This is a genomic window from Pseudomonas sp. MIL19 (assembly GCF_028680365.1).
Taxonomy (GTDB): domain Bacteria; phylum Pseudomonadota; class Gammaproteobacteria; order Pseudomonadales; family Pseudomonadaceae; genus Aquipseudomonas; species Aquipseudomonas spirodelae.
The window spans coordinates 56,917-114,587 of the sequence record NZ_JAPPVG010000004.1 but is presented as its reverse complement, the minus strand read 5'-3'; the positions used below and the strand labels follow the sequence as shown (position 1 = coordinate 114,587).

Annotated in this window: 45 protein-coding genes and 2 pseudogenes (1 of these 47 running past the window's edge); 26 read left to right on the top strand and 21 right to left on the bottom strand. The window is 61.6% G+C overall.

Annotation, left to right across the window (positions count from 1 at the left end; all coding sequences use genetic code 11):
- Positions 1 to 552: the 5' portion of a flavin-containing monooxygenase gene (locus N1078_RS04960; RefSeq protein ID WP_274087092.1), read on the bottom strand. The gene continues 939 nt to the left of window position 1, outside the view; 552 of the gene's 1,491 nt are visible here — the first part of the coding sequence; it begins with the start codon at positions 550 to 552; its stop codon lies beyond the left edge, outside the window.
- Between the two features lie 160 nt (positions 553 to 712).
- Positions 713 to 1,315 carry a nitroreductase family protein gene (locus tag N1078_RS04955; RefSeq protein ID WP_274087091.1) on the bottom strand — a complete coding sequence of 201 codons (603 nt, stop codon included), beginning with the start codon at positions 1,313 to 1,315 and terminating at the stop codon, positions 713 to 715.
- Positions 1,316 to 1,479: 164 nt separating this feature from the next.
- Here N1078_RS04955 and N1078_RS04950 point away from each other — a divergent pair, with 164 nt between their 5' ends.
- The 6 genes from N1078_RS04950 (at position 1,480) to N1078_RS04925 (ending at position 6,774) form a co-directional block, all read left to right on the top strand.
- Positions 1,480 to 2,418: a class I SAM-dependent methyltransferase gene (locus N1078_RS04950; RefSeq protein WP_274087090.1), complete on the top strand. Its 939-nt coding sequence runs from the start codon at positions 1,480 to 1,482 to the stop codon at positions 2,416 to 2,418.
- Between the two features lie 67 nt (positions 2,419 to 2,485).
- Positions 2,486 to 3,139 (top strand): DUF3313 domain-containing protein, encoded by a 654-nt coding sequence (locus tag N1078_RS04945; RefSeq protein WP_274087089.1) that lies wholly within the window; start codon positions 2,486 to 2,488, stop codon positions 3,137 to 3,139.
- 178 nt (positions 3,140 to 3,317) lie between these two features.
- Positions 3,318 to 4,463 carry an MlaE family ABC transporter permease gene (locus tag N1078_RS04940; RefSeq protein WP_274087088.1) on the top strand — a complete coding sequence of 382 codons (1,146 nt, stop codon included), beginning with the start codon at positions 3,318 to 3,320 and terminating at the stop codon, positions 4,461 to 4,463.
- On the top strand, positions 4,460 to 5,248 hold the full coding sequence (locus N1078_RS04935; protein ID WP_274087087.1) for an ABC transporter ATP-binding protein: 789 nt from the start codon (positions 4,460 to 4,462) through the stop codon (positions 5,246 to 5,248). The genes N1078_RS04940 and N1078_RS04935 overlap by 4 nt, the downstream gene beginning before the upstream one ends.
- Positions 5,249 to 6,166, top strand: a complete 918-nt coding sequence (locus tag N1078_RS04930; RefSeq protein WP_274087086.1) for an MlaD family protein — start codon at positions 5,249 to 5,251, stop codon at positions 6,164 to 6,166.
- On the top strand, positions 6,163 to 6,774 hold the full coding sequence (locus tag N1078_RS04925; RefSeq protein ID WP_274087085.1) for an ABC-type transport auxiliary lipoprotein family protein: 612 nt from the start codon (positions 6,163 to 6,165) through the stop codon (positions 6,772 to 6,774). Before N1078_RS04930 ends, N1078_RS04925 begins: the two co-directional genes overlap by 4 nt.
- Positions 6,775 to 6,829: 55 nt before the next feature.
- Here the strand turns inward: N1078_RS04925 and N1078_RS04920 are convergent, their stop codons facing one another.
- The 3 genes from N1078_RS04920 to hslO form a co-directional block, all read right to left on the bottom strand.
- Positions 6,830 to 8,758, bottom strand: a complete 1,929-nt coding sequence (locus tag N1078_RS04920; RefSeq protein ID WP_274087084.1) for a RecQ family ATP-dependent DNA helicase — start codon at positions 8,756 to 8,758, stop codon at positions 6,830 to 6,832.
- Positions 8,759 to 9,504: 746 nt separating this feature from the next.
- Positions 9,505 to 11,046, bottom strand: coding sequence for a phosphoenolpyruvate carboxykinase (locus N1078_RS04915; RefSeq protein WP_274087083.1), 1,542 nt, complete (start codon positions 11,044 to 11,046; stop codon positions 9,505 to 9,507).
- A gap of 159 nt (positions 11,047 to 11,205) precedes the next feature.
- A complete protein-coding gene (hslO, locus tag N1078_RS04910) occupies positions 11,206 to 12,093 on the bottom strand; it encodes an Hsp33 family molecular chaperone HslO (protein WP_274087082.1) in 888 nt (295 codons plus the stop codon).
- 216 nt (positions 12,094 to 12,309) lie between these two features.
- Between hslO and N1078_RS04905 the strand changes: the two genes are divergently transcribed.
- Complete coding sequence (locus N1078_RS04905; RefSeq protein WP_274087081.1) at positions 12,310 to 13,104, top strand: phosphatase PAP2 family protein; 795 nt, start codon at positions 12,310 to 12,312, stop codon at positions 13,102 to 13,104.
- Between the two features lie 41 nt (positions 13,105 to 13,145).
- Here N1078_RS04905 and N1078_RS04900 read toward each other — a convergent pair whose 3' ends face one another.
- Positions 13,146 to 13,541, bottom strand: coding sequence for an RNA-binding S4 domain-containing protein (locus N1078_RS04900; protein ID WP_274087080.1), 396 nt, complete (start codon positions 13,539 to 13,541; stop codon positions 13,146 to 13,148).
- A 98-nt stretch (positions 13,542 to 13,639) separates the two neighbouring features.
- On the opposite strand from N1078_RS04900, the gene rimB reads away from it, so the two are divergent.
- Together rimB and rimK are read left to right on the top strand one after the other, a co-directional pair.
- Positions 13,640 to 14,107, top strand: a complete 468-nt coding sequence (gene rimB / locus N1078_RS04895) for a retropepsin-like aspartic endopeptidase RimB (protein WP_322948300.1) — start codon at positions 13,640 to 13,642, stop codon at positions 14,105 to 14,107.
- The gene (gene rimK, locus N1078_RS04890) at positions 14,104 to 15,009 is read left to right on the top strand and encodes a 30S ribosomal protein S6--L-glutamate ligase (RefSeq protein WP_274087079.1); all 906 of its coding nucleotides are present in this window, start codon (positions 14,104 to 14,106) and stop codon (positions 15,007 to 15,009) included. Before rimB ends, rimK begins: the two co-directional genes overlap by 4 nt.
- Positions 15,010 to 15,096: 87 nt before the next feature.
- Here rimK and N1078_RS04885 read toward each other — a convergent pair whose 3' ends face one another.
- From N1078_RS04885 to ompR, 3 genes are all read right to left on the bottom strand, one after another.
- Positions 15,097 to 18,873, bottom strand: a complete 3,777-nt coding sequence (locus tag N1078_RS04885) for a bifunctional diguanylate cyclase/phosphodiesterase (protein ID WP_274087078.1) — start codon at positions 18,871 to 18,873, stop codon at positions 15,097 to 15,099.
- A gap of 152 nt (positions 18,874 to 19,025) precedes the next feature.
- Complete coding sequence (locus tag N1078_RS04880; RefSeq protein WP_274087077.1) at positions 19,026 to 20,339, bottom strand: ATP-binding protein; 1,314 nt, start codon at positions 20,337 to 20,339, stop codon at positions 19,026 to 19,028.
- A gap of 121 nt (positions 20,340 to 20,460) precedes the next feature.
- On the bottom strand, positions 20,461 to 21,195 hold the full coding sequence (gene ompR / locus N1078_RS04875; RefSeq protein ID WP_274087076.1) for an osmolarity response regulator transcription factor OmpR: 735 nt from the start codon (positions 21,193 to 21,195) through the stop codon (positions 20,461 to 20,463).
- A gap of 225 nt (positions 21,196 to 21,420) precedes the next feature.
- Between ompR and N1078_RS04870 the strand changes: the two genes are divergently transcribed.
- The 7 genes from N1078_RS04870 (at position 21,421) to mgtE (ending at position 30,412) form a co-directional block, all read left to right on the top strand.
- On the top strand, positions 21,421 to 23,745 hold the full coding sequence (locus N1078_RS04870; RefSeq protein ID WP_274087075.1) for a Tex family protein: 2,325 nt from the start codon (positions 21,421 to 21,423) through the stop codon (positions 23,743 to 23,745).
- Positions 23,742 to 24,128 (top strand): PaaI family thioesterase, encoded by a 387-nt coding sequence (locus N1078_RS04865; RefSeq protein WP_274087074.1) that lies wholly within the window; start codon positions 23,742 to 23,744, stop codon positions 24,126 to 24,128. The genes N1078_RS04870 and N1078_RS04865 overlap by 4 nt, the downstream gene beginning before the upstream one ends.
- A gap of 202 nt (positions 24,129 to 24,330) precedes the next feature.
- The gene (gene gshA / locus N1078_RS04860; RefSeq protein WP_274087073.1) at positions 24,331 to 25,911 is read left to right on the top strand and encodes a glutamate--cysteine ligase; all 1,581 of its coding nucleotides are present in this window, start codon (positions 24,331 to 24,333) and stop codon (positions 25,909 to 25,911) included.
- 157 nt (positions 25,912 to 26,068) lie between these two features.
- Positions 26,069 to 26,278, top strand: a complete 210-nt coding sequence (rmf, locus tag N1078_RS04855) for a ribosome modulation factor (RefSeq protein WP_274087072.1) — start codon at positions 26,069 to 26,071, stop codon at positions 26,276 to 26,278.
- A 292-nt stretch (positions 26,279 to 26,570) separates the two neighbouring features.
- Entirely contained in the window at positions 26,571 to 27,452 is an 882-nt protein-coding gene (gene aguB, locus N1078_RS04850) for an N-carbamoylputrescine amidase (RefSeq protein ID WP_274087071.1), read from the top strand.
- A 111-nt stretch (positions 27,453 to 27,563) separates the two neighbouring features.
- The gene (gene aguA, locus N1078_RS04845; RefSeq protein WP_274087070.1) at positions 27,564 to 28,670 is read left to right on the top strand and encodes an agmatine deiminase; all 1,107 of its coding nucleotides are present in this window, start codon (positions 27,564 to 27,566) and stop codon (positions 28,668 to 28,670) included.
- Positions 28,671 to 28,771: 101 nt separating this feature from the next.
- Entirely contained in the window at positions 28,772 to 30,412 is a 1,641-nt protein-coding gene (mgtE, locus tag N1078_RS04840) for a magnesium transporter (protein ID WP_274087069.1), read from the top strand.
- Between the two features lie 65 nt (positions 30,413 to 30,477).
- Here mgtE and N1078_RS19610 read toward each other — a convergent pair.
- The 10 genes and pseudogenes from N1078_RS19610 to desA all read right to left on the bottom strand — a co-directional run.
- Positions 30,478 to 30,873: pseudogene (locus N1078_RS19610) on the bottom strand (methyl-accepting chemotaxis protein); the annotation flags it as partial.
- Between the two features lie 51 nt (positions 30,874 to 30,924).
- Positions 30,925 to 31,605: pseudogene (locus N1078_RS19605) on the bottom strand (PAS domain-containing protein); the annotation flags it as partial.
- Between the two features lie 204 nt (positions 31,606 to 31,809).
- Positions 31,810 to 33,528 (bottom strand): SulP family inorganic anion transporter, encoded by a 1,719-nt coding sequence (locus N1078_RS04830; RefSeq protein WP_274087067.1) that lies wholly within the window; start codon positions 33,526 to 33,528, stop codon positions 31,810 to 31,812.
- Positions 33,518 to 34,381: an MBL fold metallo-hydrolase gene (locus N1078_RS04825; protein WP_274087066.1), complete on the bottom strand. Its 864-nt coding sequence runs from the start codon at positions 34,379 to 34,381 to the stop codon at positions 33,518 to 33,520. The genes N1078_RS04830 and N1078_RS04825 overlap by 11 nt, the downstream gene beginning before the upstream one ends.
- Before the next feature lie 45 nt (positions 34,382 to 34,426).
- Positions 34,427 to 34,618 (bottom strand): YgaP family membrane protein, encoded by a 192-nt coding sequence (locus N1078_RS04820; RefSeq protein WP_274087065.1) that lies wholly within the window; start codon positions 34,616 to 34,618, stop codon positions 34,427 to 34,429.
- A 20-nt stretch (positions 34,619 to 34,638) separates the two neighbouring features.
- The gene (locus tag N1078_RS04815) at positions 34,639 to 35,055 is read right to left on the bottom strand and encodes a DUF6691 family protein (RefSeq protein WP_274087064.1); all 417 of its coding nucleotides are present in this window, start codon (positions 35,053 to 35,055) and stop codon (positions 34,639 to 34,641) included.
- Between the two features lie 2 nt (positions 35,056 to 35,057).
- Positions 35,058 to 35,489: a YeeE/YedE family protein gene (locus N1078_RS04810; protein WP_274087063.1), complete on the bottom strand. Its 432-nt coding sequence runs from the start codon at positions 35,487 to 35,489 to the stop codon at positions 35,058 to 35,060.
- A complete protein-coding gene (locus N1078_RS04805) occupies positions 35,489 to 35,812 on the bottom strand; it encodes an ArsR/SmtB family transcription factor (protein ID WP_274087062.1) in 324 nt (107 codons plus the stop codon). Before N1078_RS04805 ends, N1078_RS04810 begins: the two co-directional genes overlap by 1 nt.
- Positions 35,813 to 36,029: 217 nt before the next feature.
- Complete coding sequence (locus N1078_RS04800; protein ID WP_274087061.1) at positions 36,030 to 37,331, bottom strand: OprD family porin; 1,302 nt, start codon at positions 37,329 to 37,331, stop codon at positions 36,030 to 36,032.
- 475 nt (positions 37,332 to 37,806) lie between these two features.
- Positions 37,807 to 38,994 (bottom strand): delta-9 fatty acid desaturase DesA, encoded by a 1,188-nt coding sequence (gene desA, locus N1078_RS04795; protein WP_274087060.1) that lies wholly within the window; start codon positions 38,992 to 38,994, stop codon positions 37,807 to 37,809.
- 168 nt (positions 38,995 to 39,162) lie between these two features.
- Between desA and dibA the strand changes: the two genes are divergently transcribed.
- From dibA to N1078_RS04750, 9 genes are all read left to right on the top strand, one after another.
- Positions 39,163 to 41,454: a phosphodiesterase DibA gene (gene dibA / locus N1078_RS04790; protein ID WP_274087059.1), complete on the top strand. Its 2,292-nt coding sequence runs from the start codon at positions 39,163 to 39,165 to the stop codon at positions 41,452 to 41,454.
- 9 nt (positions 41,455 to 41,463) lie between these two features.
- Complete coding sequence (locus N1078_RS04785) at positions 41,464 to 42,597, top strand: HDOD domain-containing protein (RefSeq protein ID WP_274087058.1); 1,134 nt, start codon at positions 41,464 to 41,466, stop codon at positions 42,595 to 42,597.
- 40 nt (positions 42,598 to 42,637) lie between these two features.
- A complete protein-coding gene (locus tag N1078_RS04780) occupies positions 42,638 to 47,116 on the top strand; it encodes a PAS domain S-box protein (protein WP_274087057.1) in 4,479 nt (1,492 codons plus the stop codon).
- On the top strand, positions 47,109 to 47,495 hold the full coding sequence (locus N1078_RS04775) for a response regulator (RefSeq protein WP_274087056.1): 387 nt from the start codon (positions 47,109 to 47,111) through the stop codon (positions 47,493 to 47,495). Before N1078_RS04780 ends, N1078_RS04775 begins: the two co-directional genes overlap by 8 nt.
- Positions 47,488 to 49,140 (top strand): diguanylate cyclase, encoded by a 1,653-nt coding sequence (locus tag N1078_RS04770; protein WP_274087055.1) that lies wholly within the window; start codon positions 47,488 to 47,490, stop codon positions 49,138 to 49,140. Before N1078_RS04775 ends, N1078_RS04770 begins: the two co-directional genes overlap by 8 nt.
- 179 nt (positions 49,141 to 49,319) lie before the next feature.
- A complete protein-coding gene (locus N1078_RS04765) occupies positions 49,320 to 49,832 on the top strand; it encodes a fasciclin domain-containing protein (protein ID WP_274087054.1) in 513 nt (170 codons plus the stop codon).
- A 159-nt stretch (positions 49,833 to 49,991) separates the two neighbouring features.
- Complete coding sequence (locus N1078_RS04760) at positions 49,992 to 51,281, top strand: NAD(P)/FAD-dependent oxidoreductase (protein WP_274087053.1); 1,290 nt, start codon at positions 49,992 to 49,994, stop codon at positions 51,279 to 51,281.
- A gap of 11 nt (positions 51,282 to 51,292) precedes the next feature.
- The gene (locus N1078_RS04755; RefSeq protein WP_274087052.1) at positions 51,293 to 51,850 is read left to right on the top strand and encodes a helix-turn-helix domain-containing protein; all 558 of its coding nucleotides are present in this window, start codon (positions 51,293 to 51,295) and stop codon (positions 51,848 to 51,850) included.
- Between the two features lie 23 nt (positions 51,851 to 51,873).
- Positions 51,874 to 53,220, top strand: a complete 1,347-nt coding sequence (locus N1078_RS04750; protein WP_274087171.1) for a glutamine synthetase family protein — start codon at positions 51,874 to 51,876, stop codon at positions 53,218 to 53,220.
- 205 nt (positions 53,221 to 53,425) lie between these two features.
- Here N1078_RS04750 and chrA read toward each other — a convergent pair whose 3' ends face one another.
- Positions 53,426 to 54,769 (bottom strand): chromate efflux transporter, encoded by a 1,344-nt coding sequence (chrA, locus tag N1078_RS04745; RefSeq protein WP_274087051.1) that lies wholly within the window; start codon positions 54,767 to 54,769, stop codon positions 53,426 to 53,428.
- A 140-nt stretch (positions 54,770 to 54,909) separates the two neighbouring features.
- Between chrA and pbpG the strand changes: the two genes are divergently transcribed.
- Complete coding sequence (pbpG, locus tag N1078_RS04740; protein WP_274087170.1) at positions 54,910 to 55,815, top strand: D-alanyl-D-alanine endopeptidase; 906 nt, start codon at positions 54,910 to 54,912, stop codon at positions 55,813 to 55,815.
- Between the two features lie 57 nt (positions 55,816 to 55,872).
- Here the strand turns inward: pbpG and N1078_RS04735 are convergent, their stop codons facing one another.
- Positions 55,873 to 57,546, bottom strand: coding sequence for a putative bifunctional diguanylate cyclase/phosphodiesterase (locus N1078_RS04735; protein WP_274087050.1), 1,674 nt, complete (start codon positions 57,544 to 57,546; stop codon positions 55,873 to 55,875).
- Positions 57,547 to 57,671: the final 125 nt, after the last annotated feature.

Genomic DNA, 57,671 nt, shown 5'->3' with positions numbered 1-57,671 from the left:
GATTACCACGACATTTTTGCCGCTATAGTCGAAATCCTCCGGCCATAACTGCGGATGAACAAACACTCCCTGAAACTGTTCACGGCCTTTGAATTCAGGGGTGTAGCCCGCCTCGTAACGGTAATAACCGGTGCACATCAGCAGGTGTTGGCAGCTGAATTTGAGCGGTTCGGCGTCCTCGCCACGCTGCACCTGCAGAGTCCAGATGGCGCGCTCGCTGCACCAGTCGGCCTTGAGCACCCGGTGTTGAAATCGAATCTTTTCCTGAATGCCGTTTTCCCAGGCGGTTTCCTCGATATAACGGCGGATCGACGGGCCGTCGGCGATGGCCTGCGGGCTGGTCCAGGGTTTGAAGTTGTAGCCGAGGGTGAACATGTCCGAGTCGGAACGGATACCCGGATAACGAAACAAGTCCCAGGTGCCGCCCAGTGCTGACCGGCCTTCGAGGATGGCGAAGCGTTTACCGAGGCAATGCGTCATCAGGTGGTAGGCCGCACCGACGCCAGACAGGCCGGCGCCAATGATCAAAACGTCCAGATGTTCAACAGACATGGGGGCTCCTTGGGCTTCTTCTTATGCACGACGGGCCACGTGCGGTCAGCCCGTCGTGCTGCCAGAGTCACCTCAAGCAGCGCTTTTGTCACCCCATCTTTCGGCTGTGCATAACCGAGGCGGCGCCCGCTAATGAGTGAAGCGTGAGCGCCAATAGCGATTAGAAGGTGTTACGCAGCACCACCTCGTTAAACGGCAGCTTGCCGATACGTGGTTTCGGCTCGATGGTTTTCTTGCCAACCGCGACCATCAAGGCAATCACATGATTGGCCGGCAGGTTGATCAGCTTGGCCACGGCATCGAAATCGAAACCATCCATCGGGCAGGAGTCCAGGCCCTTGCCACGCGCGGCCAGCATCAGTGTTTGTGCCAGCAAGCCACAACTGCGCATGGTTTCGTCACGCTGCACCTGCGGTTTGTCGCGGTAATAGGTGTCGATAGCACCGCTCATATAAGCCTGCACCTCCTCGGGCGCACCTTCCCAAACGCGGCCGACATTTTGCTCCCAGCTATCAACTTGGGCACAGACCACCACCAACATCGAGGCATCGGTCACCTGCGCTTGACCCCAGGCCACTTCACGCAGCTGCTGACGCAGGGCTGGGTCGCTGACCTCGACCAGGCGCACATGTTGCAGGTTGAACGCCGATGGCGCATGCAGCGCCAGTTGCAGCAGTTCGTCCTTCTCGGCGTTGCTGAGGGTAAATGCCGGGTCATAGCCTTTGACGGCGCGACGGCTGCGGATGGCTTCATCGATATGCATGGAGGAGTACCTTCAACGTGGCTCGGAAAGCGCTCATGCTAGGCAGCTGTCATGGCGAATACCAAACGCCTTTACCGATAACATTCATCGACAACAACGATCCCCACGCCACGAGCGGGTCGGCTGCCTGTAAAATCGTCGCCTTCTTCGACCGACCGCCCGCCATGACTCCCGACGCTCTCGCCACCCTGCACCAACACCTGCTCATCGCCCTGAACCCTGCGCCCGAGGAAACCCGTCGCCTGTTTCACGGCCGCGGGCGCTGTTGGCCGGGGCTGGAGCAGGTCACGGTGGATTGGCTGCAAGGCGTGCTGCTGGTCGCCCTGTTCAAACCGCTGGGCGATGCCGAACTGCAGGCGCTGCAAGCCATGCTGCTAGACCTCAGCCAGAGCACGGCTTGGCAACAGAGCGGCGCGCACAGCCTGTTACTCCAGCAGCGCTACCTGCCCGAAAGCCCAACCCAGTGGCTGCTCGGTGAGCCGATTGAACACTGGGATATCTGCGAGCACGGCCTGAAATATCGCCTCGACCTTGGCCGCAAGCAGAACACCGGGCTGTTTCTCGACATGCGCTACGGCCGTCAATGGGTGCAGGCAAACGCGGCGGGCAAACGCGTGCTCAACCTGTTCGCCTACACCTGCGGCTTCTCGGTGGCCGCGCTGGCCGGTGGTGCCGCACACGTGGTCAACCTGGACATGGCCAAGGCGGCGCTCAGCCGTGGCCGCGATAACCACCGGCTGAACCAGCACGACCTCAGCCAGGTGGTGTTTCTGGGGCATGACCTGTTCAAGTCCTGGGGCAAGGTGGCCAAGTACGGCCCCTACGACCTGATCATCATCGACCCACCGTCGTTTCAGCGCGGCAGCTTTGTGCTCAGCAAAGACTACCCAAAAGTCCTGCGCCGTCTGCCCGAACTGCTCAACGCCCATGGCAAAGTGCTGGCCTGCAGCAACGAGCCGGAGATCGGCCCCGACTACCTGATCCAAGCCATGGCCAGCGAGGCCCCTGAGCTGCGTTTTGACGAGCGCCTGAGTAACCCACCGGAGTTCCCAGACAGTCAGCCGGACAGTGCGCTAAAGGCCTTGGTGTTCCACAAAACCTAGGGCCTGCAGTGGAGACGGCTGAGGGCTGGTCTACAGTTAGGCAACCCGCCCTTATGAGATCACCGCAATGATGCTCAAAACCCTCGGCCTTGCCTTGTCCGCCAGCGTGTTACTGGCCGGTTGCGCCAGCAACACCCCAACCCCCTCGCAATATTCAGGCTTTCTCAGCGACTACTCACAACTGCAACCCACGCAGTCGCCCAGCGGCGCGACGGTGATGCGCTGGATAGCGCCCGACTTCCAACTCGCGAATTACAGCTCGGTACTGGTGGAAAAACCGCTGTTCTACCCCGCCCCCACACCCAGCGCACAGGTCAGCCAGCAAACCTTGAATGACATCGCCAACTACCTGCAGCAAGCCATACGCCTTGAATTGGCCGGCCGGATGCGAATTGTCGAGCAGGCCGATCGGGACACCCTGGTACTGCGCAGCGCAATCACCGCGGTGAACCTTTCACCGGAGGGGCTCAAGGTTTATGAAGTGATCCCTGTTGCCCTGGTTGCTGCGGCCGCCAGCACCGCAGCCGGCACGCGCGACCTGAACACGGAAGTTTATGTTGAGCTGGAAGCCATCGATGGCAGCAATAGCAAGCCGATGGTCCGCGTGGTGCGCAAAGGCCATGGCCTGCAGCTGGAGAACGACAGCACCCAGCTGCGCCTCGATGACATCACCCCGGCGCTGGATACCTGGGCCAAAGACGCCCGCGACTTCAAACGCTGAATCCCGCCGCTGCAGCCAACGGCTGCAGCACTTCTCCAGGGCCGCAATGGCCCCTATCCACCGTGCACTGATAACCATCTCGCGGAGCGCCGATCAATCGGCCCCGGCGAACCCGCGTGATCATGCACGTCCCTCGTGAATATGGGCGCAATACCCGCGACAAGGTTAAGCTGTGCCCATGAGCACAGCCCCCTATATCACCCCGCTTGAACCCAACCGCACGGATGCGCCCTCAGGCTTGCGCATCGGTGGCGACTGGACGCTGGCACATTACGCCCACCTGGAAGCTAACGTGCTGCAGCTGCGTGGCACCCTGCACAGCGCGGCCAGCATTGACCTGCAAGACCTGGGCGCGCTGGACACCGCCGGTGCCGCGTTGCTGGTGGAATTACTCGGCAGCCAGCGCCTGGCCCAGCTGGCCAAGGATGCACCGGGCCTGGCCAGCGAACGCCGCGCCTTGCTGCAAGCGGTGGGCAGCGCCATTGCCGAGGCCGGTGATGCCATGCCGGGCAAACACATACCCGCCTGGCGCGAGTTCTTCGGGCAGATCGGCCAAGCCCTGGCAGAGCTCTGGCAGCAAGGTGTCGCGCTACTGGGCTTTATCGGCCTGACCCTGGCGGCGATGGCCTCCATCACCCTGCGCCCCGGCCGCTGGCGCATGACCTCGCTGGTCGCCCACCTGCAGCAGAGCGGCCTGAATGCCGTGCCCATCGTCGCCCTGCTGACCTTTCTGGTCGGCGCGGTGGTGGCCTTTCTCGGCGCCACGGTGCTCGCCGATTTTGGTGCGAGCATCTACACGGTCGACCTGGTGGCGTTCTCCTTCCTGCGTGAGTTTGGCGTGTTGCTTACGGCCATCCTCATGGCCGGGCGCACCGCCAGCGCCTTTACCGCGCAAATCGGCTCGATGAAGGCCAACGAGGAAATCGACGCCATCCGCACCCTGGGCTTGAGCCCCATGGAGCTGCTGGTGCTACCACGGGTGTTCGCCCTGCTGATCGCCCTGCCGATCCTGACCTTTATCGCCATGCTCAGCGGCATCCTCGGTGGCGCGGTGGTCTGCGCCCTGAGCCTGGATATTTCGCCGGCCATGTACCTGGCCATGCTGCAGGAAAACATCGCACTGAAACACTTCCTGGTCGGTATGGCCAAAGCGCCGCTGTTTGCCTTCCTGATCGCCGTGATCGGCTGTCTGGAAGGCTTCAAGGTCACGGGCAGCGCGCAGTCGGTGGGCGAGCGCACCACCTCCAGCGTGGTCCAGTCGATCTTCGTGGTGATCGTGCTCGATGCCTTGGCCGCGCTATTTCTGATGGAGATGGGCTGGTGACGGGCGAAGCGATTATCGAAGTACGCAATCTGGTCAACCGCTTCGGCGCACAGACCGTGCATCAGGACCTGGCCCTGGATCTGTATCGCGGCGAAGTGCTGGGCGTGGTCGGTGGCTCCGGCACCGGTAAGTCGGTGCTGCTGCGCAGCATTCTCGGCCTGCGCTGCGCCAACGCCGGCACGGTGAAAGTATTTGGTGAAGAACTGCTGAGCCTGCCGCCCGAGCGCCGCTCGCAACTGGAACGACGCTTCGGCGTGCTCTACCAGCGCGGCGCGTTGTTTTCCTCGCTGACCGTGACCGAAAACATCGCCCTGCCGCTGATTGAACATGCCGGCCTAACGCGCCCGGCGGCCGAACGCCTGGCCCAGGTCAAACTGGCATTGGTCGGCCTGCCGCGCGAGGCCGGCGACAAATACCCCACCGAATTGTCCGGCGGCATGATCAAACGCGCCGCGCTGGGCCGCGCACTGGCTCTGGAGCCGGACATCCTGTTTCTCGATGAACCCACCGCTGGCCTCGACCCGATTGGCGCGGCGGCCTTCGATCAATTGATCCTGACCCTGCGTGATGCGCTGGGCCTCAGCGTGTTTCTGGTCACCCATGACCTCGACACGCTCTACACCATCTGCGATCGGGTGGCTGTGCTGGCGGAAAAACGCGTACTGGTGGCCGACCGCCTGGATGTGGTGGCCGCCACCGATAACCCTTGGATTCACGACTATTTTCACGGCCCGCGCGGACGCGCAGCCGAACAGGCGGCCAACGGCGCGCCAGGGAGAAACTGAATGGAACCGCGTGCCCACCACGTATTAATTGGCCTGTTTGCCGTACTGATGGTTGCCGCCGCCCTGGGCTTTGCCCTGTGGCTGAGCAAAGCCAACTCGGACCAGGACCTGCGCGACTACGACGTGATCTTCAACGAGGCGGTCAGCGGTCTGTCTAAAGGCAGCGTGGTGCAATACAGCGGCATCAAGGTGGGCGACGTGATCAGCCTGCGCCTTGACCCGCAGGATCCGCGCAAGGTCCGCGCGCATATCCGGGTCGACGCCAATACCCCGATCAAACAAGACACCCGCGCCCGCCTGTCTATTACTGGCATTACCGGCGCGGCGCTGATCCAGCTGCACGGCGGCAGCCCAGACAGCCCGATACTCGAAAGCCAGGGCAACAAACGCGTGGAAATCATCGCCGATCCCTCGCCGTTGTCGCGCTTGATGGCCAACGGCGAAGACATGCTGATCAGCATCACCCGCCTGCTCGACCGCGCCAATCAACTGTTCTCCCGTGAAAATGTCGGGCGCATTTCGCGCACCCTGGAAAACATCGAACAAACCAGCGCCAGCGTTGCCGACCAGCGCGACGAGCTGCGCCAAGCCCTGCAACAGATGACCAGCGCCAGCCAGGAAGCCGTCGACCTGATGCGCAACGCCAACCAGTTGCTCAGCGGCCAGGGCCGCGAAGCGATGGACAGCGCCAGCCGCCTGATGGCCTCACTGGAGCGCAGCAGCACGACCGTCGAGCAGTTGCTGAGCACCAACCGCAGCGCCCTCGACGGCGGCATGCAGGGGGTTGCCGAACTCGGCCCAACCATTATCGAACTGCGCGAAACCCTCAGCAGCCTGCGCACCTTCGCCCGCCGCCTGGAGGAAGACCCGGCCGGCTACCTGCTGCGCAGCGACACCATCAAGGAGTTTCAACCATGAGCCCTCTTCGTCTGCTCGCCGCCCTGCTGTTGCTTGGCAGCCTGAGCGCCTGCTCGGTGTTACCGAAAAGCCAGGTGTTGAGCACCTACCGCCTGCCTGCCACGAGCCTGCCCAGCCAACCCGCCAGCGCCGACTGGGCCTTACGGGTGAACACGCCGTATAGCAGCCAATTGCTCGACAGCACGCGGATTGCCGTCGTGCCGCCGGGTGACCAGATCAGCGCTTACCAGGGCGTACGCTGGAGCGACCGCGCGCCACTGCTGCTGCGCGACCGCCTGGTCGACGCCTTCCGCGATGACGGCCGCCTTAAAGCAGTGAGCAGCGATGAAAGCCGCCTGCAAGCTGACCTGGAGCTGGACGGTGACCTGCGCGCCTTTAACAGCGAATACCAAAACGGCCGCCCCGTCGTGCGCATTCTGTTCGAGGCGCGCCTGGTGGACAGTAGCAGCCGGCGCATCCTCGCCAGCCAGCGCTTCGAGGCCAACCAGGCCGCCGGCGATACCTCAGTACCGGCCGTGGTCAGCGCCTTTGGCCTGGCCGGCGATCAACTGGCGCGCGATGTTCTGCAGTGGACCCTGACTCAGGGACAGGCGGCGCAGCAGAAATAAACGCAATTTCCGCAACGCCGACGCTGATGGAGCGGGCTAGCCGGCCGAATAGCGGCTAGCCATTCTGCTCAGCCAGCCACGCGCGCACCTCGGCATAGGGATAGTTCTCCAGCGCCGCAAAGCCGCCCACCTGGCGCGCCTTGAGCTTGGTAAACAGCGGCACGCTGATACCGCAGAGAAAGCGCGTCAGGCACTCGCCGCTAGGCTCGCGGCCTTTGAGTTCCTGATATTTGCGCCCAAAACTGTCACATAGCCCGTGGACATCCTGTTCAGCCAAAGGCGGCAAAGCCGGCGGCGCGGGCAGGCGGGCCACCTGCCCACGGCATACCGAGCAGTGCCCGCAATGCTGCGGCGCATTGGCGTCACCGAAGTAAGCGGCCAAACGCTGGCTCAGGCACTGCTCGCGAGCAAACAGCGCGAGCATGGCGTGAATCCGGCGAATCTCACTGGCTTCCTGCTGGCTGAAATAACCGTGCAATTCGGCGCTCAGTGCGGCCGGATCAAACGCGGGGTCAAGCAAGGCGTAGACCTCGGTCATCTGCTTACTTTCCAGCTCGATCCAGCCCTTTTCCTGAAAGTAATCCAGCGCCTTGATCACCCGGCCGCGCTCGGCTTGGTGCTGCCCGTAGAGCTGGTCGAAATCCACCGTGCACCAGGTGCGCGCGCGCTGTGAGGTGCTGATCAGCGCCTCGACAAACTGCCGCCGCTCGCCGTCGAACTTCTCCAGCAGCACCTCAGGCTCCAGCAGGTATTTGAAGCGATACTCGGCGAAATAGGCGTAGCGCGGCGCGATGATGCCACGCAGCTCCAGCTGCACCAGCAGGGTTTTCAGCGGCAGTTGGCGGATATTGCTCTGCTCGGACAGCTGATTGAGCATCAGCTCCCATTCGCCGTTCTGGCTGCTGGCCAGCAGCTCATCGAGCACGCAACGAATGCCCTCCAACTCCGGCGTATCGCCGTAAACGAAGTTCTCCAGCACATTGAGGCTGTCGCGGTTGGCGAGCACCAGGCAGTCCGATGACTGGCCATCGCGGCCGGCGCGGCCGATTTCCTGGCTGTAGTTCTCGATGGATTTGGGTAGGTCAAAGTGCACCACGTTGCGGATGTCACTCTTGTCGATGCCCATGCCGAAGGCGATGGTGGCAACGATGCAGTTGATCTGCCCGGCCATAAACTGACGCTGGATCGCCTCACGCGTCTCATGCGGCATCCCAGCGTGGTAGGCGCTGGCGGCAATGCCGCGCTGGCTCAGGCGTGCAGCCACTTGCTCGGCAGTTTTTTGCTGAGTGACGTAGACGATGCTCGGCTGCCCGGCCTTGGCCCCCAGCCACTGCTGCAAACGCTGCTGTTTATCGGCACCACTGACCGGCTCGACCAGCAGATTGAGGTTGGCCCGGTAGAAACCGGTGGTGACCACATCATCCGCCGCAATGGCGAACTTCTTCTGCATATCGGCAATCACCGGTGGCGTGGCCGTGGCGGTGAGCAGTAGCACCTGCGGTATGCCGAACTGGCGCTGGTAGTCCGGCAGCTTGAGGTAATCCGGGCGGAAGTTATGCCCCCACTCGGAGATGCAGTGAGCCTCGTCGATCACCAAAAGGGAAATCGGCACCTGGGCGATAAAGTTGCGGAAGCGCTCATTCTTCAGCCGTTCAACCGAGATCATCAGAATCTTCAGCTCGCCGGATTTCGCCTTAGCCATGACCTCAGAGGCCTGCTCGCGGCTTTGCGCCGAGTCGATACTGGCGGCGCTGATGCCACGGCCATGCAGAAACGCCAGCTGGTCCTGCATCAACGCCAACAAGGGCGAGACCACCAGGGTCAGGTGCGGCAGGTGCAGCGCCGGCAGCTGGTAGCACAACGATTTACCTGAACCGGTGGGGAAAATCGCCGCCGCCGAACGCCCCGCCAGCACCGCAGTCACCACCCGTTCTTGGCCTGGGCGCAGCTGTTGAAAGCCAAATACGCGTTCGAGGGTACTCATAGCGGTTACTCCATTGACCGCAACGGCGGTAAACAACAATTAAGACCTACAGGACATTGCGCTATTACCAATCCAACTAATGCCGCCGGCATTGCTGGGTTACATTGAATGCATATAGGCAAAGAAAGGGGACGAGTATGCAGGTATCTGGTTTCAACGGCAGCTTGCCGGTTACCAACTAGATCGCTCATCAGGACCAAATGGCCGCACACATCACTCCACCAACACGGAGTGGCGCCCGCAGATGGCGGGCTGATGGGAACAACGGTTGGTAGCCTGCCTGTTCGCCGTGAGCTGTGCCGACCGAAGGCTAACGCTGCCATACAACTCGAAAGCCCCAGCGCTGCCTGTGACACATCGACACCTATCTGGCGCTAGCCAGCCATGCACAAGTCGACAGCCACAGGGTATACGCACTGGAAATGGCCTGAGTTGCCAACCCGTTAAGCCTGAGGCCCGAAGCAACTACATAGCCACACTGAGGCCGTGAAGAGCGGCCACCCGAGCAAGATGCACTGCACCGTTAGACCACGTGCTTAATCTGCTTACAGATACGCACAAAAAGCCACCTCAAGGTGGCTTTTCCGTTTTTATTGCCGCGACAAAAAATTGGAGGGGCTTTAGCCGCGACGACTCCTCAGATCGAAAGCTCGCCGCTAAAGCACCTCCCACAGGTTATCGCTGTGATTGCCCGAAATAAAAAAACCGCCGGTGAAGGCGGTTTTTTTCAACGTACGAGCAACAGCTTAGAGCTGTGGACCCGCGTTGCGGATGGCATCGGACACGTCGAACTTTTTAAAGTTCTCGATGAACAAGCCCGCCAGCCCTTTAGCGGCTTCGTCGTAGGCGTTCTGGTCTGCCCAGGTGTTGCGTGGGTTGAGCAGGTTTGTTTCAACACCTGGCACCGACTTCGGCACGCTCAGGTTGATGATCGGCAACTGCTCGGTTTCAGTACCGATCAGCGCACCGCTTTGAATTGCGGCGATCACGCCACGGGTGGTCGGGATGTTGAAACGCTTGCCAACCCCGTAGCCACCGCCGGTCCAGCCGGTGTTGACCAGATAGACCTTGGAACCAAAGCCGCGGATGCGCTTGATCAGCAATTCTGCGTATTCGCCGGCTGGACGCGGGAAGAACGGTGCGCCGAAGCAGGTGGAGAAGGTCGACTTGATACCGCTGCCGCTGCCCATTTCGGTGGAACCGACCAGCGCGGTGTAACCGGAGAGGAAGTGATAAGCCGCTTGCTCTTCGTTGAGGATCGACACGGGCGGAAGCACGCCGGTCAGGTCGCAAGTCAGGAAGATCACCGCATTCGGCTCACCACCGAGGTTCTTCTCGCTACGCTTTTCAACGTGGGTCAGCGGGTAAGCGGCGCGGCTGTTCTGCGTCAGGCTGTCGTCGGCGTAGTTCGGTACGCGGTTCTCGTCGAGCACGACGTTTTCCAGTACGGCGCCAAACTGGATAGCTTTCCAGATAACCGGCTCGTTCTTCTCGGACAGGTCGATGCACTTGGCATAGCAACCGCCTTCGATGTTGAACACCACGCCCACGCCCCAGCCGTGCTCGTCGTCACCGATCAGGTAACGGCTCGGGTCAGCCGACAGGGTGGTCTTGCCGGTGCCGGACAGGCCGAAGAACAGGGTCACGTCGCCTTCTTCACCGATGTTGGCGGCGCAATGCATCGGCAGTACGTCGGCGTCTGGCAGCAGGAAGTTCTGCACGCTGAACATGGCCTTCTTCATCTCGCCGGCGTAACGCATGCCTGCGATCAGAACTTTTTTGGCGGCAAAGTTGATGATCACGCAACCATCGGAGTTAGTGCCGTCACGCTCTGGCACGCACTCGAAGTTGGCCACGTTGAGCACTTGCCACTCATCTTTGCCCGCCGGGTTGAACGACTCGGGGTTGATGAACAGGCAGCGGCCGAACAGGTTCTGCCACGCCGTCGCGGTGGTCATCTTGACCGGCAAGTAGTGTGCCTCGGCAGAACCTACATGCACGTGGGAGACGAAACTGTCCTGGGCATCGGAGAACGCCTGAACGCGATCCCACAGGGCGTCGAACTTGTCGGCCGGGAACGGACGGTTGATCGCGCCCCAGGCGATTTTCGCCTCGGTGCTCGGCTCTTGCACGATGAAGCGGTCAGCCGGCGAACGACCAGTGCGATGGCCAGTGCGAACAACCAGCGAGCCATTAGCGGCCAGCTCGCCTTCACCGCGACGAAGGGCTTCTTCGACCAGTTGGGCAGCGCTGATGTCGGTGTGCACGGCGGTGTTGGCTTGCGTCATGTGGGTCCCCGTCGGCCACGTGGCCGAGTCTTCCAAACGTTTTGTAGTAGAAAGTGGAGCACTACTACAGCGAAAAAAGTGCGCCGGATTATGCCAGAAAAGCAGGTTGCAGGTGCAGCCTCTGATCAGACCACCGCGGCGCAGTGTGCAGTCATGGGTTTAGTGGCGCGTATCCGACGGTACCTCACTGCTGCCGTCGAGAAACAGCTGCAGTACATCCGCCGCATCAAACAGGTAGCGCTCGTTGCAGAACTGGCAGTCAATTTCCACGCTGCCACCATGCTCCTGCACCAGTGCTTCGGCATCTTCCTGGCCGAGGCTGACCAGCGCACGACTGGAACGCTCACGCGAGCAGCTGCAGCGAAATTGCAGCGCGCGCGGGTCAAAGAGGCGCAGTGCTTCCTGGTGATACAGGCGGTGCAGCAGGGTTTCGTTATCCAGGCCAAGCAGCTCTTCAGTTTTCACGGTATCAGCCAAAGCCAGGGCGTGCTGCCAGCTGGCTTCGCGCTCATCATCGTCCTTCAGGCGGTCGGCCGGCAGCTGCTGCAGCAGCAAACCACGCGCACACTGACCATCGGCGCTGAGCCAAAACCGCGTGGATAACTGCTCGGAGGTGTTGAAGTAGTTGGTCAGGCAGTCGGCCAGGGTGTCACCCTCAAGATCGACGATACCCTGATAACGCTGTCCGGCCTTCGGGTCGACGGTTATGGCCAACACACCGTCGGGCATCAACTCACGCAAGCTGGCATCGGCACCGATCTGCTCAGCGTTATAGCGCGCAATACCGCGCAACTCGCCCTCGCTGGAGCACTCCACCATCAACAGCGGCACCGCACCGGAGGAACGCGCCTGCAGAATCAGCAGCCCCTCAAATTTTAGTGTGCCAATCAGCAGGGAGGCGGCAGCAAGCAGCTCACCCAGCAGTTGGGCGACCGGTTGCGGGTAGGCGTGCTTGGCCAGGACGTGGCTGTAGCTGTCGGTCAAGCCAACCAGCTCACCACGGATATCGCTGTCGTCGAACAAGAAGCGTTGGGAAAAATCAGACATGCCAATTTCACTGAATGTGACTCGGCCGGCAATTTTAGGCGCAAACGCCCGCCCGACCAAGCGCCTCTTATCTATCAGCCTGGCGGGTAAAGGCTATCGATAGCCACGCACATCACAGTTAGCGGCCAAAAACGGCCTGAAGCTTTGCAATTAATGGGTTGAATCCCTAGCATGCGCGCCGCCTTAAAGCCCTTCAGATGACAAGGATGCCACTGCATGAACCCCATCTTTTTAAATGATCAATGGCGCACGCGGCCATTAATCGCCTGCCATATTGTCGCCCTGCTCCTGCTCGCCAGCTGGGTCTGGGCACCCAGTCGTGCGCTGTGGGATCAGTTTGATCTGCAACTGTTTGCCCTGCTCAATCAGCCCGTGCATGCAGCCGGCCTGTGGGCAAAAACCTGGGCGATCGGCAGCATGCGCCCGGTCGATATGGGGGTTGGCGTGCTGATGCTGGCCGTGATGCTCAAGGCCGACCTGGTATTCAGCGGCGCTCAGGTGCGTAAAGCGCTGTATGCCTTCCTGGCGACACTGACCCTCATGCTGCTGTTTCGCGTTGGCTTCGCTGAACTGGTCAAACTGATGGGTTGGCAGCGCCCGAGCGCATCTTTGGTGGTCGAAGGTGCCGCGCGGCTGACCGAGCTGTTCCCTGGATGGGAAGAGCGCTGGGACCTGAAAGACAGTGCCACCCGCAGCTTTCCTGGCGATCACGCTTCGGTGCTGTTGATCTGGGCGATGTTTCTGAGCTTTTTTGCGCGCAACGGGCGCTTGCTACTGATCTGGGCAATGGCCGTGATCTTTATGCTGCCACGCCTGGTGGCCGGCGCACATTGGGGCTCAGACGCGCTGGTGGGTGGTGTCTTTCTCGCGCTGCTGGGCTTGGCCTGGGCCTGTTTTACGCCCTTCGCTTACAAAGCCAGCGAATGGCTGGAGCGGGCGACCTTGCCGCTGACACGCTTGCTCAGCCAGTTGCCGTTGATCGGCCGCCTAAGCGTTATCAGCGGACGCTAGCCTGAACGGCGCGGCGGCGTGCTTTAAGCCTGCGCCGCGCCTTACTCCTGATTACCGTGAAACTGATGCAGCTGCCGCCGCTGCTTCTTGCTCGGCCGACCATCCGTTTGCATGCCTAAGGCACCGGCCTTGCGCTGCGCCGCCGCCTGTTCGCGGCGCTCAATACTGTCAGGGGTTTCGGCGTACAGGGTTTGCGCTTCCGGCGCGCCGCGACGCACCACCGACAACGCTTGCACGACCACGCTGCGCTCATCAAAACCGTTGCGAATCACGTAGACATCGTCGACTTTCGGTTCTTTACCCGGTTTGCAGCGCTCGCCTCGGTGATGCACCTTGCCGCCCTCGATGGCTGCCTTGGCCAAGGCGCGGGTCTTGAAGAAGCGCGCGGCCCAAAGCCATTTATCCAGGCGCACCTTGTCGTCATGTTTATCGCTCATCGAATCCTCACTGTTCACCCGGTGCAGGCGGACATTTTGCCTGATGCAGTTGTCATAAGGGCCAACTAGAATGCCCGCAAATATGATGGATGGGCCCTTTGAAGACATTTGACCAACTGGCGGTGATCGGCCTGCGCGAATGGATCAACCTGCCGCAACTGGGCATGGTCGGCCTGCGCGCCAAGATTGACACCGGCGCGAGCACCTCTTGCCTGCATGCCAGCGATATCCAGCCATTCGACCGGGGTGGCGAACCCTGGGTGCGTTTTACCGCGCACATTGGCACCCTGGTGCAACGTCGGCACCGCTGCGAAGCGCAGCTGGTATCGGTGAAGACCATCAAAAGCTCCAACGGCCACAGCCAATCACGCTACGTGATCCGCACCCACCTGACTCTGGGCGAGCGTGAATGGCCGGTAGAATTCACCCTGACTTGCCGCAAAACCATGCGCTACCGCGTGCTGCTCGGTTCCAAAGCCCTGATAGACGGGCAGTTGCTGGTCAATCCGGCGCTGACCTACGTACAAAACAAACCCACCCTTGCTGACTCCCCTGGTGCCCAATGAAGATCGCTGTGCTGTCGCGCAACCCGCGCTTGTATTCCACCCGCCGCCTGGTCGAAGCCGGGCAAGCACGGGGGCACGAGATGGTAGTGATCGACACCCTACGCGCCTACATGAACATCGCCAGCCACAAGCCGCAGATCCACTACCGTGGCAAGCCGCTGGAAGGCTTCGATGCGGTGATTCCGCGCATCGGCGCATCGGTCACCTTCTATGGCTGCGCGGTGTTGCGCCAGTTCGAGATGATGGGGGTGTTCCCGCTCAATGAGTCGGTGGCCATCGCCCGCTCGCGCGACAAGTTGCGCTCACTGCAGCTGCTGTCACGCCGTGGTATTGGCCTGCCGGTGACGGGCTTCGCTCACTCGCCGGATGACATCGCCGACTTGATCGACATGGTTAACGGCGCGCCGCTGGTGATCAAGGTGCTGGAAGGCACCCAGGGCATCGGCGTAGTGCTGTGTGAAACGGCGACCGCAGCCGAGTCAGTGATCGAGGCCTTTATGGGCCTCAAGCAGGACATCATGGTGCAGGAGTACATCAAGGAAGCCGGTGGCGCGGATATTCGCTGCTTTGTGGTCGGCGACAAGGTCATCGCGGCGATGAAGCGCCAGGCCAAGCCCGGCGAGTTCCGCTCCAACCTGCACCGCGGCGGCAGCGCCAGCCTAATCAAAATCACCCCTGAAGAACGCATGACCGCAATCCGTGCGGCCAAGGTCATGGGTTTGAGCGTGGCGGGCGTGGATATTCTGCGCTCCAACCACGGGCCGCTGGTGATGGAGGTGAACTCGTCGCCCGGTATGGAAGGCATTGAAACCATCACCGGCAAAGACGTGGCCGGCATCATCATTCAGTACATCGAGAAGAACGGTGGCCCGCACCTAACCCGCACCAAGGGCAAGGGGTGAGCCGGATATAGGCGAAGCCCGGCCAAGGATGGCCGGGCCGGTATTACAGATCACTACTGGACGCGGCTGGGAGGCCGAAACGCATACTCAAGCCGATAGTGGGTGCCGCGCCACCCAAGCCAGAAAATCCGCCTCCCGCAACGGCCGGCTAAAGTAATAACCCTGCCCCAGCGCGCAGCCAAGCTCGCGCAGGCAGTCGAGCTGAGCCTGGCTTTCGATGCCTTCGGCGATACATTCCAGGCTCAGGTTGCGGGCGATCACCAGGATGGTCTGCACCAGCATCAGGCCGCTGCCATCTTCGCCGTCCATGTCCCAAGTAAAGCTGCGGTCGATTTTCAGGCGGTCCAGCGGCAACCGCTTGAGGTAAGTCAGCGAGGAATAGCCGGTACCGAAGTCATCAATGGCAAACCGCACCCCCAATGCCTTGAGCGCCTGCATATTGCTGATGCACTGCTCGACCTCTTCCAGCAACACGCCTTCGGTGATCTCCAGTTCCAGTGCCGCAGCCGGCACCTTGTGCCGCTGTAAACACTCACTGACGCGCGTCACGCAACTGCGCTGGCGCAACTCGCGCGGGCTGAGGTTGACTGCCAACACCAGCTGCGGCCACTGCGGTAGCCAGCGCGCCAGGGCGGCGCACGCCTGTTCAAGGACCCAGTCGCCCAATTCCTCGATCAACCCGGTTTCTTCCGCCAGCGGGATAAAGTCGCCGGGCAGAATTTCGCCACGCTCCGGATGCACCCAGCGCAGCAACACTTCGGCGCCGGTAATCTGCCCGGTGGCCAGGCTGAGCTGGGGCTGAAACACCAGGAACAGTTGGTCGCGCTGCACCGCTTGGCGCAGATCGCTCTGCAGTTGCAGGCGCTGATCGATGGCGGCCTGCATCTCAGGAGCAAAGAAGTGCAGGGCATTGCGCCCGCCCTGCTTCGCTTGGTACATGGCGGTATCCGCCTGCTTCAGCACATCGGCGGCCGCCTGGCGCCCAAAAGGATGCAGGGCAATACCGATACTGGCGCTGATCGACAGCTCATGGCCGTCGATCCAGCAGGCACCGACAAGGCTTTTCAGCAGTTTTTCTGCTGTGCTCGCCGCCGCTTCGGCGGCCAATCGTGGGTTGCTGTCGAGCCCTTCAAGCAACACCACAAACTCGTCGCCGCCCATCCGCGCCAAGGTGTCTTCGGTACGTAAACCACTGGCCAGGCGCACCGAAACCTCACGCAACAGGCCATCGCCCACCAGATGTCCCAGGCTGTCGTTAACCGTTTTGAAGTGGTCGAGGTCGATAAACAGCAGCGCGCCCAACGTCCCCTCACGCTGCTCGCGGTCCATCGCGTGCTGCAACCGATCAAGCAGCAAGCGCCGATTGGGCAGGCCGGTCAGCTCGTCACTGAAGGCCAACCGCTCGATCTCACGCTGATAGCGCTGGCGGTCGGAAATATCGCTGATGCTGCAGCGAATCATTGGCGGATCACCGGGCATTTGCACCAGGCGGACCTCGCAGGGGATTTGCCGGCCCTTGCTGTCGCGGTGCAGCCAATCGAATACCGGGGTCTCGCCCGCCATCGCTCGCTGCAGGTAAACCTGGCCGAGTTCAGCGCTCATTTGGCCATTCGCCTGTTTATTCGGGCTCAGGTCAAACACGTGTTTGCTGGCGATCTCGGTGCGGGAGTAGCGCAACAGACGCAGGGCATTGTCGTTGCACTCGACAAAGCTGCCACTCAGGTCGTACAGCATGATCGCCTCTGGCGCATTTTCGACGATGGTGCGGTAGCGCGCCTCGGCCTGCAGGCGCTGGCTGATGTCCTCGACCAGCAGCAGGAACATGCGCACCCGGCCATTACTGTGGCGCACCGCACGCAGGCTCACCCGTGTGTGCACCAGGCTGTCGTCGGCGCGCCGGAAGCGTTTTTCCAGCTCGAAGCCTTCACGGCTGCCACTGAGCACCTGGTCGAGCAGCGGCTGCTCGACCAGCAGATCGTCTTCCAGTGACAGCTCGCGCCAGCTGCACGCCAACAATTGCTCACGACTGCGCCCAAGAATGCTGCAGAGCTTGTGATTGACCTCTTCCCAGGCAAGGCTCGGACCGGCCAATGCCATGCCGATTAGCGGCGCCTCAAAGAACAGCTGCAGACGCTCATCACGTTCGCGCAGCTGCTGTTCGGCGTATTTGCGCGCGCTGACGTCTTGCAGGGCGCCATAGACCCTCACCAGCTCGGCGCCATCGCGCTCGGATATGCCCCGAATACGCAGCCAGCGGGTTTTACCCGTGGCCGTTAACAGCCGTGCTTCGAAATCAAACAGCTCAAGCCCGCCAATTAACTGCTGCAGTGTCTGCTCGGCCAGCAAGCGCCCACTGGCATCCAGATAGCTCAAGGCACCGTCCAAGTCCGGAGTGCCGTTTTTGGGGTCAAGCTCATAGATCCGAAAGCAACCGGCACTCCAATCCATGCTTTTGTCGGCCACATTCAGTACCCAGCCGCCGAGGTTGGCAATGTGCTCGGTCTGGCTGAACAGGTGGCTCTGTTTGAGCAGCTCATCACTCTGCACGCGGACCTGAGTGGCCAGGTGCTCGCGGGCCGTGACATCGCTTTGCAGGGCGACAAAGTGGCTGATGCCCTGCTCATCACGCATCGGCGAGAGGGTAATTTCGTTGCAGAATAACTGGCCATTTTTGCGGTAGTTGCGCAGCACCACATCGCAGCCGACGCCCTCGCGTACAGCCTGCTGCAAGCGGTTGAAGCCTTGTTGCTGCTGGTCATCACGGAGCAGGAAGTGCCAACTATTGCCCAGCGTCTCATCGCGGCTGTAACCGGTAATCTGCGTAAAGGCCGGGTTGCAGTAGATCAGCGGCAGCTCAGGCTGACGGGCATCGGCAATGATTACGCCCAGCGGGCTGGCCTCCAGCGCCAAATTGGCCAGCGCCAACTGTTGCTGCATCTGCGCGCTGCGCGCCAGGGCTTGGCGCAGATCACTCAGGCTGCGCCCCACCAGCAGCGTGGCGAGCATAAACAGCAACACACTGATGTGCAGTTCCAGGCGCTGCGGATCAAGCCAGGCGGCTGCATCAGCAAAGCCGCGTAGCAACGGTAGGATCAAGATCATCAACACGCTGAGCACCGCGCCGCAGATGCTGCCGGCAAAGCCCCAGACCAGCGCCAGCGCCAGCATCATCACGCCAACCAGCGGCAAATTCAGGGTCAGTGGCAGCAACCCAAGCAACCAGGGCATGCCAGCCAAAAGCACTAACAACAAAGGCCAAGGCGGCAAATGGCGCAGCACCTCGGGCACCTGCTGGCAACCGCTCAACACAGGCGCGGCCAACCAGCCGCGGCGGCGCATCCACGGCGTTAAATAAGCCAGCAACGGAATGCTGATGGCTAACGCATTCAGGCTATCGGCCAACCACAAGGTCACAATGCCCCTTGGCACGTCCGCCCAGGCTACATAGCCGTGCAGCCAGAGGTTGCCTTGCACGCCGAGCACCATGGGCAGAACGGGCAGCAGGACGCCAAGCGCGACAAAACGCAGCAGATGGCTGAGGTCAGGCAAAGTCGGATCAAACGGCCGCAGGCGTAACAATGCCCATGCCAACGCCACGCCGAGGGTTTCCGGCAAGGCATACAAGGGGGCCCATTGCCATTCCAAGTCCCAGAGCGGAATGGACAACATGGCATTGAGGTACACCGCCAGCAACACCCGCGGGCCCCACCACAGGGCAAAGACCAGAGCCAGGGCAAACGGCGGATACCAAAATGCCGCGCCTTCAGTGAACTGAGTCGCCAGGGACAGCCAGGTGGCCAGATGGAGCAGTGGCAGCGGCAGCAACCAAGTCCAGAGGGGAAGTCGGTGTGGAACTGCAGGCATGCTGACCTCAAGTCATGACGCTGATAAAACAGAGCTCAGCCTAACAGGGTCAGCATGCCAAGGGGTTTTCGTCGGAACGGTTTAACCTTTCGCGTGTTTTAACCCACCGCTTACGCCACTACGCCGCCAGGCCGCGTGGCGTAAACCGGTGATTACACCGCATCGCGCGGCAGCAATAGCCCCAGGGGCAGGCAGACCCGCGCCTCCAGCCCGCCGCCTGAGCGGTTACGCAGTTCAACACTGCCGCCATGCAGCGCGGCGATGCGTTTGACGATGGCCAGCCCCAACCCCGCACCTTGGCCGCCACGGGCGCGGTCGCCACGAATAAAGGGGTTGATGATGTTACCCAGCTCGGCCGGATCAATCCCCTGGCCGCGATCGAGCACACTGAGCACCACATAGGGCGCGCTGTGGTCGCCCGACAGGGAAACCGCCACCTCCACTGCATTACCACCGTAGCGCAGGGCGTTTTCGATCAGGTTGACCAGCAGGCGCTTGAGCGACACCCGGCGCAACGGGAAGGCCGGCACCGGCTCCAGACACAGGCGCACGCGTTGCTGCTTTTGGTTGTATGGCGCGACGACCTCACGGATCAGCTCAAGCAAGTCGAGTTGCTCCAGCGGCTCGTCACGGCCGTCGCGGATAAAGGCGAGGAATTGATCAAGAATCGCGTCCATGTCCTCAATATCACGCACCATGTCCTCGGTTAGCTCCGAGTCGGTGTGCAAAAACTCCATGGACAGGCGCAGGCGGGTCAGTGGCGTGCGCAGGTCATGCGACACCCCGGCGAGCATCAGCTCACGCTCGCGGGCCGCCTGTTCGACGTCTTCAGCCATCTGGTTAAAGGCGCGGTAGACCTCGGTCATCTCGCTCGGCGTATCACTGACGGGCAGGCGTACGCTGCGGCCCTTACCAATCTGCCGGGCGGCAAATACCAGGCGCTTGAGCGGCGCACTGAGCTGGCGCACGAAAATCCAGGCCGCTGCCGTCGACAGCAAACCGATGGCCAGGAACCAGCCGAGCACGCTCCAGATCCGCTGGCCGCGCAACGGGTGCGGATACAGCGGCACACGCAGCCAGTCATCCCCCAGCGCCGGGGCGTGCACCCACAGCGCCGGTGGGCTCTTGGCGCTGACATGCACCTCGGTCTCCGGCCCCAGTTCGGTCTGCATCTGGCGCTGAAAAATCTCGCTGTAAGGCCAATGTTGCTCGTTGGCCGGCACCTGCTCGTGCGGCACCCGTTTGAGCCCGGCCGCCTCGGCGATGGTGGCGCGGTCTTCCGGGTCTGCCGCCCAGTAGGCGCGCAGGGTCAGCGCCGCGCCGTGGCTGTACTGGCGGTCAACCAGCACGTCCTCGTTCATCATCAGATAAACCAGGGTCAGCGCCTTGGAGAACAGCACCACGATCAGCACCAGCCACAACGTGCGGGCGAAGAAGCTTTGCGGAAACCAGAGAGGGGTTTTCATTTAAATGCCGTGTACCGATCGCCAATGTGGCGAGAGAGACCGCGGGGTGGATCGCGCCTTATCGATCCGCCGGGTAGAAGTCATGCTGGGTGAGTGAAAAGTCATTCACCCAGCTGGCTGGTTACTTGTTGCCGTCTGGAACGAATACATACCCCACACCCCAGACCGTCTGGATATAGCGCGGCTTGGACGGATCGGGTTCGATCAAGCGGCGCAGACGGGAAATCTGCACGTCGATGGAGCGCTCCAGTGCATCCCATTCGCGGCCACGGGCCAGGTTCATCAGCTTGTCGCGGGTCAGCGGCTCGCGAGCGTGCTGCACCAGTGCTTTGAGCACGGCGAACTCACCAGTGGTGAGCATGTGCACCTCGTCGCCCTTTTTCAGCTCGCGGGTGGCCAGGGACAGCTCGTACTCGCCGAAGCTCACGCTTTCGTCTTCGCTGCCCGGTGCGCCCGGAACCACCGGGGCCTGGCGGCGCAGCACGGCCTTGATCCGCGCCAGCAGCTCACGCGGGTTAAACGGCTTGGCCAGGTAGTCATCAGCGCCCAGCTCCAGTCCCTGAATCCGACTGGCTTCATCACCCTTGGCGGTGAGCATGATGATCGGCACCTGATTATTCGCTTCGCGCAGGCGCTTGCAGGCAGACAAACCATCCTCACCCGGCAGCATCAGGTCCAGCACCACCAGCTGGAACAGTTCGCGGGCCAGCAGACGATCCATCTGCTCGACGTTCTCCACCGCGCGCACGCGGTAACCCTGCTCGTCGAAGAAACGCTCGAGCAAGCGGCGCAGGCGGGCGTCGTCATCGACGATAAGGATTTTTTCGCCTTCAACAGGAAGTGCAGTGCTGCTCATTCAGGGCTCCTTGACCAGGCTTCCGCCGGGCGCGGACGCGCTGGCAGTTTGCAAGTGCCAGCATTATGGCTCAGGAGCCGCAGCCGACGTGTAGCCCATTGTTAGCAGATTTTTCCCAGTGCGGTTCCCGGCGCGCTGCTGGGCAGTGTTTATAATGCGTGGCTTTCGTGCCTGGCCCGTGGTCTGCGTGGCCGGTTTTTCGTTTCAGTGTGGGTAGCTTTTTATATGCTCAGCATCAACAACCGCATCGCCGAAGAACTGGGCGTACGCCCACAACAGGTCGCCGCCGCCGTGGCGCTGCTCGATGAAGGCTCCACCGTGCCGTTTATCGCGCGCTACCGTAAAGAGGTCACCGGCAGCCTGGATGACACCCAGCTGCGCAACCTGGAAGAGCGCCTGCGCTACCTGCGTGAACTCGACGACCGCCGCGCCAGCATCCTCGCCAGCATCGAGGAACAGGGCAAACTGACGCCTGAGCTGAGCCGCGAAATCAACCTGGCCGAAACCAAGACCCGCCTGGAAGACTTGTACCTGCCGTTCAAGCAGAAGCGCCGCACCAAGGGCCAGATCGCCCTGGAAGCTGGCCTCGGCGAGCTGGCGGATGCACTGTTCAACGACCCAACCCTGACGCCGGAAAGCGAAGCCGAGCGTTTTATTGATGCCGAAAAAGGCTTTGCCGACGTCAAGGCCGTGCTCGAAGGCGCCAAGTACATCCTTATGGAACGCTTCGCCGAAGACGCCAACCTGTTGGCCAGCCTGCGCAGCTACCTCAAGGACAACGCCATCCTCAGCGCCCGCGTAGTCGCCGGCAAAGAGAACGAAGGCGCCAAGTTCCGCGATTACTTCGAGCACGACGAAAAGCTCAAGGGCGCACCGTCACACCGCGCACTGGCAATTTTCCGTGGCCGTAACGAAGGCATCCTCAGCGCTAGCCTGAAGGTCGGCGACGAAGTACCGGGCGCCATGCACCCGTGCGAAGGCATGATCGGCGAGCGTTTCGGCATCAGCGCCCGTGGCCGCGCCGCGGACAAGTGGCTGGGTGAAGTAGTGCGCTGGACCTGGAAGGTAAAACTCTACACCCACCTGGAAACCGACCTGTTCGGCGAGCTGCGCGAAGGCGCCGAGGACGAGGCGATCAACGTCTTTGCCCGTAACCTGCACGACCTGCTGCTGGCCGCCCCGGCCGGCCCGCGTGCGACCCTGGCGCTCGATCCGGGTCTGCGTACCGGCTGCAAGGTGGCCGTGGTCGATGCCACCGGCAAAGTGCTGGAAACCTCCACGGTGTACCCGCACGCGCCACGTAATGACTGGGATGGCACTCTGGCGATCCTGGCCAAGCTGTGCGCCAAACACGCGGTAGACCTGATCTCCATCGGCAACGGCACTGCCAGCCGCGAGACCGACAAGCTGGCGGCCGACCTGATCAAGAAACTGCCGGGCCTGAACCTGACCAAGGTCATGGTCAGTGAAGCCGGCGCCTCGGTGTACTCGGCGTCCGAGTTGGCCGCCAAAGAATTCCCGGACATGGACGTGTCGCTGCGCGGCGCGGTGTCCATCGCCCGCCGCCTGCAAGACCCGCTGGCGGAATTGGTGAAGATCGACCCGAAATCCATTGGTGTTGGCCAATACCAGCACGACGTGTCGCAGCTCAAGCTGGCCCGCTCGCTGGATGCGGTGGTCGAGGACTGCGTAAACGCCGTCGGCGTGGATGTGAACACCGCCTCCGCCGCCCTGCTGGCGCGCATCTCCGGCCTCAACACCACCCTGGCGCAGAATATCGTCGCCTTCCGCGACGCCAACGGCGCGTTCAACAGCCGCGCCGAGCTGCTCAAGGTGCCGCGCCTGGGCGACAAGACCTTCGAACAGGCCGCGGGCTTCCTGCGTGTAATGAACGGCAGCAACCCGCTGGACGCCTCCGCCGTGCACCCGGAAACCTACCCGCTGGTACAGCGCATCGCTGCCGATACCGGCCGTGATATTCGCTCGCTGATCGGCGACGCGGGCTTCCTCAAGCGCCTCGACCCCAAGCAGTTCACCGACGACAAATTCGGTCTGGTGACCATCGGCGATATCTTGAGCGAGCTGGAAAAACCCGGCCGCGACCCGCGCCCGGAGTTCAAGACCGCTGAGTTCCAGGAAGGCGTGGAAACCCTCAACGACCTCAAACTGGGCATGATGCTCGAGGGCGTGGTGACCAACGTGACCAACTTCGGCGCCTTCGTCGATATCGGCGTACACCAGGACGGCTTGGTGCATATCTCGGCGCTGTCGGAGAAATTCATCAAAGACCCGCACGAAGCGGTCAAGGCCGGCGACGTGGTCAAGGTCAAGGTCATGGAAGTCGACATCCCGCGTAACCGCATCGCCCTTTCGATGCGCATGGGCGACACCCCAGGCGAGAAAATCGAAGGCCCCCGTGGTGGCGCTCGTGGCGGCAAGCCAGCCGGCAATGCGCCGCGTAGCGAGCGTCATTCCAGCCAGGACAAACCGGCCCCCGCCAGCGGCGGTATGGCCGCCCTATTCGCCAATGCCAAGCAGTTGAAGAAATGAACGAAACCACCTCGACCGGCGCCAGCAGCGCCTTCTCCCGCCTGCTCGGCCTGGATATTCTCCAGGTCGGTGGCGGCGAAGCGCGCGTGCGCCTGACCCTCACCAATGACCTGCGTAACCTGCACGGCAAGCTGCATGGCGGCGCGCTGTTCTCGCTGATTGATACCGCAATGGGCCAAGCCAGCCATAGCCTGGGCGACGGCGGCCCCAGCAGTGTCACCCTGGAGTGCAAGATCAACTACATCCGCCCGGTGGCCGACGGCAGCGTGCTGTGCCACGCCAAAGTGCTGCACGCCGGGCGCCGCACCCAGGTGGTCGAAGCCGAGGTCTGGCAGGAAGACAAGCTGATCGCCAAGGCGCAAGGCACCTTCGCCTGTATCTGAGCCCTCGCTGCACGATGCATAGCGGCGGTTCGCCACGGCTATGCTATGCAGCCGGGAACGCTAAGGCCGGGCGCAGACGCCCCGGCTTATCGGCCTCAGAACACGGCGGCGTGAACATCACCCACTTGAAGAGTGCGCAACCGCACCCCATATTGTTGCGATTGCCCCATTTTTTGCGGCGTCTGCCAGCTAGGAAAATACCTTGAGCGATCTTCTTTCCCGCCGCATGACCCTCCTGGCTGAGCCGGCCAACCTCTCCCTACTTTCTAAGTGCCTACACGGTATCGAGCGCGAATGCCTGCGCATTGATGGCGACGGCCAGCTCGCGCTGACTCCGCACCCAGCGACGCTCGGCTCGGCGCTGACGCACACACAGATCACCACCGACTATTCCGAATCGTTGCTGGAGTTCATTACCCCGGCCGAGGCTGACCCAACGGCGACCCTGGCAGACCTGGAGCAGATCCACCGCTTCGCCTACAGCAAGCTAGACGGCGAATACCTGTGGAGCGCGTCGATGCCCTGCGCCTTGCCGGACGAAGAAACGATCCCCATCGCGCGCTACGGTCACTCGAATATCGGCGAACTGAAGTACGTGTACCGCAAAGGCCTGGCACTGCGTTATGGCAAGACCATGCAGTGCATCGCCGGCATTCATTACAACTTCTCCCTGCCGGATGCGCTGTGGCAGCGGCTGCAACAGGCAGAAGGCGATACGCGCAGCGCGCAGGATTACCAATCGGCCCGCTATATCGCGTTAATCCGTAACTTCCGCCGCTACAGCTGGTTATTGATGTACCTGTTCGGCGCCTCACCGGCCCTGCACAAAGGCTTTATGCGCGGTAACCCGCATCAGCTGCAGGAGCTGGATGACGAAACCCTGTACCTGCCCTATGCCACCAGCCTGCGCATGAGCGACCTGGGCTACCAGAGCAGTGCCCAGGCTGGCCTGACCCCCTGCTACAACGACCTGCACAGCTATACCGACAGCCTGCGGCAAGCCGTCGGCACGCCCTACCCGCCCTATGTGGAGATCGGCGCGAAGCAGGATGGCGAGTGGCTGCAACTCAACACCCATATCCTGCAGATCGAAAACGAGTACTACTCGAACATCCGCCCCAAGCGCGTGACCGATAGCGGCGAGCGGCCGATCCAGGCGCTTGTGGCGCGTGGCGTGCAATATGTCGAAGTGCGCTGCCTGGACATCAATCCCTTCCTGCCGCTGGGTATCGACCTGACAGAGTCGCGTTTCCTCGATGCCTTCTTGTTGTTCTGCGCACTGCAAGACAGCCCATTGCTGGAAAGCGACGAGTGCCATGCCTGCACCGACAACTTCCTCAGTGTGGTTAAGGAAGGCCGACTCCCAGGCCTGCAACTGCAGCGCAACGGCCAGCCGGTGGCGCTACAGAGCTGGGCCAGCGAACTGCTTGAGCAGATTCTGCCGCTGGCCGAGCTACTCGACCAAAACCTGGGCAGCAACGCTCACAGCCAAGCGTTGCAAGCGCAACAGGCCAAAGTCGCCGACCCCAGCCTGACGCCGTCTGCGCAGGTGCTTGCGCAGCTGCAACAGGGCCTGAGCTTCAGTGAATTTGCCTTGCGCCAAAGCAAGCAGCACGCCGAGTACTTCCGCAGCCAGCCGCTGAGCGCTGAACAGCAAGCGGCCTTCGAAGCCCGCGCCGCGCAATCACTGCAGGACCAAGCCGAGCTGGAAGCCCAGGATGAAGGCGACTTCGACAGTTTTGCCGCGGCCTATCAAGCCAGCATCCTCGCTCCAACAAACTAGCCCGCGGCCTTGACGTCGCGCTGGCCGGCCTGCCGCCAGCGTTTCGCCAACTGCATCACATAAGCTGCCAGCGGTGGCAAAAGCAGGATCGGCGGCACAGTCGCGCCGGCGTGATACGACTAGCATTAAACGGGTCAATTCACTGCGAGCTGCCACCATGGGCTGCACCGATCTCAACACGGAAGATGACCAGCACTGGAGCCTGGAAAGCCTCAACAAGGCGTACCAACAGGGCTATATGGCAGGGCTGACCGGGCAAACCAATGCCCCCCGCGCACTCGCTGCCGACGTGCTGATCGCCGCCTGGGAAGCGGGCTGGGATGACGGCCACGAACAGTTCGAGCTGCATAAACGCCACAGCGCCTGAGCGTCCCGCCACCACACACCCGCACTTCACACGCCCCGCAACGCCCGCCCCTGCGCCCGCAATCCTTCACACCCACACAAACGCTCAGCGGCCTTCGGCGCCGGCTTACCTCGATTTTTATTCGATATAAATCGCTAAAAAAGTGGCTTAATATATTAATAACACTTTTATAGCCGATATTTATCGACTATAAATAGCCCGCCAGCCACAGTGCCTCGCCGCGCGCTATTTCGCCGCCGCCAGCCTGCGCTCGCGTCAGATAAACGCCCCAACGGCTCCTGAGGTGTAAGACATGCCCCGTATCGTTACCGTCGCCGCCACCCAAATGGCCTGCTCCTGGGACAGCGCCGCGAATCTCGCCAAGGCCGAACAGCTGGTGCGCCAAGCCGCGGCCAAGGGCGCGCAGATCATCCTGCTGCAGGAACTGTTCGAAACCCCGTACTTCTGCCAGAAGCCCAACCCGGACTACCTACAACTGGCCACCCCGACCGAGCACAACCCGGCGATTCTGCACTTCCAGAAAGTCGCCAAGGAATTGCAGGTGGTGCTGCCGATCAGCTTCTACGAACTGGCCGGCCGCGCACGCTTCAACAGCATCGCAATCATCGATGCCGACGGCAGCAACCTCGGGATTTATCGGAAAAGTCATATCCCCGATGGCCCGGGCTACCACGAGAAGTATTACTTCAACCCCGGCGATACCGGTTTTAAGGTGTGGAATACCCGCTACGCCAAGATTGGCGTGGGCATCTGCTGGGACCAGTGGTTCCCCGAGTGCGCGCGCAGCATGGCGCTCCTCGGTGCGGAAATCCTCTTCTACCCGACCGCTATCGGCAGTGAGCCACACGACCCGAGCATCAGCTCGCGCGATCATTGGCAGCGTGTGCAGCAGGGTCATGCCGGGGCGAACCTGATGCCGGTGATTGCCAGCAACCGTATCGGCCGCGAAGCGCAAAGCGACTCACACATCACCTTCTACGGTTCGTCGTTTATTACCGACTCGTTCGGCGCCAAGGTGCAGGAAGCCAACGAAACCGATGAGGCGGTGCTCGTGCACAGTTTTGACCTGGATCAGCTGGAGCATATCCGCAGCGCCTGGGGCAGCTTCCGCGACCGCCGCCCCAACCTCTATGGCCCGTTGAAGACCCTCGACGGCCACCTGGCCTGCGACTAAGACCACACTGTAGGATGGGCCCAGCCGCGCAGCGCGCGATACCCATAATGACCCACGATGGCTAGCGCTAAGCTAACCCCATCCGATTACGCTCAATGTTTTGGTGAACCAATGACAACCCTCAACAGCACCCCACGCGCCGACGGTTTCCGCATGCCTGCCGAATGGGAACCCCATAGCCAGACATGGATGGTCTGGCCCGAACGCCCGGACAACTGGCGCCTGGGCGGTAAGCCGGCGCAAGCCGCGTTTACCGCCGTGGCCAGAGCGATTGCCGAATTCGAGCCAGTGACCGTTGGGGTATCCGCCGGGCAGTACGAAAACGCCTGCGAGCGCCTGAGCCACCGCAACATTCGCGTGGTGGAAATCACCACCGACGACGCCTGGGTGCGCGACACTGGGCCAACATTTGTGACCAACAACAGCGGCGAAGTCCGTGGCGTGGACTGGGTGTTCAACGCCTGGGGCGGTCTCAACGGTGGCCTGTACGCCAACTGGGTGCGCGATGACCAGGTGGCGCGCAAGATCCTGCAGCTCGAAGGCTGCGCGCGCTACCGCACCGATGAGCTGATCCTTGAAGGCGGCTCCATCCATGTGGACGGTGAAGGCACCCTGATCACCACCGAGGAATGCCTGCTCAACCCGAACCGTAACCCGCACCTGAGCCGCGAACAGGTTGAACAGTTCCTGGCCGATCACCTGGCCATCGACACGGTGATCTGGCTGCCAGACGGCCTGTTCAACGACGAAACCGACGGCCACGTCGACAACTTCTGCTGCTACGTGCGCCCCGGCGAAGTGCTGCTGGCATGGACTGACGATGCCAACGACCCTAACTACCCGCGCTGTCAGGCCGCCATGCGCGTGCTGGAGAGTGTCCGTGATGCCAAAGGCCGCCAGCTGATCGTGCACAAGATGCCGATTCCGGGCCCGCTGCATGCGAGCGCCGAAGAATGCGCGGGCGTCGATCTGGTGGCGGGCAGCCAGGAACGCGACCCATCAATCCGCCTGGCGGGTTCCTACGTCAACTTCCTGATCGTCAATGGCGGCATCATCGCGCCCAGCTTTGACGACCCGATGGACGCCGAAGCCGAAGCCATCCTGCAGCGCTTGTTCCCGCAGCACCGCATCGTCATGGTGCCGGGCCGGGAGATCCTCTTGGGCGGCGGCAATATCCACTGCATTACCCAGCAGCAACCAGCGCCGCAACACGGCTAAGGGTAAACGCCCGGCCTAGGCCGGGCGCTTGCTAACAGCCGGTGGGCAGCCACTGCGCAAGCAAATGCCCGCGTCACAATGCGAGTGTTATTCTCACACGCATGAAATCATCCTCGCCCCCTTCCAGTGACAACGCGTCCCACGCCAGCCTCTCAGACTCCAACGCCATCATTCAGGCGCTGGGCAGCGGCAAGAATAAACGCGTGCGTAAACTGCTGGCGCGTATGCACCCCGGCAAAATCGCGGCGCTGCTGGAGCTGCTTGATACTGAGCAGCGCCAGCAGCTCTGGCAGCAGACCGGCCCCGAGCTGGAAGAGCGCACCCTGCATCACCTGAGCCCCAGCCTGCGTGCGCAGTTAGCCGGCGACGCGGCTGAGGCAATAAACCCCCACGAAGAAACCGACAGCGCCGCGAGTAGCCAACTGGAAGCGGTCCGCCAGGCGCTGGCGCAGGGCAAACTCAAACGCCTGGGCAAAGTGCTGCACCGCATGCACCCCGCCAAAGTCGCCGGTTTGCTGGAAGCCCTGCCCCCAGTAGAGCGTCATCATGCCTGGAGCATGGTGGAGACCGAGCGGGCGGGCAAAGTCCTCACCTACCTGCATGACGAGATCCGCACCGCACTGGCCCGGGAACTCGACCCGGAAGACCTGATCGCCGCCACCGCTGAGCTTGAGCTGGATGACCGCGTCGACCTGATCCAGGCCTTGCCTGCTGATCTGGGTAACCAGCTGCTGCACGCCAGTAGCACGGCGCAGCGCCAGCAGCTTGAGTCGATGCTGTCCTACCCCGAGGATTCGGCTGGCGGCCTGATGAACGCCGACCCAATTCAGGTACGCGCCGATGTCACCGCCAGCGCAGTGCTGCGCTACCTGCGCCTGCTGGAGCGCTTGCCGCCGCAAACGGACCTGTTGATGGTGGTCGACCGCAAGGGCCATTACCAGGGCGCCTTGCGCCTTAGCGAACTGGTCACGGCCGACCTTGAGCAACGGGTCAGCGAACTGATGCACCACGACATCGCCGGCATTACCGTAACCACCAGCGGCAACGAGGTGGCCCAGCTGTTCCAAGACCATGACCTACTTTCTGCGCCCGTGGTAGATGAACACAACCGGTTGCTCGGACGCATCACCGTGGACGATGTCATCGACCTGATCCGCGAAGACTCCGACCGCGCCCTGATGCACATGGCCGGTTTGAACGATGAAGCCGACATTTTCGCCCCGGTGCTGGTCAGCTCACGCCGCCGCGCCGTGTGGCTGGGCATCAACCTGCTCACCGCGTTCAGTGCCGCCTGGGTGATTGGCTTATTTCAGGCCACCCTTGAGCAACTGGTGGCCCTGGCCGTACTGATGCCGATTGTCGCCAGCATGGGCGGCATTGCCGGCAGCCAGACCTTGACCCTGGTGATCCGCGGCCTGGCTCTGGGCCAAGTGCAGAAAGGCAATATCCGCCTCCTGCTCAACCGCGAACTGGGCATCTCGATACTCAATGGCATCTTGTGGTCGATCGTCATCGCCCTGCTCGCGGTGTGGTGGTTCGGCAATTGGGGGATTGGCGCCGTGCTCGGCGCGGCTATTCTGCTCAACCTGCTGTGCGCTGCACTGGCGGGCTGGGCCATACCGCTGTTGCTCGATCGCATGGGTATCGACCCCGCCTTGGCCGGCAGTGTGATTCTGACCACGGTGACGGATGTCGTCGGTTTCTTCGCCTTTCTCGGCCTGGCCACGGTGTTGCTGCTCTAACCGGCCGCCGCCATGGCCAGTAAGGCCCGCAAAAGAAAACGCCCGGCTTATGCTGGGCGTTTTCTTTAGTCCTGCATGGCCTGAGTAAACTGGCCGATGGCGTCAACCACACGCTGCGCCTCATCGCGGATTTCCAGCATCACCTCACCGGCTTTGCTGGCCAGCAGTACCCCCTCTTCCGCCCTCTGCTTGCTGCCATCCATGCCTTCAACTGCCTTTAGCGCCAGCTCATGGTTCAGGCGCACCACCTCATTGATCTCGACGGTGGCCTGGCTGGTTCGCGCCGCCAGGTTACGCACCTCATCGGCCACCACCGCAAAACCACGGCCTTGCTCACCCGCGCGCGCCGCTTCGATGGCCGCATTCAGCGCCAGCAGATTGGTTTGCTCGGCAATCCCGCGCACCACCTGCACGGTTTGCTCGACCGTTTCCGAGCCCTTGATCGCACTCGCATCGGTTTCCTGGGCAATATCGAAGGCCAACTGGGCAGCCGCCGATTCCGCCTCCCGGTGCTCAATCTGTGCGGTGACATCACTGGCAAACTTGACCACCCCATAGAGCCGGCCAGCGGCGTCATACAGCGGGTTGTAGGTCGCGCGTAACCACACCACCCGCCCGCTCTTGGACACCCGTTTAAAGAGGTCAGAGATAAACTCACCACGATTCAGCCGTTGCCAGAAGCGTTTATAGCCCTCGCTGCTGGCCTCTTCACGGTCGCAAAACTGGCGATGATGCTTGCCACGGATCTCTTCTAGTCGATAGCCCATGGTGGCGAGGAAGTTCTCATTGGCATGCTGCACCTCGCCGGCCAGGTTGAACTCGACTACGGCGGTGGAACGGTTGATCGCATTCAGATAGCTTTCGTGCTGATGCTCGGCGTGCATACGCGCGGTGATATCGGCGGCCAACTTAATCACTTTGCTCACCTGGCCCTGAGCATTGCGCACCGGCAGGTAGCTGGCTTCCAGCCAGACTTCGCGCCCGTCCTTGGCAATGCGCAGATAGCGATCACTGAAACTTTCACCATTGGCCAAACGCCGCCAGAACTGCGTGTAGGTCGGGCTGGCCAGCTGTTCTTGGGAACAGAACAAACGATGATGCTGGCCGCGCAGCTCCTCAAGGCGATAGCCCATGACGGCAAGAAAAGGCTCATTGGCATCGATAATCTCACCCTGAACGGTGAACTCGATCATCGCAAAGGTACGGCGGATCGCACCTAGTACCTCTTTGCTCACTACCAAGTCCTGTTGGCACTGCTGTAATTCACCGCGAAGACGCGATCCGAACATATCGACCTCTAGGAAAGCAAAGAATCTGCAGGGCAAGGTGGTGCTCGGTCACAGCCTGCAGTTGATCAAGCTATCGACTGGCCACAGATAATATGTAGCCCAGTTTCACTAAGACTCTAGGGCGCGCAGGACGCTTTCCGGATCAAGGGTACAGAGCGCTTGGTATTGACTGAGGAACACTTGCCCGCCAAAGCGTTCTAGAAAGTCCGAACGCTGCAAGCGGTCCATCACCGGACCTTTGACTTCAGACAGATGCAGTTGCACCTCGGCACTCTTCAGTTGCTCGGCAATCGCCTCCAGCGCGTCCAGCGCACTGGCATCAATCTGGTTAACCCCGGAGCAAATCAACACCAAATGGCGCACCTCAGGGCTCACGGCAATCAGCTCACCGATGCGCGCTTCCAGGTAACGGGCATTCGGGAAATACAGGCTTTCATCAACCCGCAACGACAGCACGCTCGGGCTCTGCACCGTGTCATAACGCTGAATATTGCGAAAATGCTGGCTCCCCGGCACCTGCCCAACCACCGCCATGTGCGGCCGGCTGGTGCGCCACAGAAACAACAACAGCGACAGGCAAACGCCGAGCATGATGCCGGCCTCGACTCCTTGCAGCAGAACGCCGAAAAAGGTGGCTAACTGCGCCCCGCCCTCGGCTTTTGAGTAACGCCAGGTGTGGCGCAGGGTCGATACATCCACCAGGCCGATCACCGCCACCAGAATGCTGGCCGCCAAGACCGCCTGCGGCAGGTGGCGCAATACCGGAGCCAGGCCCAACACTGCTGCCAGCATCAAGCCCGCAGCAAAAATCCCCACCAGCGGCGTGGCCATATTGCTCTGCCGCGCCACCGCCGAACGGGAAAAGCTCGCCGCCACCGGCATCCCGCCACTGAAAGCCGAGGCCACGTTGGCTGCGCCCTGGCCGAGCAACTCCAGATCAGGGCTGATCAGCTGACGCTTGCGCATGGCTAAACTCTGGGCAATCGAGATCGACTCCACAAACCCCACCAGAGCGATCAGCAGCGCGGCGGGCAGCAGTTCACGCAACAAGCCCAGTTCCATTCTTGGCAGGCCCAAGGTCGGCAACCCGACCGGCACCTGCCCCACCACTTTGACCCCGTGCGCTTCCAGCTGCAGCAGCGCCCCCAAGGCCATCGCCAACAGCATCACCAGCAAGGCGCTCAGTTGTTTCACCCGCAACGCCCAAGCGGTCGGCACGCCTAACACACTGAGGTTGCGCAGCAGCACCAGCAGCACCAGGCTCGCTCCCCCCAACAGCAAGGTCGGACGATGGACGGCTGGCAGCTGGGCATACAACGCCGGCAGCACCTGCGGCAGGGTCAGGCCATCGGCTGACACGCCCAAGATATAGCGCAGCTGGCTGACGGCTATGAGTACCGCGACACCACTGACAAACCCGGAGATCACCGGATGGCTGAGAAAGTTGGCCACAAAGCCCAGGCGCAACAGCCCCATCAACAGCAGCATTACGCCGACCAACAGGGTTAGCCCCACGGCGGCGGCGCTATAGGCGGCACTGCCAGCGACCGCGATGGGTGCCAGCGCTGCCGCAGTCATCAATGCCAAGACGGCCACCGGCCCGAATGACAGGGCCACCCCAGGGCTTGCGCCAATCAGCGCATACACCACCAATGGCAAAATACTCGCGTACATCCCCGCCACAGCCGGCAAACCGGCCAGTTGCGCATAGGCCAGCGCTTGCGGCACCAACAACAGGCAAATAAGGCAGGCCGCCAATAGGTCACGGACCGCCTGGCTGCGGTCGTATTCACGCAGGGTTTTCAGCAGCGGCCACTTATAAAACATTCAACGGCACCTTGAGGTAACGCACGCCATTGTCTTCGGCAGGCGGCAAATGGCCGGCGCGCATATTCACCTGCACCGCCGGCAGCATCAGCGCCGGCATCCCCAGGGTGGCATCGCGCGCCTGGCGCATGGCGACAAATGCCTCTTCATCGATACCTTGATGCACATGCACGTTGTGCGCGCGCTGCTCAGCCACCGTGGTTTGATAACAGTGCTGCTCCCGTCCTTGGGCCAAGTAATCGTGGCACATAAACAGCCGAGTGCTGCCCGGCAGGGTAAACAGCTTGGCTATCGAGCGGTACAGCGTGCGCGCATCACCACCGGGGAAATCACACCGGGCGGTGCCGTAATCCGGCATAAACAGGGTGTCACCGACGAATGCCGCATCGCCGATCAAGTAGGTCATGCAGGCGGGCGTGTGCCCAGGCGTATGCAGTGCGCGGGCCTGCAGTGTACCGATTTGAAAGGCCTGGTCATCCTGGAACAGCTGGTCAAATTGGCGGCCATCAACGGCAAACTCACTGCCGGCGTTGAACAACTTACCGAAGGTGTTTTGCACGGTGCGGATCTGCTCGCCAATCGCCAAGCGGCCGCCCAGAGCCGCCTTGAGATAGGGCGCAGCCGACAGGTGATCGGCATGCACGTGGGTTTCCAGCAGCCACTGCACACTGAGGCCCTGCTCGCGCACGACGCTGATCAACTTATCGGCACTGGCGTAGTTGGTGCGGCCGGCCGCCGCGTCATAGTCGAGCACCGAGTCGATAATCGCGCACTGCGCGGTGGCCGGATCGCTGACGATATAGCTGTAAGTGGATGTACTGGGGTCGAAAAAAGCCTGGATGAGCGGTGACATGACAACTCCAGCCCGACCGGCCAAGCCGGTCAGTATTGCGGTGGGTTAACGCTTGATTTTGCAGGTGTTAATGCCTAACAGCGAATACGCCGGGCACGTTCGAAACAGCCCGGTGGCCAGTGGTACGAGGCCAATCAGGCCCCACCAGCCAATCGCGCCGCTGAGACTCAAGCCGATCAAAATAAGGCCTACGGCAATGCGTAGGGCGCGGTCGAAGGTGCCAATATTTGCTTTCATCGTGATCTCCCGATCCTCACTCAGCTGCGCTGGCGTTCCAGCGCAGCAAACACAATCATCCCCGCCAGCATCGCGGCCACGAAGACCAGCACCTGCCACTGCCCGGTCAACAGCAGTGCCACCGCAGGGCCTGGGCAGATCCCGGCAATCCCCCAGCCCACGCCAAACAGCAGGCTACCGCCGATCAACCGACGGTCCAATTCACGCTTGCCGGGTAACTGCATCGGCGCGCTAAGCAGGCTGGTGCGCTGCACGCGCGCCCAACTAAAGGGCAAAAACGCCACGCCAATCGCCGCCGCCATGACCAGCGCCAGCGAAGGATCCCAGGCGCCCGCCAGGTCGAGAAAGGCCAGTACTTTGGCCGGGTTAGCCATACCCGCTGTCAGCAGGCCGATGCCGAAAATCACACCGGCGAGAAACGCCATCAATTTGCGCATGCTCAGGCTCCTAGCAGGTGACGTAAGACAAACACGGTGGCAAAGCCCGCTGCCATAAAACTCAGAGTGGCCGCCAATGAGCGTGGCGATAACCGCGACAAACCGCAGACGCCATGGCCACTGGTGCAACCCGAGCCATAGCGGGTGCCGATGCCGACCAGCAAACCAGCGACTATCAGTGCCAACCAGCCCGTTTGAATCTCAATGGCAGGCAGCTCGCTAAACAGCTGCCAAAGCAACGGCGCAAGCAGGATGCCGAGTAGAAACAGGGCCTTTTCGCCGCGCCCCTCAGCGGTGCCCAGCAGGCTGCCGAGCAGACCGCTAATACCCGCCACCCGGCCATTCATCACGGCAAACAGACTCGCCGCCAGGCCGATCAGCGCACCGCCGGCCAAGGCGCTCCAGGGCGTGAAGTTGTACCAGTCAATCGTCATTATTCGGTACCTGCGCAGAACACTTGATAAAGGGTATTGATCACCGCTAACGCCGCCGGGCTGCTGATGCAGTAATAGATTAGTTTGCCCTCGCGACGGGTCTCCACGAGGCCCTCACGGCGCAGCACAGCTAACTGCTGCGACAAGGTGGGCTGCTGAATACCGAGCAGCGCCTCCAATTCGCTGACATTGCGCTCGCCCTGGGACAGCTGACACAGCAACAACAGCCGATCCGGATTGCCCAGCGCTTTGAGTAATTGCCCTGCAGCCTCTGCATTGGCACGCAACTGCTGAATATCGAATGGCGTTTCGTCTGTGTTCATGGACTGCGACTCAATTAAGATAAATACAATCTATTCTTTTATATATTGAATGGCAAGCCCCACCGTTCAGCCTATGTAGACCCACCTAACCTTGAGCCGCGCCGTTACAGCGCCCGCTAATGGCTAAATGGCGCGCACAAAAAACCCGGAACACGGTCCGGGTTTTTTGTTCTGCTTAGGCCGCGCGTGGATAACCGCTCAACCTGTTACCGCGCGATCAAAGCAGCGGCAGGGTATAGCTGACGATCAGGCGGTTTTCGTCGAGGTCGTTGGCGAAGTTCGAGCGCACAGACGCGTTACGCCAGCGCACGCCGAGGTTCTTCAACGCGCCTTCCTGGAACACATACATCAGCTCGGTGTTGCGCTCCCACTCTTTACCTTCGGACAGGTTACGACCGCGATCAACGTTGTCGCCGGTCAGGTAACGGGTCATAAAGGTCAGGCCCGGAATCCCGATAGAGGCGAAGTTGTAGTCGTAGCGAGCCTGGTAGGACTTCTCGTCCTTGTTACCAAAGTCACTGATCTGAACGTAGTTAACCAGGAACGGATCGGTGTTGTTGAGATAGGCAAAGCCGGTGTCGCCGCTCATCTTCTGGTAACCCAGACCGAAGGCGTGGCCACCCAGACCGTAGGTGACCATGGCACCGATGGCGGTGTTGTCGACGTTGCTGCGGCGGCCATCGTCAGTGGAGCGAGCGTAGCGCAGATCGGTCTTCAGGCTTTGCTTGTCGCCCAGCGGCAGTACATGCACAGCATTGAAGGAGTGCTGCTTGTACAGCTCGTCCAGGTTGGAATAGTAGTAGCCGGCGGTCAGGTCTTTGCTGACCTTGTAGGTGCCACCGATAAAGTCGAACGAGTCGCTGGTGGCGCCGCCGCTCAGGCGAATACCGCGAGCGCCTACAGAACCGCTTTTGCTGCTGAAGCTGTTGGCAATAGAGATTTCTTCGTAATCGTTGGAGTTACGGTTGTTCACCTCACGCACATGCGCCGCTTCAAGCATCAGGCCGTCGATTTCCTGGGAGACCAGATGCCCTGCTTCAAACACCTGCGGCAGCAAGCGACCGTCGCTGGACGCGATGGCGGCGTTCTTGAACTGCATTTGGCCAACACGCAGGGTGCTGTTGGAAACTTTCACCTTGGCTGCAACGGCCAAATCAGAATTATTATCCTGCGAGCCGTTTGAGGAGGCATCGGGAACCAACAGACCGCTGCCGGCAGTACCATCACCGGAGTCCAGCTTGAAACCGAACATGCCAATGGCATCGGCGCCAAAGCCTACCGTACCTTCGGTGAAGCCCGAGTTAGCACGCAGGATAAAACCTTGGGCCCACTCTTCGCTCTTAGACTGGCTTGGGGTCGGGGTATTGCTATTGCCCTGACGGAAATCGCGATTGAAGTAGAAGTTACGCGCTTCAATAGTCGCTTTGCTGTCACCGATAAAGTCGGCAAACGCAGCTTGGCTCAGGGACAAGCCCAAGGTGCTGGCCGCAACAGCCAGTGCCAGGGAGGTCTTTCTCATTATATTTCTCCAGTGGTGTGTGGGTTGCATATCGGTGCGCGAACAAACTTCAACCCGTGAAGCGGCAGGCGCGCACCGAATTCGGGGGTTATTGCAGACTCGGCGACAGGCAGGCGCAGCCGCGCTGCGGCCAAGGGCCGATCGTGCAATAACCAAAATTAGGTGAGCGCGTGAAGGCACTCGGCGCGAGCCGGGGAATGAGGACAGAACAACAGGCAGGTGCAGATCATTGTGCAGGTCTCTTCATTTTTATTATCAGCCGGTGGTCCCAGCCGTTATACGCTGAGTCCTAGGCAGATACTGTGCCAGCTACTTAAAGCCGCGCGCGAAGCCCATATAACTGAGCGCTGCGGGCGACCAAGGTGATGCAGAAAGGGCCGCAGAGGCCGTAATAAGCGGTTTTTTGCCTATCGCAACATGCAAAAAGGCGGATTGCCGCCAGCAGTCAGCGGTGGGTTAGCAGCCTGATACTGGATTAAACGGCGTTAGCGGGGCGCAGTGAATAGGTTTTCAGCTGCTCGGCGAATTCGCGCAGCGACTGAATACCGCTGGCCTCGGCATCGCTAACCCAATGTTTGATGGCCTCCAGCATATCGTGGCCATTGCTGCTGGTTTTGACCCAGATCTGCTGTAGGGCCAGGCGCTTCTCGTAGATCACCTTAAGCGCGTGGCTCTGCTCCAGCACGCGCTGAATACGCGCATGGTGGCCGTCATCGAGCAGGCTCGGCTCACGCGACAACAGCCGCTTGGCGCGATGGAAGTGGTGGCGCACGGAGGCGTCGGCCTTGGCCAGCTCTTGCTGCACCAGCGGTGCGATCACCAACTTGCGGTACTGCGCCATGATCTGGAAACGGTTATTAAGGATGGCCATGGCCGTGTCCATATCCAGGCTGCGCTTGCCAGCCACCCGGTGGGCGATGGGCGCAACACGCTGCACCTTGGCCAAACCGAGCAGGCTGAACAGCTTGATCCAGAACCAGCCCATATCGAACTCCCACTTCTTCACCGACAACTTGGCGCTGTTCGGGTAGGTGTGGTGGTTGTTATGCAGCTCTTCGCCGCCAATCAAGATGCCCCACGGCACCAGATTGGTCGCGGCATCGCGGCATTCGAAGTTACGGTAACCGACCGCATGGCCGAGGCCGTTGATTACGCCCGCGGCCCAGACCGGGATCCACATCATCTGGATCGCCCAGATCGTGATACCCGCCGCACCAAACAAGGCCAGGTCAATAACGCCCATCAGCATCACACCGGCAACCGGGAAGCGCGAATAGAGGTTGCGCTCGATCCAATCTTCCGGGCAGTTTTTGCCATAAATCCGCAGGGTTTCCGTGTTCTTCGCCTCTTCGGCGTACAGCTCGGCACCTTTACGCAGCACGGTGCCCAGGCCCTTAATCACCGGGCTGTGCGGGTCATCGACGGTTTCGCACTTGGCGTGGTGTTTGCGGTGAATGGCCGTCCATTCGCGGGTGTTCTGCGCAGTGGTTAGCCACAGCCAGAAACGGAAGAAGTGTTTCAATGCCGGATGCAACTCCAGCGCGCGGTGCGCAGAGTAACGATGCAGATAGACCGTGACGCTAACGATGGTAACGTGCGTCATCAGCAGGGTGACTGCGACCAACTGCCAGACCGACAGATCAAGAAAACCGTTGTACCACATGGACCGTGTGCCTCGTGCAGAAGGAAAGACGCTGCTGATTATTAGCACACGTCGACTCGCATTATCCCTGACCAGGATCAGAAAACCAGTTGGTCTTTTGCATAAGAATGCGCGCCCCTTTTGGACATCTATAATGCCGGCCCTAGGAAAAGGACTGACTGATATCCCATGAATGCCCCACAAGGCGCTTTGCGCCTGACCCTCAGCTATGCGTTTGGCGCAGCCCTTTGGGTGCTGTTCAGCGATGGACTCCTGATGACCCTGGAACTTTCAGTGGCGCAACAGGAGCGCGTGCAGCTGCTCAAAGGGTTGGGGTTTGTTCTGCTGACTTCGGCTCTGCTGTATTCGATCTTGCGTAGCCATCAGCAGCACCAGCAGCAAGGGCATCGCGCCCTGCTGCGCAGTGAAAAACGCCTGCACCAAGCCCTGGAGGCCGCTGGAGGTGGGATTTGGGACTGGGATCTGCAACAACAGCAGGTGTACTTTTCTCCCGGCTATGCCGCCCTGCTGGGTATTCGCCCTGAGACCCTCGGGGTTGATCCGCTGCAGTGGCAGCAACACTTGCATCCCGATGACCGTGTTGCCTTTGAGCGCAATATTCAGCGACGCATGAGCACGCTCAGCACAGCGCCCTACGAGGTCAGCTACCGGCTGCAACACCAGGACGGCAGCTACCGCTGGATTCAATCGCGCGGGCGTTTGCTGCTCGACAAACACGGTCAGCCTGAGCGCCTGATCGGCACGGCCAGCGACATCACTCAGCGGCGCAAGGATGAAGACAGCCTGCGCCAGGCCGCCGTGGTGTTTGATGCCACTCAGGAAGGCGTCCTGGTCACCGATGCCCAGCAGCATGTCGTGCACTGCAACCCGGCGTTCACGCGCATCACCGGCTATAGCGAAAAAGAAATTCTGGGCCAATCGCCGAGCATCCTTAAATCTGGACGCCACGATAAAGACTTCTACAACAGCCTCTGGCAGGCCCTGAAAAACCGTGGCGCCTGGAGCGGTGAGGTGTGGAACCGGCGCAAGAGCGGCGAAATCTACCCGCAGTGGCAATGCATCCGCGAGATTCGCGACGGGCAGGGCGAAGTCAGCCACTACGTGGCCGTGTTCTCCGACATCACCGCCCTGAAGCGTTCGCAACAAGAGCTGGACTACCTGGCGCACCACGACCCGCTGAGCAACCTGCCCAACCGCTTACTGTTTACCGAACGCGTCGAGCATGCCCTGGAACGTGGGCGCATTGACGGCTATTCGGGGGCGGTGATGCTGATCGACCTTGATCACTTCAAGCACATCAATGAAAGCCTCGGCCACAACATCGGTGACCTGCTGCTCAAGGATGTTGGTGAGCGCCTTAGCCAGCAGCTCGGTAAACGCATGACCCTGGCGCGCCTAGGCGGCGACGAATTCGGCCTGCTCGACGAAAGCTGCGGCAGCGCCGAGCAGGCGGCAGTGCTGGCGCAGCGCCTGCAGACGTGCATGGGTGCGGCCTTCAAGATTCATCAGCAAGAGCTGTTTATCACCGCCAGCATCGGCATCAGCCTGTACCCGGACGACGCCGACGATGTGGGACAGATACTGCGCAATGCCGACTCAGCCCTATTCAAGGCCAAGAACAGCGGCCGAGAAAGCTATGCATTTTACAGCCAGGAACTGACCGCTCATGCGCATCAGCGTGTCGAACTGGCCAGTGCCCTGCGCCACGCCCTGGATCACCAAGAGCTGCGCGTCTATTACCAACCCCTAATCTGCCTGCGCAACCAGCAAGTCATTGGCGTCGAAGCCCTGGTGCGCTGGCAGCATCCGCAGCGCGGGCTGGTCGCGCCGGGCGAATTTATTCCGGTTGCCGAAGAAACAGGGTTGATCAGTGCTATCGATGCCTGGGTGCTGGAGCACAGTTGCCGGCAGATGGTGGCTTGGCAAGCCGCCGGTTACGCGCTGAAGTTTGTGGCGGTGAATGTCTCCAGCAGGCTGTTCAGCCGCGGGGGATTGGACCAACGGGTGGCCGAGGTGCTGCGCGATACCGGCCTCGACCCCGCCTGCCTGGAGTTGGAAGTGACCGAAAGCGCGGTGATGGATAACCCCGATGCGGCGCTGGCCTTGCTCCAGCGTTTACGCGCACTCGGTATACGCTTGGCCATCGATGACTTCGGCACCGGCTACAGCTCCCTGGCGCGGCTCAAGCGCCTGCCAGTGCACAAGCTAAAAATCGACCAGAGCTTTATTAGCGGTCTGCCGCACGACCCAAGCGATGTCGCGATTACCCGTACAGTAATTGCTCTCGGCCATAGCCTTGGGCTTAAGGTGTTGGCCGAGGGCATTGAGCAGGTCGAGCAAGTCGAATTACTGCAACAACTCGGCTGTGACCATGCCCAAGGCTATTATTTCGGGCGCCCTCAACCTGCAGACCAACTGGCCGCACGTTTAGCATCCCGCTCTGACACGCCACACACTTAGGCCTAACGCATGCTTGTAATGATTCTTGAAGACGACAGCTGGATCGCCGATCTGCTTAAACAGATCGTCCTCAGCTTGCGGCCCGGCTGCCAAGTGGTCTGCCTGGACAGTGTTAGCGCCGCCCTCCAGGAATGGCAGCAACGCCCGGCTGACGTGGTCATCAGTGACTGGAACCTGCCCGACGGACCCGGCACCCGATTGCTTGAGCAGGTACGCCGCGACAACAGCAGCACCCCGCTGGTGGTCATTACCGGGCGCTCCGACCGCGCCAGCGTACTGGCCGTGCGTGCCCTGAAGATCAGCGCCTTTATCAGCAAGCCCTTCCAGGCCGCGCACGTTGCCGCCAGCCTGGAAACCCTGCTGCCGCCCGATATTGACGGGCAACCGCCGCGGGCCAGCGACACGCAGAACGACTTGCTTGCCCACCTGCACAGCCTGTCCGGTAGCGAACTGCAATTACCGCTCAAGGCGCATGTGCGCGACCGCCTCCTGCAAAGCTTCAAAGGCGAGCCAATTGATCTGCGCAAACTGGCCAGTGAATGGCAGCACGACCCGGCGCTCAGCGGCCGCCTGCTTGGCGTCGCCAATAGCAGCGCTTACAACCCAGGCGGCAAGCCCTGCTCCAACTTGCTCGAAGCCCTGCAAAAACTGGGGGCGAACAACAGCCTCAACCTGGCCATGGGCCTGGCGCTGCGCCAATCCAGTGCACTGGAGAACCCCATGCTGAGCCTGTTTGCCCAGGCGCACCTGGACAGCACCGAACAGCTGATCGAGCGCAGCACCAGCCTCGCCCGACAATGCGCCATGGACCCGGCGCCCTTCCACTGTGCCGCCCTGCTGCACCGCATGGGTGAGTTGTGTGTGCTGTACCAGACACAGGTGTGGCAGGACAGCGGCCAGAGCTTCAGCGAAGACCAAATTATGCAGGCCCTCGACCAGTTCAGCGGTCCCTTTGCCATCAGCATCAAGGCCCAATGGCAACTGCCGATGCACCTGCGCGAGCTGATCGGTGCGTGCTACAGCCTGTCCAGCAGTAACGTCAAACGCGAGAATATCCTCATGCGCTTAGCCGCTTGCGAGCTCAACAGCGCCGACGACAGCCCCGAGCTGGCCCGCTTGCGCAGATTGGCAGGCCTCGCCTAAATGCCTGTATTAAGGCGTAAGCGCGCAAGGGTGCTGATAAATGGATAAGCAGAGCAAACCCAGCGCAATCAACTGGGTTGTCGGCCTCGGCAGCCTCGGTTTGGCGATCTTTTTCAGCGTGCTGGGCGGCCTTGCGTTAAACCAGCAGCAAACCCTCTGGACCCTGCAAATTGCCAAGCAGCATGAGCTGCAAAGCCTGACCCTGCGCAACAGCCAGCAAGAGCTGCAGCAACAGGCGCAATTGCTCGCCGAGACCATCGCCGCCGACGCCTGGCTGGTCGAACTGGTGCGCCAGGCTTATGCACTGCAAAGCCGTGAGCAGCCCGACATACAGAGCCTTAACGCCATTCGCAACCAGCTCTATACCCGCCTTGCTCCACGCTGGCGCAGCCTGCAGGGCACACGCGCGTTTAGCCTATACGTGCATCTGGCCCCGGCCGCCGAGGTGCTGCTGCGGGTGCACAAGCCGCAATGGTTTGGCGACCGCCCCGCAACGCAGCGGCCCATGCTGCTCGACAGCCTGCGCCAATCCGCCACGACCGCCGGCTTGGTGAGTAATGAGCAAAGCCTGAGCATGCGCGCCATCGTGCCGCTGCGCGTAGACAGCCTTGAGGGGCCGACCAACGTCGGCGCGCTGGAAGTCAGCCTCGACGTGCTGAAGAACTTGCAACAGCTGGACCACGAACTGGATGCCGGGGTTGCCCTGCTGCTCAAACGTCCGCTGCGCGCGTCAGGCAGCAATGAGCGGCTGCACGCCCTCTCTACAGCGGCTGATTACTGGCATCTGGCAGGCTTCTCCCAGGTTCAGGTGCAGCACTGGCAAGCGCAGCAACGCCTGCCGGCGCCCGAGGCCGGCGATACCTTTAAGTTACTGGACGACCAAGGCCGCACCTACCTGCTCAACCAGGTCAGCTTGAGTGGCTACCCGCCCGGCGCGGGCGGTATCGATAGCCCAATGCGGGCCCTGACCTGGCGTGATATCAGCCCCCTGCACAGCCAGCACCAAAGCGACAAGCGTTGGCTGGTGGGTAAATGGCTGCTGGCCTGGCTCGCCGCCGAAGCGCTGCTGCTATTGCTGCTGCAAGCCACCCGGCACAGCAGCCTGAAGGTGATACGCCGGCACAACGCCGACTTACAAGAGCAAAATCAGCAAACAGAAGAATCACGCCAACTGCTGGCGCTAATCGCTGAGGCGCAAGCGGCTTACATCAACGCAGACAACCAGCGCGAAGCGTTCGACAACCTGCTAGTGCGCACACTCGAGGTCAGCGCCAGCCAGTTCGGCTTTGTCGGTGAAATTCTCCTCGACGATCGCGGCGCGCGTTTTCTGCGCACCTTCGCCATCAGCAATATCGCCTGGGACGCAGACACCCGCGCCTTTTATGACGCCCACGCGCCGCAGGGGCTGGAGTTTCGCAACCTCGACAGCCTGTTTGGCCAGGTGATTTGCAGCGGCCAGCCGCTGATCACCAATGACCCCGCCAACCACCCCAAGAGCGCGGGCTTACCTCCGGGGCACCCGCCATTGCTGGCGTTTGCCGGCCTGCCGATTCACGCCAACGGCGAGTTGCTCGGCATGCTCGGCCTGGCCAACCGCGAGGGCGGTTACAGCGCCGACTTCTTCACCCAGCTACAACCGCTGCTGACCACCCTGGGCCAGGTGTTTGACGCGCTGCGCCGCGACAGCCAGCGGGAGCTCACCCAACAACGTATGCAGCGCCAACAGGCGGCCCTGCGCGCGCTCAACGAAATCGCCGCGCTGCCTAAACTGAGCACGAAAGAACAGCTACGTCAGGCCCTGCAACTGGGCGCCCAATTCTATGGCATGCCGATCGGCATCATCAGCCAGATCGAGGCGCAGAATTACCGGGTGATGGTCCAGGTATCACCGCCCGACAGCCTGCAGGACGACCAGTGCTTTGCCCTGGGTGACACCTACTGCAGCATCGCCCTACGCGGCAACGATGTACTCGCCATTGCGCACATGGCCGAGAGTGACCATGCTGCGCACCCCTGCTACCCGCTGTTTGCCCTGGAAAGCTATATCGGCACCAGCATCTGGGTCGCCGGCCGGCGTTTCGGCACCCTGTGCTATGCCTCCAGCGAGGCACGCCCGAGCGCCTTCGATGAGGCCGATGAAGAATTCCTGCGGCTGTTCGCCCGCTGGGTCGGCGCCACCTTGGAGCGCCTGCAGCACGAAGAACAAACCCTTGAGGCGCGGCGCTTTCTGCAGGCCGTACTCGACTCCGCGACCGGAGTGTCGATCATCACCAGTGACACCGATGGTTTGATCACCCTATTCAACTCCGGGGCCGAGCGTTTGCTGGGCTACCGCAGCGCGGAAGTGATTGGTCAACACAGCCCGGCACTGTTCCACCGGGCCGATGAAATCCAGGCCCGCGGCGCTGAGCTCAGCCGCGAGGAAGGCCACGAGATTAGCGGTTGGGCCGTATTCACCTGGATACCCGCCAAGGGCGAGCCAGAAACCCGCCAGTGGACCTATGTGTGCAAGAACGGCGAACCGCGCACCATCAACCTCACCGTCAGCGCCATGCGTGACAGCCATGGCGCCATCAACGGCTACCTGGGTATCGCCAGCGACATCAACGACCTACAGCAAACCACCCGCGCCCTGCAAAAGAGCGAGAGCCGCTTTCGCGGTCTGGTGGCCAACCTGCCAGGTGCCGTCTATCGCTGCCGCAACGATGCCGACTGGAGCATGAGCTACCTGAGCGAGGAGATCCTGGCCCTCAGCGGCTATCCGGCCAGCGACTTTATCAACAACCGCGTACGCAGTTTCTCCAGCGTGATACACCCCGATGACCTGGCCATCACCTACCAGGCCGTGACCGCCATCGAGCACCAGGAATCCTTCGAGCTGACCTACCGCCTGCAACACGCCAACGGCCACAGTGTCTGGGTCCGCGAGAAGGGTCGTGGCGAATACGACAGCGACGGCAAACTGCAGTGGATCTCCGGGTTTATCTGGGATCTCAGCGACCGCAAGGCGGTGGAAGACCAACTGCGGGTCAGCCAACAACGCTTCAGCAACGCCTTCAGCCTCGCCCCCCAGGGGATGGCGCTGGTGTCCCTGCAAGGTCAGTGGCTGGAGGTTAACGATCAGCTCTGCGAGATGCTCGGCTATAGCCGCGAACAGCTGCTGTGCTGCGACTTTCAGCAGATCACCCACCCTGATGACCTGGATGCCGACCTGCACAATATCGAGGAGCTCGTCGCCGGGGAGATCAACAGCTATCAGATGGAGAAGCGCTACCTGGACAGCCAGGGCCGGATCATCTGGGTGTTGCTCAGCGTGGCCCTGGTACGCGACAGCAATAACCACCCCGTGCACTTCGTCTCGCAGATTCAGGACTTCAGTGAACGTATCGCCAGCGAAATGGCCATCCGCGAACGCGAGGATTACCTGAGCACCCTGCTCGACAACGTGCTCGATGCCATCATCACCATCGACCAGCAGGGCTATATCGAAACCTTCAACCATGCCGCCGAACGCATCTTCGGCTACAGCCACCTGGAAGTCTCCGGGCACCGCGCCACCCTGCTGCTGCCTGAACCGCAACGCTCAATGCGCGCCCGCTACCTCAGCCATTTCCTGAAAACCGGCATCCAGCAGATGCTTGGCAGGGACATCGAGCTCACTGCCAGGCGTAAAAACGGCGAAACCTTCACCATCGAGCTGGCCGTCTCGCAGATCAGCCACCAGGGCGAACGGCGCTTTATTGCGGTGATCCGCGATATCGAAGAACGCAAACGCATTGAGCGGATGAAAGACGAGTTCGTCTCCACCGTCAGCCATGAGCTGCGCACCCCACTGACGGCCATCGCCGGTTCCCTTGGCCTGGTTAACGGCGGCGCCCTAGGCGCAGTGCCCGCCAGCATGCAGCAGATGCTGCAGATCGCCCAGGACAACAGCCAGCGCCTCAACCTGCTAATCAATGACCTGCTCGACATGGAAAAACTGGTCGCCGGCAAGATGCTCTTCGAGCTGCACGATGCCGCCTTGCAACCCCTGCTTGACCAAGCTATCAAAGAAAACCAGCCGTACGCCAACCATTACCACGTGCAGCTGCAGCTCCTTGGCCCAGCCACTCAGGCCCGGGTAAAGGTCGACACATTGCGCCTGGCCCAGGTGCTGGCCAACCTGCTATCGAACGCGGCCAAGTTCTCGCCCGAAGGGCAGACAGTGGAGGTGCGCGTGCAGCAACACGACGACCGTGTGCGCATCAGCGTGACCGACCATGGCCCCGGTGTGCCGGAGAACTTCCAGGCGCGGATCTTCAGCAAATTCTCCCAAGCCGACGCCACCGACACTCGGCAAAAAGGCGGCACGGGCCTGGGCCTGGCGATCAGCAAGGAAATCATCGAGCGCATGGGCGGGCAGATTGGCTTCGACTCAAGCCCCGGTCATGGCGCGACTTTCTGGTTTGAACTGACTACTCTGCCACTGGCAACCACGCTCGACTTACCGCCCCGCCCCGAGGACGCCCCGCATGCCTAACCTACGACGCATCCTGCATGTGGAAGACGACCCCTCGATCCAGGCAGTGACCAAGCTGGCCCTGGAGGTCGTAGGCGGTTTTCAGGTGCTCAGCTGCGCCTCCGGCCAGGACGCCCTGGACCAACTGCAAGGCTTTGCGCCGGACTTTATCCTGCTGGACGTAATGATGCCGGGCATGGACGGCCCACAAACCCTGGCGCAAATCGCCCAGCTGATCGATATCAACCGGGTGCCCGTGGCCTTTATGACGGCCAAAGTACAGCCGGCAGAGATCGCCTATTACTGCAGCCTTGGCGCCCGTGACGTAATCATCAAACCCTTCGACCCCATGCAACTGGCGTCGCAGGTGCGCACTATCTGGAATCGGGCCCATGAGTAAAATCAAAACGCCGGCGCAAGAACTACAGCAACACCTGCAGCGACTCAGTGAGACCTTCGCCTTGCGCCTGCAGGAAGACTTGCCCGCACTGGGGCAGGACGCCGAGCACCTGTTAAACACCGCTGACCCGCACGAACAGCTGCACTGCCTGCAGACCATACGTGAGCAACTGCACAAGCTCGCCGGATCCGCTGGCACCTTCGGTTTCAGCCGCCTTGGCCAACGCGCCCGCGAGCTGGAGCAGGAGGCCGAGCAATGGCTGACCACCCTGCAACAAGAGCAACAGAGCCTGCAGGACTTCAGCCAGAGTCTGCAGCAACTGGCCGGCCAGGTGTACCAGCCTGAACCGGAGCCAAGCCCCGCACCCGCCACCGCATCACCGAGCAAATCAGCACAGAGTGAGCGGCGCATCTACATCCTCGAAGATCAATACGCTGTCGGCGAAACGATGCGCCTGACCCTGAATAACTTTGGTTACCAGGCCGAACACTTCACCCGCATTGCCGAACTCGATCATGCCTTGCAACAGCAACGCCCGGACGCCCTGATCCTCGACGTTAACCTGCCTGACGAAAACCTCACTGGCCTGGCATACGCTGCCAGCCTGCAAGAGCGCCTGGACGAGCCGCTCCCCCTGCTGGTAACCACCACCCAAGACGACTTTGCCACCCACTTGGAGGCCGTCCGCGTCGGTGCCATGGGCTTTTTCACCAAACCGGTGGACATCCCGCAGCTGGAAAATCGCCTGGAGCGCTGCTTCGCCCAGCAGCAAGGCGAACCCTACCGGGTGCTGATCATCGACGATGACCGCGAGCTGGCCAGCCGCTTCAGCCTGATTCTGCGTGGCGCCAACATGCTGGTGGAGATGCAGCATGACCCCGCGGAAATCTTCACCCATATGCGCAACTTCAACCCTGAAGTGATCCTGCTGGACGTCAACATGCCCAACTGCACCGGCCCCGAGCTGGCGCAGATCATCCGCATGTATGACGACTGGCTACGCGTACCGATCATCTACCTGTCGGCGGAAACCGATATCAACCGGCAGATGAATGCCCTGATCAAAGCCGGCGATGACTTCGTCACCAAGCCCATTTCCGATAACGCCCTGGTCGCTGCCGTATTCTCCCGCGCACAACGCGCACGGCTGCTGAGCAACGCCCTGTCGCGCGACAGCCTGACCGGTTTGCTCAAACACGCCGACATCAAAGAGCAAGCGGCGGTCGAGCTGGAGCGCACACAGCGCAGCGGCAAACCGGCCAGCGTGGCCATGCTGGATATCGACTTCTTCAAAAAGGTTAACGACAGCCACGGCCATGCCGCCGGCGACAACGTCATCCGCGCCCTAGCCAACCTGCTGCGCCAACGCCTACGCCGCATCGACAGCCTGGGCCGCTATGGCGGCGAGGAGTTTCTCGTGGTGCTGCCTGACTGCACGGCCGAGCAAGCCCTGCGCGTGCTCGATGAAATTCGCCAGCGCTTCGCCGAGTTGAAATTTATCGCCGCCGGCAGTGAATTCTCGGTCACCCTGAGTGCCGGAATCGCCTCCACCGAAGCGGCACCCGTGAGTGCCAGCGAACTGCTGGAAAAGGCCGACCAAGCGCTTTACGCCGCCAAACATGGCGGGCGTAATCAGGTGCGTTAGGCCTATCGCCAACGGCCTACCGAGTACAAACCCGCAACCGTCTAAGACTGCCGGCAAGCTGTTTGCCGGCATCTGCGCGCGCCAATCAAGCTTTACAAATCATGTCAAAGCCGGAACTCAGCGCGGAATTGTTGTACAAACGTTGTGCAAAACAAATAACCCTGTATCAGGAGATTTTTATGTTTGCTCAACTCAGCTCGACCACCCAACGCCTTAAGCGCACGCTGATGCTGGCCACGGCCACCCTGACCGTTGCGGCAATGCCGGCCTTTGCCGACATGCACGGCGATAAGAAAGATATCGTCGACACCGCTGTCGCCGCCGGCCAGTTCAACACGCTGGTCACCGCCGTGACCGCCGCCGGCCTGGTTGAAACCCTCAAAGGCGAGGGGCCGTTCACCGTCTTCGCACCCAATGATGCGGCATTCGCCAAAATCCCCAAGGCTGACCTCGACGCCTTGCTGGCCGACAAGGAAAAGCTCACGGCCGTGCTCACTTACCACGTCGTCCCGGGCAAGCTGATGGCGGCTGACCTGACCGGTAAGTCCGCGCTAAAAACTGTACAAGGCGGTGAACTGATGCTGGATACCAGCAATGGCGTCAGCGTCGATGGTGCTTCGGTCGTCGCGGCAGACATCGAGACCAGCAACGGCGTGATTCACGTCATCGACTCGGTGGTGCTGCCCAAGTAACAGCGGGTTTCGCTATCCGCGAAATACACGAAGGCCGCCCCTTTTTAGGGGCGGCCTTTTTCATTGGAAGAGCACTGAACGCCACTCAAGCTTGGTTTTGTGAAATTTATAGCGTAAGTTTTCATGAAATTATTTAAATAAAATTTCATGAGGCGCGCCATGTTCAAGCAATCCGCCCAGCATATCGGCACTTACTATGCCGCCACCTACCCCGGCTCGATCCCGCTGCGCCCACGCCTGCAGGAAGCGGTGCAGTGCGATGTATTGATTATCGGTGGTGGTTTCAGCGGCTTGCACACGGCGTTACGCCTGGCACTGGCCGGCAAGAAGGTCGTCGTCCTGGAAGCCAGCCGCCTGGCCTGGGCCGCCTCCGGGCGTAACGGCGGCCAGGCGCTGCCGGGGTGGTCCTGCGATATGCCGCCCTTCGAGAAGGCCCTGGGCCTGGAGCGCGCCCGCCGCTTGTGGGACAGCATGGTCTGGGCCGCCGAGGAAATGCGCGAGCTACCCGAGCGCCACAACTTCGATATCGATTACCGCACCGGCGCCATCTACACCGCCGTGTTGCCGCGCCGCGTGCGCCAACTGCAGGAGAGCCTGGAAGAGGCCGAGCAGAAGTACGCCTACACGCAACTGCGCTTTATCCCTCAGGCCGAACTCCCCGAGTGGATCGCCAGCCCACGCTACCTGGCCGCCCTGCACGACAGCGGCGCCGCCCACCTTAACCCGCTGAAACTGGCCCAGGGCCTGGCCGATGCCATCGAAAAAGCCGGCGGACAGATTTTCGAGCAGAGCAAAGCGCTGGACTACCGCGAAACCGCAGAAGGTTATGTGGCGCGCACTGAAGCAGGCGAGGTGCGCAGCGACCTGCTGGTACTGGCCTGCAACGCCTATATCGACCGCCTCGACCCGCCGCTGGCGAAACGCCTGCTGCCGGTGGGCTCCTACCAAGTGGCCACCGCGCCGCTCGACCCGGAACTGGCCCGCTCGCTGTTCCCGCGAGGCACCTGCGCCATCGATAACCAGTTCGTGCCGGACTACTTCCGCGTCACCCCAGACAACCGCCTGCTGTTCGGCGGCGGCTGCACCTACCTCGGCGGCATCCCCAAGGATGTGCCGGCGGCCACACGGCCGTATCTGGAGCGGGTATTCCCGCAACTGCGCGGCGTGCAGATCGACTACGGCTGGGGCGGGCATATCGACTGCACCATGCACCGTACCCCGGATGTCGGCCGCAGTGGGCAGAAGTACTGGCTACAAGGCTTCTCCGGCCACGGCATCCTGCCGACCTTGGCGGCCGCCCGCGCGGTAAGCGATGCGATCCTTGGTGACGCCGACCTGCTAGAGCTGTACCAAGGCCTGAGCAATCCGCGCTTTCCCGGCGGCGATCTACTCGCGGCGCCGATCGAAGCCGTCGGCAAGGCCTGGTATCGCCTGCGCGATGTCATTTAAGGAAGTTGACCATGGACATGCAGGAAGAAGTCGAAGGTCTGGCGATCCTGATCCGCGACCTGCGCAAGCATAAAAATCTCACCCTCGGTGAGTTGGCCGCGCGCATCGACCGTTCAGTAGGTTTTTTGTCGCAGGTTGAGCGCGGCCTGTCGCGCCCAACCGTGGCGGACCTCACCGCCATCAGCGAAACCCTGGGCGTGCCGACCACCTATTTCTATAGCCTGAGCAAGCCGCGCGCCGTGCCCTGGGTAACCCGTCCAGATGAGCGCCGCACGCTCTACTACGCCGGCGGCATCACCGACGTGCTGGCCTCCCCCAGCATCTCGGCCGGGTTCTCCATGCTCGAAAGCTTCCTGCAACCGGGGGCGAGCAGCGGCGAAGGCCACCTCAACGACAGCGACGAGCAAGGCGGCTTTGTCCTAGAGGGCGAACTGACGATCTGGTACGGCGACGACGCCGAGCCGGTCACCCTCGGCCCCAACGACAGCTTCCAACTACCGCCGCATGCGCAGTTCCGCTACGCCAACCTAACCGATTCCCTCACCAGAGTGCTCTGGGTCTTCAACTGACCCGCGCAGATACCGCCATGACAATAACAACCGCATTCCCCGACCTGCTTAGCGAAGTTCGCGCCTTCCGCGCCGCTCACCCAGACGTGCGTTATGTCGACCTGATCAGCCTGGATATTCCCGGGCATTTCTACGGCAAGCGTTACCCCATAGACATGCTGGAGAAGGTTGCCGCCGGCAGCCCGCTGAAAATCCCGCAAAACTGCGTGCTGCTCGGCGTACAGGGCGGCCTGCACCCGATTGGCGATTACTGCTTCAACGATGGCGACCCGGATGCGCCGCGCCGACTGATCCCCGGCACCCTCAAGCCGGTACGCTGGGAAAGCCAGCCGCTGGGGCAAATGCTGATCAGCTCCGATGGCACGCAAGCACCGATCGAATTCGAGCCGCGTGAAGTACTCGCCCGTGTGCTCAAGCGCCTCGAAGCACGCGGCATTCGTCCGGTGGTGGCGTTTGAGCTGGAGTTCTACCTGTTTGATCGCAAGCTGCAAGACGGCCTGCCGCAGTTCCCCCGCGACCCGCTGTGCGACGATGCCGACGACCAGCCGAACATGCACATCGAGCGCCTGTCGCGCTTTAGCGATGTGCTGCACGAGATCGTCGACGCCGCCAATGAACAGGGCGTGGACGCCAACGTAATCACCGCCGAACTCGGCCCCGGCCAGTTCGAGATCAACTTCGGCCACTGTGACGACGGCCTGCGCGCCGCTGACTGGGCCGCCTTGTTCTGCCGCAGTACCCGTGGCGTGGCGCTCAAGCACGGCCAGCGTGCCAGCTTTATGAGCAAGCCCTACCTGCACGCGCCAGGCAGCGGCATGCATGTGCACGTCAGCCTGTATGACGCTGCCGGCAACAACCTGCTAGCCGCCGACGAGCAGCGCCCGCTGCGCCACGCCGTGGCCGGATGCCTGGAACTGCTGCCGCACTGCATGCCGATCTTCGCCGCCAACCACAATGCCTTCCGCCGCTACGGCGCCATGGTCAACGCCGCCAGCCGCGCCAGCTGGGGTTATGAGGACCGCGACGCGTGCATCCGCATCCCCGAATCGGACGGCAAGAACCTGCGCATCGAACACCGCCTGGCCGGCGCCGACGCCAACCCTTATCTGGTACTGGCGGCGATTCTCACCGGCATGGAACACGGCCTGGATGCCGGCCAGGAGCCGATTGCCCCGCTCAACGAGAACCGCCAAAGCGGCATCGACTTTCCTCAGGATATGCTCGGAGCAGTCAGCGCCATGCGCGACCATCCGGTGGTCAATCAGGGACTGGGCGAGGAGTTTGTGATGGTTTATTGCGAGAACAAACGCCAGGATCATCTGGCCTTTATGCAGGAAGTCAGCGCACGCGAATACCGCTGGTTTATGTGAGCCATAAGGGTGCAGATGCGTAGGGTGGGTTCGCGACGCCCTGCTCCGCACCCTCAGGCGCTGCGACTCTAGATGCGTCGCGTAACCCACCAGGCGTTAGCTGGCGTGCAGCCATGGTGGGTTACGGCGCAGCGTAAAGCCCAAGACAACCCCAATCGCAACAAGCGCCTAACCCACCCTACGGGTCGTGCATGCCTGTGCGACCTCACCGCAGCAGATACACCGCCAGCCCAGCCAGGGCCGACACCAGCAGCACCTCCATCACCCCACGTTTGAAGCGCAGCAGCGCCAGCGCCGCCGCCAAGGCGATCAGCGCCGAAGGCCAGTCAAAAACGCCGGCAAAGCCCTGCGGCCACAGCACGTGGTAGGCAAAGAACAGCGCCAAATTAAGGATCACCCCCACCACGGCCGCGGTAATCGCGGTCAGTGGCGCGGTGAACTTCAGCTCACCGTGGGTCGACTCCACCAACGGCCCACCGGCGAGGATGAACAGAAAAGACGGCAGAAAGGTAAACCAGGTAACCAGCGCCGCCGCCACTGCGCCGCTGACAAAGCCCGAATCACCGCCGAATACCGGCTGCAAATACGCCCCGACAAAGGCCACGAACGCCACCACCATAATCAGCGGCCCCGGCGTGGTTTCCCCCAGCGCCAGACCGTCGATCATCTGCGTCGGTGTCAACCAGCCGTAATGGCCGATAGCGCCCTGGTAGACATACGGCAGCACTGCATAGGCACCACCGAAGGTCAGCAAGGCCGCCTTGGTAAAGAACCAGGCCATCTGCGTCAGCGTACCGTCCCAGCCATACAACGCCGTCAGCAGGACCATCGGCAGCAGCCAGAGCAGCGCACCACTGAGCAACAACAGCGCCAGGCGCGAGGCACGAAAGCGCGTATGCGCAGCCGGCGGGCTGTTGTCATCGATCAGCGCTGGGCCGTATGAGGTGTTTTGCGGCGCATGCCCACCGCCCAGGCTGAACTGCTGCGGCAGCAGACGACCACCGAGGTAGCCGAGTAGCGCCGCGCCCAGCACGATCAACGGGAACGGCAGGTTGAAGGCAAAAATCGCAACAAAGGACGCCCCGGCAATCCCCCACAGCCAGTTGTTCTGCAGTGCCCGCGAGCCGATGCGCCAGGCCGCCTGCATGACAATCGCGGTGACCGCCGGCTTGATCCCGTAGAAAATCCCCGCCACCAGCGGCACATCGCCATAAGCGATATACAGCCACGACAGGCCGATCAGGATAAACAGCGACGGCAGCACGAACAGCACCCCAGCCATCACACCGCCCCAGGTGCGGTGCAGCAGCCAGCCGATATAGGTGGCCAGCTGCTGCGCCTCCGGCCCCGGCAGCAACATGCAGTAATTCAGCGCATGCAGAAAACGCCGCTCGGACAACCAGCGGCGCTTCTCGACCAATTCCTGATGCATGATCGCGATCTGCCCAGCCGGCCCGCCGAAGCTGATCAGGCCGAGCTTCAACCAAAACCAGAAGGCTTCACGCAGGCTGACCGCAGGGGGCTGGATGGGGGCTGATAATTCCGACATGGGGCAACTCACACGCATAAAAGCGCGCGCACTATAACGCGCACGGATGACAATTTAACGCGGCGGCCATTCAAGCGCCGGCACGGATGTCCGTATACTTGGCAGCGCTACGCTCCCTCAAACTGCCCGTGAAGCCCGCCGTGAAAATCCGCCATTCGCTCGTAAGCCTGCTGCTGATCTGCAGCAGCGTTGTAGTTGCATCGAATACCCAGGCCGCCACGCCAAAACAGCAAGACCTAGCCGCCGGCAGCGCCCTGCTGGTCGACCTGCAAACCAATCAGGTGCTCTACGAGCGTAACGCCGACAGCGTGGTGCCGATTGCCTCAGTCAGCAAACTGATGACGGCCATGGTCACCCTCGACGCCAAGCTGCCACTGGATCAGCAACTGCCGATCATGATTCGCGACACCCAGGAAATGCGCGGGGTGTTCTCCCGCGTGCGCATTGGCAGCGAGCTGAGCCGCCGCGACATGTTGCTGCTGGCCCTGATGGCCTCGGAGAACCGCGCCGCATCGAGCCTAGCGCACCACTACCCAGGTGGCCACACGGCCTTTGTCGCGGCGATGAATGCCAAGGCCAAAGCGCTGGGCATGACTCATTCGCACTTCGTCGAGCCGACCGGGCTGTCGGAGCACAACGTCTCCAACTCCCGCGATCTGGTGTTGATGCTCAAGGCCGCGAACCAGTACCCGCTGATCCGCCAGTTCACCACCACCTCGGAAAAAACCCAGGCGTTCCGCAAACCCAACTACACCCTCGGCTTTCGCAACACCAACAACCTGGTGCGCAAGCCGGGTTGGAGCGTGCAGCTGAGCAAGACCGGCTACACCGGTGAAGCCGGCCGCTGCCTGGTGATGAACACCGTGATGAATAAGCGCCCCGTGGCGTTTGTGGTGCTCGATGCCTTCGGCAAGTACACCCACATGGCCGACGCCAACCGGCTCAAGCGCTGGCTGGAAACCGGCAAAGTCACCGCCGTACCACCGGCCGCTATCAGCTACCGCCAGCAGAAACTGGCGCAACGCCAGGCCAAGGCGGCGCAGTAAAGCCTTAAAACAAAAAGGCCCGCAGCACGTGCGGGCCTTTTTACATCAGCGAGTCGCTCAGCTGTTGCTCATCCCCAGCAGCGTCTGACGCATGCCAAACACCAAAAACCGCGCCAGCTCGCTGAGCGGTAGGGCCTTACTTATCAGATACCCCTGCGCCTGATCACAGCCGTACTCACGCAACAGCGCCAGCTGCTCGGCGTTTTCCACGCCTTCACCGACCACCTGCAGATTAAGGTTGTGCGCCAGGTTGATCATCGCCCGCACCAGCTGACGGTTCTCTGCGCGTTCATCCATGCCGCCGACAAAACTCTTATCGATTTTCAGCAAGGTGATTGGCAGGTTGTTGAGGTGCACGAAGGAGGAGAAGCCGGTGCCAAAATCGTCGAGCGAAAACCGCACACCGAGGCGCCCGAGGGCCAGCATGGTCTGCCGCACCTGATCACTGCGGCGCATCACGGCAGTTTCCGTCAGCTCGAACTCCAACCATTGTGCGTCGACGCCACGCTCTTCGATCAGCCGGCTAAGCGTGGGCAGCAGCTGGCTGTCCTGAAACTGATGGAACGATAGGTTGATCGCCATGTGCAGCGGCGGCACACCCCGCCCGAGCAGCCATTGCATGTCACGCAAGGCACGCGAAATAACCCAGTAACCGAGCGGCACAATCAGCCCGCTTTCCTCGGCCAGCGGGATAAATTCGTTAGGCGCCAACAGGCCGTGCTCGCTGTGCTGCCAGCGCACCAGCGCCTCTAGGCCGACGATGCGTCCACTCTGCAAACACAAACGCGGCTGGTAATGCAGCTCCAATTCGTCGCGACGCAGAGCACGGCGCAGCTCGCTTTCCAGGTCGGCCTGGTTGCGCGCACTGCGGTTGACCCGCTCGTCGTATAAATAAAAGCTGCAGCCTTGCTGACTTTTGGTCTGTTGCATGGCGATGTGCGCATGCCACATCAATGTGTCCGCACTGCTGCCGGGACGCGAATGGGCCAGCCCCAGGCTGCAACCAATCAGCAGGCTTTCACCATTGATCCAGTAAGGCTCGCCAAGGGCTTCACTCAACTGCATGGCCAGGCGCTCGGCGCGCTGCGGGTCGCGGCGACTGTCGAGCAACAAGGCAAATTCATCACTGCCCAGGCGCGCCACCCGGTCGCTGTCTTGCAGCTGCGCCTTGATCCGCGCCACCACCTGCAGAATCAAACTGTCGCCGCCCTGATAGCCAAGCGCATCGTTGGCGCGGCGGAAGTTATCCAGATCGAGATGGCCGAGGGTCAGCCCCTGCCCGCCTTGCTCACTCAAGCGAGCGGCGAGCAGGGCCTGAAAGCCCTGACGATTGGCAATCCCGGTCAGTGCATCCTGTTCGGCCAGACGCTGCACAGCGGCGTTAAGGCGAGCGCGTTCGCGCCCATAGCGCAGGCAGCGGCGCAGCACCTCGACACTGAGCTGGTCGTGCACCAGCCAGTCGCATACATCCTCAGGCACAGCTGTGGGTTCACTCTCCAGCAGCAGGATAATCGGCAGGGCACAGTGGCCCGTGGCCGGCAGGTTGGCGGCGGTGGTCAGCAGCAACGCGTTATGGGGGTTATCGAACAGCGCGCTGGCCGCGTCCCAGGACGGCGCGGTAATCAACGCATAGCCACTGCCCAGCGCACTCAGGCGCTCGCGCAGGGTCTGCGCCCAGGCGGGCGTTTCCGCCAATAGGAGTAGGCGTAATGGTTCGACGAACGCGGACAAACAACTTCCCCCACAGCACAAATAAAGAGCAGCAATAACGCTCGAATGCGTCGTAATCGACGTCTAATCACGCACATCCATGTGTCTGCGGCGCATCCTGCGGCCAGGCAAGGTGCCAGAAGTGG

What these genes read in the sequence shown, in the direction of transcription:
- N1078_RS04760 (WP_274087053.1), top strand. Translation starts at nt 49,992, where the DNA reads ATGTTCAAGCAATCCGCCCAGCATATCGGCACTTACTATGCCGCCACC.
- N1078_RS04915 (WP_274087083.1), bottom strand. Translation starts at nt 11,046, where the DNA reads ATGACGCAAGCCAACACCGCCGTGCACACCGACATCAGCGCTGCCCAA.
- N1078_RS04945 (WP_274087089.1), top strand. Translation starts at nt 2,486, where the DNA reads ATGATGCTCAAAACCCTCGGCCTTGCCTTGTCCGCCAGCGTGTTACTG.
- N1078_RS04770 (WP_274087055.1), top strand. Translation starts at nt 47,488, where the DNA reads ATGAGTAAAATCAAAACGCCGGCGCAAGAACTACAGCAACACCTGCAG.
- mgtE (WP_274087069.1), top strand. Translation starts at nt 28,772, where the DNA reads ATGAAATCATCCTCGCCCCCTTCCAGTGACAACGCGTCCCACGCCAGC.
- N1078_RS04930 (WP_274087086.1), top strand. Translation starts at nt 5,249, where the DNA reads ATGGAACCGCGTGCCCACCACGTATTAATTGGCCTGTTTGCCGTACTG.
- N1078_RS04870 (WP_274087075.1), top strand. Translation starts at nt 21,421, where the DNA reads ATGCTCAGCATCAACAACCGCATCGCCGAAGAACTGGGCGTACGCCCA.
- dibA (WP_274087059.1), top strand. Translation starts at nt 39,163, where the DNA reads ATGAATGCCCCACAAGGCGCTTTGCGCCTGACCCTCAGCTATGCGTTT.
- N1078_RS04810 (WP_274087063.1), bottom strand. Translation starts at nt 35,489, where the DNA reads ATGACGATTGACTGGTACAACTTCACGCCCTGGAGCGCCTTGGCCGGC.
- N1078_RS04755 (WP_274087052.1), top strand. Translation starts at nt 51,293, where the DNA reads ATGGACATGCAGGAAGAAGTCGAAGGTCTGGCGATCCTGATCCGCGAC.
- N1078_RS04815 (WP_274087064.1), bottom strand. Translation starts at nt 35,055, where the DNA reads ATGCGCAAATTGATGGCGTTTCTCGCCGGTGTGATTTTCGGCATCGGC.
- N1078_RS04900 (WP_274087080.1), bottom strand. Translation starts at nt 13,541, where the DNA reads ATGAGCGATAAACATGACGACAAGGTGCGCCTGGATAAATGGCTTTGG.
- N1078_RS04785 (WP_274087058.1), top strand. Translation starts at nt 41,464, where the DNA reads ATGCTTGTAATGATTCTTGAAGACGACAGCTGGATCGCCGATCTGCTT.
- N1078_RS04820 (WP_274087065.1), bottom strand. Translation starts at nt 34,618, where the DNA reads ATGAAAGCAAATATTGGCACCTTCGACCGCGCCCTACGCATTGCCGTA.
- N1078_RS04780 (WP_274087057.1), top strand. Translation starts at nt 42,638, where the DNA reads ATGGATAAGCAGAGCAAACCCAGCGCAATCAACTGGGTTGTCGGCCTC.
- N1078_RS04880 (WP_274087077.1), bottom strand. Translation starts at nt 20,339, where the DNA reads ATGAAAACCCCTCTCTGGTTTCCGCAAAGCTTCTTCGCCCGCACGTTG.
- rmf (WP_274087072.1), top strand. Translation starts at nt 26,069, where the DNA reads ATGGGCTGCACCGATCTCAACACGGAAGATGACCAGCACTGGAGCCTG.
- chrA (WP_274087051.1), bottom strand. Translation starts at nt 54,769, where the DNA reads ATGTCGGAATTATCAGCCCCCATCCAGCCCCCTGCGGTCAGCCTGCGT.
- N1078_RS04950 (WP_274087090.1), top strand. Translation starts at nt 1,480, where the DNA reads ATGACTCCCGACGCTCTCGCCACCCTGCACCAACACCTGCTCATCGCC.
- N1078_RS04825 (WP_274087066.1), bottom strand. Translation starts at nt 34,381, where the DNA reads ATGTCACCGCTCATCCAGGCTTTTTTCGACCCCAGTACATCCACTTAC.
- N1078_RS04925 (WP_274087085.1), top strand. Translation starts at nt 6,163, where the DNA reads ATGAGCCCTCTTCGTCTGCTCGCCGCCCTGCTGTTGCTTGGCAGCCTG.
- N1078_RS04885 (WP_274087078.1), bottom strand. Translation starts at nt 18,873, where the DNA reads ATGCCTGCAGTTCCACACCGACTTCCCCTCTGGACTTGGTTGCTGCCG.
- N1078_RS04830 (WP_274087067.1), bottom strand. Translation starts at nt 33,528, where the DNA reads ATGTTTTATAAGTGGCCGCTGCTGAAAACCCTGCGTGAATACGACCGC.
- hslO (WP_274087082.1), bottom strand. Translation starts at nt 12,093, where the DNA reads ATGTCTGATTTTTCCCAACGCTTCTTGTTCGACGACAGCGATATCCGT.
- rimK (WP_274087079.1), top strand. Translation starts at nt 14,104, where the DNA reads ATGAAGATCGCTGTGCTGTCGCGCAACCCGCGCTTGTATTCCACCCGC.
- N1078_RS04940 (WP_274087088.1), top strand. Translation starts at nt 3,318, where the DNA reads ATGAGCACAGCCCCCTATATCACCCCGCTTGAACCCAACCGCACGGAT.
- desA (WP_274087060.1), bottom strand. Translation starts at nt 38,994, where the DNA reads ATGTGGTACAACGGTTTTCTTGATCTGTCGGTCTGGCAGTTGGTCGCA.
- N1078_RS04865 (WP_274087074.1), top strand. Translation starts at nt 23,742, where the DNA reads ATGAACGAAACCACCTCGACCGGCGCCAGCAGCGCCTTCTCCCGCCTG.
- N1078_RS04765 (WP_274087054.1), top strand. Translation starts at nt 49,320, where the DNA reads ATGTTTGCTCAACTCAGCTCGACCACCCAACGCCTTAAGCGCACGCTG.
- N1078_RS04920 (WP_274087084.1), bottom strand. Translation starts at nt 8,758, where the DNA reads ATGAGTACCCTCGAACGCGTATTTGGCTTTCAACAGCTGCGCCCAGGC.
- N1078_RS04805 (WP_274087062.1), bottom strand. Translation starts at nt 35,812, where the DNA reads ATGAACACAGACGAAACGCCATTCGATATTCAGCAGTTGCGTGCCAAT.
- N1078_RS04955 (WP_274087091.1), bottom strand. Translation starts at nt 1,315, where the DNA reads ATGCATATCGATGAAGCCATCCGCAGCCGTCGCGCCGTCAAAGGCTAT.
- N1078_RS04775 (WP_274087056.1), top strand. Translation starts at nt 47,109, where the DNA reads ATGCCTAACCTACGACGCATCCTGCATGTGGAAGACGACCCCTCGATC.
- N1078_RS04800 (WP_274087061.1), bottom strand. Translation starts at nt 37,331, where the DNA reads ATGAGAAAGACCTCCCTGGCACTGGCTGTTGCGGCCAGCACCTTGGGC.
- aguB (WP_274087071.1), top strand. Translation starts at nt 26,571, where the DNA reads ATGCCCCGTATCGTTACCGTCGCCGCCACCCAAATGGCCTGCTCCTGG.
- N1078_RS04905 (WP_274087081.1), top strand. Translation starts at nt 12,310, where the DNA reads ATGAACCCCATCTTTTTAAATGATCAATGGCGCACGCGGCCATTAATC.
- aguA (WP_274087070.1), top strand. Translation starts at nt 27,564, where the DNA reads ATGACAACCCTCAACAGCACCCCACGCGCCGACGGTTTCCGCATGCCT.
- ompR (WP_274087076.1), bottom strand. Translation starts at nt 21,195, where the DNA reads ATGAGCAGCACTGCACTTCCTGTTGAAGGCGAAAAAATCCTTATCGTC.